Genomic DNA, 57,671 nt, shown 5'->3' on the forward strand with positions numbered 1-57,671 from the left:
GATATGGTCGGATCGCTTCAAAAATCGCTCCGGGCAGCAGAAGAGTTCGCAACCTCGGCGCATCAGCGCAGCGCTGAAGCCGACGCCTTTATTAAGCAATCGGGTATCACATTACCCACACTGCCCGAAGCTGCACTGGAAAATGCGGTTAAATCCGCTGATCCAGGTGCTGGCGGCATACTCAGATCCACTATAAACGATCTGACGGATCCGGCTCATCTGGCAGAGACGGCGAAAAGGTTGCCGTCTGCAAATGCCAGCCCAAAGATTGAAGATGTGCCTGAGGCATCGAAGATCAAGAAGGACGCCGTCAACGAGACAGTCGACGATATCCTCAAGCAGTTGAACATCATCTCCGATGGCTCTGGCGATGAGGAGTTGTTCCAGAAGGCACGTGCACGTGCACTCGCAATGCCCGAGGCAGATCCGTTTTATAAACTGAAACAAGAGCTCGGCAATCTGGATACGCCCGATCTAACTGCGCCAGATTTGGGTTCGATCGTCCCCGAAGACGTTGCTGACGCGACTGAGGACTTTTTTTCACCGGCGCCTTCCGGTGCCGGTGCCGACACCGCAGCAGAAGCAGCCGCATTGATCGCGGATACGACCGCTGAAACCAAAACGGCACTCGATCAGGTGGATACCGCCCTGGCCGATCTGCTGCCCGGGATCGCGGGGAAAGAAGCATCTCCCTTGCAAGTCATCTCGGAAGAAGTCGGGCGTATGGCGGCTCAAAATCAAGATGCTTTTGATGCAAACGCTCTTCTTGACGAGGTTCGAACTGCAGCCTCGATGACCGTCGACGACTTTTACGCTGACCTTGATCAGGAGGAACGTCAACTTCTGGCAGAGCAGGATCATGAGCGCTCCAAGCTTCCGGAAGCGGTCTATCCACTTGAGACGTATTCAGACGATGTCCGCCGACGTCTGGGCGCGCTGATTTTCGAGCGGCTGACGAGCGGAGAGAGTTTTTCACGCCGCGACATTGCAGGGGCAGACTTGAGCGGAAGAAACCTTGCAGGCGGCCGCGATTTGTCGGGTGCCTTGCTGGAAAAGAGTATCCTGAATGATGCGGACCTGAGCCAAGCCAATCTGACTGCTGCGGCATTGACCGAGGCCCAACTTGCAAATGCGCGGCTTGAGAACGTCAACTTTGAACGCGCAAACCTCTCTAAGTCCGTGGCGCCGAATGCCCGGTTTATCGATTGTCGTTTTTCTGATCGGTATTGGTTGGAAACCATCTTCAGGGATGCTGTTTTTGACGGATCGAAATTCACTGAACAAGTTCTGTCGAAAGCCGACTTTTCCGGGGCAAGCCTGCAGGACTGTTCTTTTGAAAACTGCGTATTCCTGAACTGTATTTTTTCTGGAGCCAAGTTTGACAAGTCCAGGTTCACGGACTGCACGTTCGTCGAATGTGAAGCACCAAAGACATCCTGGTTTAACTGCGTTTTCAAGAAAGTCCTTTTCACAAGCCTGACCGCACCGGGCTCGGACTGGGGCAACATGGTCATCTCCAAGTCCAACTTTGCGGGAAAGACCGATCTGACTGGTGCAAACCTTGACCGCATGACGGCACAACACGTTTGTTTTCTTGGGGGCAATTACAGAGGCTGTCTCTTCCTTAGGTCGAAGATGCAGGAATGCAGTTTCCTGAATTGTGATCTCTCCCATTGCGACTGCCGCGCGCTGGATGCACGGCGTTCAATGTTCACTGGAGTGGACCTGAACCATGCCAACCTGTTCGCCGCAAATCTGCTGGAGGCGCAATTCGATACCTGCAACGCGACCTACGCCAGTTTCCGGTCCGCAAATCTCTACTGCGCCAATCTTTCTGGACTTGGCATCGCAGGAGCTGACCTGAGCGGAGCCAACATTGGCCGGACGATTCTGGAGTTGCCGAGCCATGCGGACTGAAGAACTTTTCCTGAGAATTGAAAACGGCTTAACCATCGAAGGAGAGAGCTTCGAGGGTCTTCATGTAACGTCTCGCGCGCTCGCTGAGGGCAACTTCGTGAACTGCACGTTTGATGGTGCGGTTTTCAACGATTGCCTTGTTTCGGATTGTACCTTTGTCAAATGCGTCTTCAGAAATTCGGTCTTTTTGCGCTGCCGGTTCGATGCCTGCATGTTCATGCGCTGCGCGATACCCTTTTGCATTTTTGAAGACTGCAAGTTCCGATCCACCAATTTCATGACGTCAAAACTTGAACAGGCAACGTTCGAGCGCTGCAAATTGCTGGATTGCAATTGGATTGCTTCGAACCTGGAGAAGGCAAGCTTTGCAGATAGCGGCATGAACCGTTGCGCCCTTTTGGAAAGTACATTCGAAAAGATCGACGTTGCCGGCACTTCATGGCATCGCTCCACCTTCACAAAGGCGGACTTGTCCGCGTCCGACCTCGTGGGCGCAACGTTCGAACAGGTACTTTTTGCTCAAAGCAACCTTTCTTACCAGGATTTTTCCAAGCAGCGCTTTAAGGGGAACACAGTCTCGGACAGCGAACTCGTCGGCGCTCGTTTCCAGGAGGCGGATCTGGACCATAGCCTGTTTGTCAACTGCAACCTGGAAAAGGCCAATTTCGCCTCCGCGAATGCACCCTTTGCAATGTTCGCAGGATCAAACGTGACTGAAGCACGGTTCGATGGAGCACAGCTAGCGAACGCGGTTTTCGCCAATGCGATTGCGGTCAAGACCTCCTTTATCGGCGCCAGGCTTCAGATGGGTGTATTCGACAGTGCCGATTGCAGGGAGGCCCGCTTCGACCGGGCTGACTTGCAGCACGCCGACTTCACGCATGCCGACTGCCGTGCGGGCGGTTTCATGGAAGCCCGTTTCGAAATGACCAGATTTCACGGAACGAAAACAGACGACATCAACGATCAGGGTGCCAGCGGGAGCACATTGCCGACAGATCAGGACCGTCTGTTGGCGGAAGTCTATAATCCCGATAAGGTAAACTGATTTCGCCTTGATCGGTTCGTTGGATGCAATTCGCCTGCATCTGAGCACTTGAAGTAAAGGGGAAGTACAAAATGTCAAACGTACTGAGCTCCGGCCCGACACCGGCAATGGATGTCTCACCGTTGGATGCCTATTTGCAACCGACACCTGCCGGTCCGGTTCCCGCGGTGATGCCGGCGACGGGAGTGCGGGCCTCCGCCGTACCGACCCAGATGTGCTTTCTCTATTCGGGATTTCCAATCCACACCTCCATGACAATCATACCGACCTGTACCGCGGGTCCAGGCCCTGGCGTGGTTTCAGGCATGCCCATGAGTGCGTGCCGCTCGACCAAGGGGTCGACGAATGTGATTGTGATGGGTCAGCAATTGGCTCGTTCGGGTGCCGACCCCTCACAGGAAAACGGCCTCAGCGCAAATTCCGTCGGCGTATCCTCGCCATCGCAGGCGACACTGCTGAACCCGATGGGCTGAGCCCGAAACAAGGAATTCGTTGGAAGTCAGACCCAGCAATGGAGACCGGTATGCCAGAGGGCGCAGATGGAATTCCAGCACCTGTAGAAGATGAACAGAAGAAGTGGCTTTACTTCGCCATACCCGGACAAGGCTCGAAAGATCCCTATAGTGGCCAGTATCTCCGGCTTTACTCCGCTATTGGGCAAGCCGAGCAACCCCACATACCCGAAGCCGCATTCTCCGGTCCAGCGCCGCCGCTGACGCCGTCAGCTCAAAACAGTTTCAAGTCTGCAACGATCTCGGCCAAGGGTGTCTATATCCTGAAGGCTGACCAAAAGCTCAAGGAAACCTTCGGGAATGCGCTGACTGAAGTCGTCCGCCAGGGCGACCACGACATTCAGGTTGTGGATGGCGACTGGTACCTGACATCAGAAAAGGGTCTGATAAGCATCAAAGCCAACGCTACTGACGAAAACGGCACAATTTCACTGGAATCGGAGGAAGCCAACATTGTCGTAAAGGCAAAGAAGGGAACCACGCTGACCCTGCAAGGTTACAGCAAAAGTGTGTCGCAGGGAGACTTTCTCGATTGGGTACTTGGAGCCGAATTGTCTTGGACGAATGGTCTCAACAGCGGCAAGTATTATGGATTAAACTTCAAATTGAGCGTTTCCTTCGAAGTTTCAACTTACAGCGCAGCATCAGTTTCCGTGGCTTTGGGTGCCGGTGATGCACACAACAAATCATTTGATTTCAGTGTTTACGCTGTAAACGCAAACATAACCAACAGTAACTTCTACATAACCAGCTCAATAAGAGCGTTCGTTCTAAACAAGATTTGCACCTACGATGTCAGTAAAGTCTTGAACAGGTCCGTCAGCTCAAAGCTCAGCCTTAGCGACGACATGACCAGAATGGACAAGCGCCTCGTGAAGGCACGTAAAGCAGCAGTAGATCAGGGATGGGCCGATCTAATGGTCATAAACGCGTAGAGAGGTCTTTGTGGCAAACGTACTATGGGGTGTTCCACCTGATCGCGGGTCAGCGTTTGATATTGCCAAAGGTACCTATCTTCGCATGGGCACCTATTCGGCTGATCCACGGATCAACATGGATGAACGCGTCGTGCTTCCTCTTGAATATCTGCAGGACGTGAGGACAGACGACAAGGACCAGGCGCTCAAGGAAAGCGAGGGCATCCTGTTCTCGACACGCGGCAGTTATGTGGTCGAAACCGAAAAGACGGGTGTGATCGACATCGGCGCCGGCATCAGTGAGCATGTGACGGGGTCCGATAACGACCTCGAGAGCAAAACCAACCAGGGCAATATCCTGGCGACGATAGAAAAGGGCAACGTCTCGATCGTTGCTAAAAAAAAGGAAATCGAGATTATTTCAGACGATAAGAATATCGAGCTGATAGCAAAATCCGGCCTACTCACCACAAGCGCAAAGAAAACAATAAATTACACGGCAGGGCGGTATGTGAAACGCGTCTTGGCGAACGAATACTCAGAAGTTGCGGGAACGAATACAGAAATCAATGTCGGTGCAAAACTGGAATTGCTTACCGCGACAGCGGAGTCCTACAAGCTCACTTCCGTCGTCGCCTGCGCAACAACAATATCGTTTGCACTTGCACCTATTTCCATCGGCTTTTTTGCACTCGGCTGGAATCGATTGAGTGAAACATTCGTAAGTGTCGACACGCTCTACTGTCAGCTCAACTCCGAGTACCGCACTGTACAGCTTGAGACGGTCTATGTGGACGATTCGAAAAGCGTGAACTTTAAGGACGCCCGGGCGGCCAAATTCAAAAGCGCTAAGTGGTTGCTGAAGAAGGCGACGGTGCAGACCTTCAAGGGGCTTTTGACGACCATTCCCGGACCCGATCCAATGGAACAGGATGACTTCTGGGATGACGAAAACATGGACGCCTGGGAACCGGAATCCTGGAGCGAATCGTTTTGATGGAAGAGCTTAAAATGGCGACTGGACCAAGCGTCGAATACTTCCTGCCGAAGAACCGGAACGACCCCAGCCTAAAGGACAATATGTACTTCTTCAGGTTGGGCGCATATGACGCTTCGCGTGAGGCGAAAAGCGCGGCGACTGAAGCGCCTGAGGGTCTTTACTGCTACAGCCCGGACCACTACACGCTGAAAGCAACCGGAAAGATGTATGAAACGGTCTCCGGACCTGTGCTCAGAACCGTCGAGCACGGCGACTACATCTATGACAATGTGGACGGAGACCTAAATATCTCCGCTGGACAGGGCGTTAAAATCCAGGCGAAGAAAACGGTCAGCATTGTCGCCAAAGCGAATGCATCAGACGATGATGAAAGCACTGCAACAGATGATGGCGAGAACTTCAGTATTGACGCAGGTGAGAACAACCTGCGCTTCGTTCATCACGACTTCGACAGCACGACACGCGAAAACAAGACGACGGTCACACTCGGCAACAAGTACAAGTTTGTGCTTGGAGCGGCGCTCACGGGCCTGTTTGGACACAGTCGCGATTCCAGCATGAGCTTCGATGTCAAATTGGGTGCCGTCAGCTTCAGCGCAGGTCTGGGCGCAAGTCTGGACTGGAAGGCAAACTCGATCAGCTACGGCGAAACGTCAAGATTACTCGTCTATTCCATCCAGCGCTCCTTTCATATTCAAAATCACAAGCGCTCTTTCCTTGACGAAGAGTTCACGGTGAAGAAATACGCCGTTAGCCTCATGAGTTCTAACGAAGGTCTTTCGGCGTTCGAAAAATACGTTTCGCAAAAAGAAACTTCCCAGATCAGTATTGAGACTTCAAATACAGATCTTGTTCTTCATGACTCCCAGAGTATCTGAAGAAGGTTCGAAGCATTTGACACAACTGCACATGAAACAGTGAGAGGACACATGAGCGAACTCGACCTGAAGAATAAGCCAGTTGACGGATTGGGTTTGTCAGACGCACAGCCAACCGCGAGCATGCGCGTCGAGAGGCTCGAAGGACAAGACATCCTCACAAGGCACGAAGACGGCACCGTGCAGAAAAGCCTGCGGGCCTTCAGCTGCCTTGCGCAACCGGAACCGGGTGATCTCGTGCTAACCGCCGAAAATGCCGGTAAGACCTACGTGCTTGCCATCCTGGAACGCCCGTCCGGCTCTGACCAGACACCTCTCGCTCTCACCAGCGAGACCCCGATCCGCATGAAAGCACCCAGGATATCTTTCGAAACACCGGTTTTCGAACTGGCTGCCGGTTCAATTTCTTTCGTGGCCGGTCTCTTCCATTCGCTCTTCAAGGAAAGCAACCGGATCGCGGGCGTGGATCGCAGCTCCTCTGCTTCGACCACACAGACCACCGGCAGCCGGCTGACTGTCGTGCATCAGTCGGATGTTCAAAAGGCTGCGGAGTTCAGCCAGACGGTCAATGGTGGAATGGTGGTTCAATCGAAGACCGCGGTTATCAACACGGAATCCGATCTCCGGCTGAATGGCGAACGGGTCAACGTCGGATAGAACATCTCAAAACTAAGTCGTTTCGAGCAAACGAGGCTTCAAGACATGGCAGACGTCACTGAACTGACAGGAGCAGCGCGCAAGCATCTCGAAAACGGTAATGTTGACGATGCGCTCGAACTCAGCAGAAAAGCGCTCGAGCGTGCGCCCCGGTCTCCCAAAGCGCTGAAGACCTACGCCAGCTGCATGATTGCGACCGGCGACCTGGAAGCAGCCGCAGCCTGTCTGACGGAAGTTCTCAAGATCACGCCAGACGACGCCGAGGCGACCCATGATCTGGCGGTTACGAAAAAGATGCTGGGGGATCACGAGGCTGCCGAGCTACATTTACAACGTGCCGTAGATCTTAAGCCGCAAAACGCACAATCCTACGACGCGTTGGGCGCACTTTATGCAGACAGCGGCAAAATGGATCTGGCGCTCCGCAACGCCCTGAAGGCGCACGAACTCGACCCGGAAAACATACGCGTTCAACAAAACCTGGCGAGCCTGATGGCACAGGTGGGAGCACCGTTCGATGCCCTGAATTATCTGTCAAACGTGCTGGAAAAAGAGCCCAACAATGTTCCGGCAAGAACCATGCTTGCAGGTGTCTATCACGACCTCAGCGATCACGACGCCGGTTACGAACACGCCAAGAATGCCTACCTTGCAAATCCGCGAGACCCGGTGACGCTGTCGGCCTTCGCCCAAAGCCTGTGTCACGTGGGCCGCGCCGAAGAAGCCCTTGAACTTGCCGACAAGGCGCTCAAGCTCGCGCCTGATTACCTGCCCGCTGCGGAAGCTCGGGCCGTTGCGAGCATAGAATCTGGTGCTCCTCATGACGGCATCGCGCTGCTGTCCGACCTGTTAAAGCAAAATACCTCGAATCCGAACCTGTGCCTGGCGCTGGCACGGGCAATGTTGAGAGCCGGCAAAACCGACGAAGCGATCAAGCTCGCGGAGTTGGCGGAAAAAGATCCGGCGACCGAGAAACAGGCGAAAGCCCTTCTCGGTCACTGCCTTGCACTTAAGGGCGACTTCGCCAAGATGTCCGAAAGCAGACGCCAGCTGGAAACCGGTGAAACAAAGACCACGCCCGGCGAAGAGAACCCGTCGGAGGTTGTTGTCATACCCTTCGAAACAAGGCCCATTGAAGCAATACTTCTCTCCAGGTTCTTGACGCCGCCGGGCGACCAGACAGAAGCGCCCGGACGCCCTGTGCCAAAGATCTACGCCGCGCCTCCACTTGTTCCCTTTCTGGAAAGGCTGGTTGCCGATGCTGAGATAGAACCGCTTGCGGAAGACAGTATCAGCAAGGCTGTCACCAAGAATGACGCGGTCCTGCTGACAGACCATGCGCTGGAGACCGGCCTTCAAAATTATTCGCCCGGCCTGTTCCGCCCTTATATTTCAAGCGACCAAAGGGCGGACGAATTCTGGACGGAAACGCTGCGGCCCTTCAAGCGCCCCTATGTGGGAGTTTCCTGGTCAAAGACACGGCCCGATGCGCTCCTGGAAGACGTTGCCGCCGGTTTGAAAGACTGGCCCGGCACAATCTTCAGCCTGGTTTGGGACGATCAGCGCCATGAACTGGAGGGCAACACGACCATCGTCGACGCCGGCCGGCACCTGATATCCATGGAAGCCCTTATTGATATCATTCACAAGATGGATCTGATTGTGGCTCCCGACGACATGGTGCTTCATCTGGCCGGAGCCTTGAACGTGCGCAGCCTCGGTCTCGTGACCCCGAGCTTGAACTGGTACTGGCACGAACAAAATGGCCGGTCCCACTGGTATCCATCCATCAAGTTGATCAAAAGAGACTGGACGCGATCCCATTCGGATTTACGAATGGATATCGCTGAGGCGGTCAAGGGTTTTGTCTCGGAAGAGCTCAAGGAAGCGTAACTCCCCATAATGTGTGTGCGGATTTGCGCTGCTGCTTATATCTAATCGCGAACGTTGCAAACCCGTACCTACTGGCAGAGGGAACCGAACGGCATGCCCTGTCGGTTAGGCCGCAAGTCGCGTTTCGATGTCCTTGATCGCGCCGAGAAACTCGGCGACTTCCTGAAGGGTGTTGTAGTGGCACAGCGATACCCGCACGCAGTCGTCAAGACCCAGCGGATCCAGCACATTGCCGCTATAGTGGTCGGCCTTTCGCGTATGGGTGCGAATGCCCTGGCTGTTGAGAGCTTCAACCACATCCGGTGAAGCGACACCGGCAACGGCAATCGAAACCAAACCTTCGCGCGCCGGATTTTCGGCTCCCGCGATAATCCTGACATGGGCGAGATCCTTAAGACCCGGGAGATTGCCGGTGCCGTTGATCATCGCGTCGATCAGAAACCTTTCGTATTGATGGATTGCGCCTCCCGCGGCTTCAATCCTTTCGCGGCGCTCCGTTGCCGGCGACACTTGACTGCCCAGCCATTCGAAATAAGCAACGACATCGGAAACGGTCGCATAGGCTCCGGCGTCGCGGGTCCCGAACTCCCAACCGGTGGCAGGAGCGTCGATGAGCATGTCATGGGGAGCCGCGCTCAGCTTGTCGGAAATCCACGCGATCCCGTAGCCGTGCCGCGAAAAAACCTTGTAGGGCGAGATCGCGTAACCGTCGATCACGTAGCTGTCCAGGTCAAGCTGTCCATGAGCGGCGTGCTGGATGCCGTCTACAATGATAACGCAGCCGGGTGCAACCGCACGGATTGCCCTCGATATCGCAGCGACATCCATTGCCATCCCCGACACCGGAGACGCATGCAGGATCGTGGCAACCGAAACATCCGGGGTAACCAGCGCTGCGTAGTCCTCAGCGGTGACCAGTCCGGTCTCATCGTCGTGAGGAACATTCACATAGCTCAGCCCTGCGATGTCGGCCCAACGGCGTGCGGCGCTGCGGGTCGCCGGATGCTCGATCGACGAGCCGATAACCTTGGTTCCTTCCGGGGCGTTCACGCAGGCGGTTCTGATCAGCCGGAACAACAGCTCGGTGCCGCTTTCTCCAGCAAAGAACTGCCCCGAAGATGTGTTCATGAACACCGCAAGGTCCGCCTTCGCCTTGTCGATGACCTTTTGCGTTCCCTGACCTGCAGGGTTGAAACGGCCAGGATTATCAGGCAGCGCAGCGTAGAACGTCGACGTCTCGACGACGGACTTGAGGGTAAGAGCCCCACCGGCATTTTCAAAAAAGATGCGCGGACCCTGGAATGGGCAGCTGTCCACATGGGCAAAGCGATCTCTGATCGCTGCAATCAGGGCTGGGTTGTCTTCTATCATGCGTGTCGTCCTGAATAACTTCAGTCATGGCCCTCAAAAGCCATGCTCCAAGTCGTGTGGCCTGTTCGGCAAAACCGATATGACTTCGTAGCAGGAAGCCGTCAACACTGACACCGACAATCAAGCATCTAATCTCACTTTGACTGCATGAATGAGCCAGTCATGCGCCGGATCCCGAATTCAGGTATAATCGTGGTTCGGGACAGGCTCCGGTACGCAGCTACTGCACAACTGAGGCAGTCATTTGCGCGGGCAATATTATCGCCTTCATTACCGAATGCGTTCCCTACGTTGGTCCATTTATCGCGATAAAGAGTTGTTCTCATGATCAATAATTTTTTGATACCCCGCCTGTCCAAGACCTCCATGCAAGCTATGGAAACAATCAGCTCGCAGGCACAGGACGCAGCCACCAACGCGGAGCATGTTGTCGACTGGATCGCGGGAAAGGCAGCCGATACGGCAGAAGCGGGCACCGAACTCGCGCAAGACTATGTCGAAGCCGGACTGAAAGGTGCCGGCGTTTTCAAGGATGAAGTCTACGAGCAGATCGCCAAGACCGAGATGCTCGAAACCACGAAGCTGATGGTTGAGCGGGCGAAATGGCATGCTGAAGAGACGATGGGCAATGCCGAAGAAGCCGTGGAACAATTGTCCGATGCCGCTCTGAGAAGCCTGACAAAAAAGATTTTCGACGCAATCATTGCCGCGCACGGCACCTGGCGACTGACGGCGCATTTCCGTTTCATCAAGGTCATGGCAGTCTCGGCGATCGGACAACCCGGCTGCCTGACCGGACCGAACCTTCTCGTTCACATACTCTCGCACAAGGATGTTTCAGGGCTTACCGGAACCGATGCCAAGATCCGCGACGCTGTGGCTGAAGCGGTTTCTGATGCGTACTTCCTCTGGCAGTCGAAGGTGATGGTCCCTGGATTGCCCTGGTATCCGGCCTTTGCCGCATGGCCCGGCCCACACGCGCCGCCAACCCCGAATGTGCCAATGCCTCTTATCGTTTGCCCATCGGCAAAGCTTGCGAAGTTGACGAGCGCTGCCAGTCTGTCAAAGGCGATCAAGGATGGGCTGCCATCAAGTATGAAAGATAAGGGACCCTACTGCACCGCAGTTGCAACCAGTCTGGCCGCAGGCTTCATGACGTGGTTACCGGCTGCCCAGATAATGGGCGTAATGGGGTTCGGGCCTGTCCCATCCTACGCACCACCAGCTATCAACGCCGGACCGGTCGTAAACGGTAAAACAATCGAGACGCCAGGATGTTTTTCGGGTACTCCGCCGCTCATCCTGACGGTGCCACCGACCTTCAAATAGCGCCGGCGGTGGTCTGCGTCGGCCATCGGTGAGGTTTGAAACGCGCCTGCGGCATCACCGAAAGCTGGTCCTCAGTTTGCCGTCTCCTTGCATCAGGCGATTGTCTGCTGACGGTTCCGAACCGGTCTGCTAGGCATGCGTCATGTGTTCTTCTTCGTCTTCGCAACATGACCTGGCATCGACCCGCCATGCCGCATCCCTGGCAAGCGTTTACCGGTTGGTGGACCGGCAACTCTCCCCTCTCGGGCTGCGCGCAATGAATGTTCTCGATCCACGCCGGGGAGATACTGTTCTCGATGTTGGCTGCGGGGCGGGAGGAACCTTGCACCAGCTCTCGGAACGTATCGGACCAAAAGGACGCGTGATCGGTGTCGACATTGCACCAGCGCTTGTGTCCATCGCGGAGGAAAGATGTAAGGACGACCCCTCTATTGAGCTGATCCGGGCAGACGCACAGACACTTGCGATGCAAACAGGATGCCTGGACCGAATCTATTCACGCTTCGGCGTAATGGGATTTGCCAACCCGACCGCGGCCTTCGGGAACTTCCGGCGACTGCTCCGCCCTGGCGCCCGGCTGGCGTTTTGCTGCTGGCGCACCTTTGAAGAAAACGAACTCGATTACTTTCCGGTGAAAGCGGCCGGGCGCATCCACGACGTGCGCGAGACACCATTCAGTTTCTCCGACCCGAGCGCAGTGCGCTTTTTGCTTGAAAACACAGGATTTACGCAGATCGCGTTCGAAGCGTTCGACGCAAATGTCTCGTGCGGTGACTTGAATGCGACCGTTGAAGTGTTGCTGAGTGTCGGTGCACTCGGCCAGATAGTTCGCGAAAAGACTGCGCACCGTTCCGAAGTTGAGCCGCTCCTGCGCGAAGCACTGGCGGCAAGGTCAGATACTGCGCATGTGGAACTCAAGGCAGCTGTCTGGATTGTTTCAGCTCACGCGGATCGTTCCTGAGGGGCGGACTTTCCTTTGTCGCTGGCTTCGGGCGAGGCTCTGTCAAAGCGAAAGAACAAAGGAAAAAACAGCGGCGGAAATCATCCCTGCAAGCATTGCCCAGATGACACTGCGAAACAGCGCCATTGCAACGAGGGCGAACAAAGTTGCAACGCCCGTTTTAATATCTCCGGAAACCAGAAGCGAAGCCACGAGGGCCGCGATCACGGAGACAGAAAGGCCCTCCAGAAAGCGTTCGGTTTTTGGCGTGAGGGCAACCCGGGTCATGAAAAAGGCACCGGCAACTCGGGTAAAAAAAGTTGCGGCAGTCATGACTGCGAGCACCAGAAGGAATGACCCTTCACTCAGCATGGAGCATAACGGCCACTGCACCGCCCACAAACGCGGCGAGGATGATATTCCACCCCGTTGGCATGTAGGGGTAGGTCAAGGCCGAGACGGCCATTGCGGAAAGAACCGGCAAGAACAGCGTCTGCGAGCGACGCACAGCTCCGAAGACCGTTGCGGCAAAGAAACAGATCATTACGACATCGAACCCGAGGTGGTCAGTCTCGCCAAAGAGATCTCCGCCGAATGCACCGGTGGCCGTGCTGCCGACCCACGCGAGCCACAGTGTCACCCCGCCACCAAAGAGCACGCCAAGGTCGGTTTTTTCGCGTTGCAGTGATGTGTGAAAATCCGCGAAGTTCGCATCACTCAAGAACGCGAGCGTCGCTAAACGCCTTTTGACAGGCAGCTGGTTGATCCACTTCGACAAGGCTGCGCTCATGATGATGTGTCGCCCACTCAAAGCAAGCACGACAAGCCCCAGGGAAAGATAGGCGATGGGTTCTTCCAGAAAATCCAGCGCCGCAAATTGAGCGGTGGCGGTGAACACCAAAGCACTCATTGCAATTGTCTGAAACGGCCCGAGACCCTGTTCAGTCGCGGCAACGCCGTATGCGATACCAAACGGGACCACGAAAAGACTCACGGGCAACAATCTGCGCATACCCTTCAAAACTCCTGCCCTTGTGAAGAGAATTTCGGCCACCTGCATCCGTTTCGCGATCACAAACTAACTAACTATTACAATGGTTAGAACGGAAATTGAATTGCGAGTCAACCATTATAGTGGTTAGAATGATACATGAGCTATTCTGAGGGACACCCGATAAAACTGGTTGGCGGCCGCTTGGCGCTCGACTTTGTCAACACAGCCGATTGGACACCCGAAGATGAAGTCGCCCATGAAAAACTGACGAATATCGCTGACCTGGAAACCTGGTTGCGGGCGTTAAACCTTGAGCAAACGGAACCGGTGCAAGATCTGCAGAGCCTGATCGACTTTCGCTTTCGCCTGAGACAGCTCATTTTGAAACGAACCGGCGACAGCGTGTTGAACGTCGTTCAGAGCCTCGATTTTTCGAGAGCCGGTTCGAACGCGTCCATACCTTTCAACCAGTCAATCACCGCGCTCATCGCTGCCTCTGCCGTTTCAGTCCTGACCGATAATCGGGAGCTGAAACGCATCAAGATGTGTCCGGGGAACAATTGCGGCTGGCTTTTCGTCGATGAGACAAAGAATGGACGACGCACCTGGTGCAGTATGGAAAGCTGCGGAAACCGGGCCAAGGCTGCGCGCCACTATGCAAAAATTCGCGAAGAACGGCTTTAGGACCAGAGAGTGGAAGCACAAATTCTCGTGGCAATTTGGTGCGACAAGTCGAGACGTAAGAGCACTCCGGTGCGATCCCATAATGTGATTTGTATCAAGCTGACGACTGCCGTTGAACAGTGACGCGCGCGGTTGAGAACAAATCGGTCGATCGGAAAAAAGAGCTCTTTTTTGCGTTGGAGGACCGCATCTGCGCGGAGCCCACGCAACAACACGGCATTGCCAAAAGGCACTTGATGCGATCAGCCCGAAAATCGTTTGTCTGATCAATTGGGATTCAGACACTCAGACCCTCGATTTCAAAGATCCGAGGTTCACACCAACTCGGAAACTTTTACGGCGCCCTCCGTTTCGCACCATCGACAAACCCAATTCCCCCGTTGTTGATTTTCGAAGGCCACCGGCTTTGAAACCCTTTGATCCGTTCGACGGTAAAAGGCACGACGGACCAACCAGCTTGCCGGCAAAACACTGAACCAGTCTTGATCGGACGGGTCACTCAGCGGCGCTTCACGTTGCCAGGTTCCTCATCCCGGGGGGTGGCCTTGCCGGAAACACCTGACAGAACGCTGAATGTTCCGCGGCTTGCGTTGGACAGTTTATCCTCGATGTCGCCATCCGCCCGCAAATCGAACGGTCGCGCGTTGTTCGGCGACAGCTTTGCCAGCGCGTCGTAAATTACTTTGTTCATCCATATGCTCCTCAGAAAAAGCGTCTCGGGCTAAACACTTTGAGTGGGCCTATCGGGACACCTGATGGACCGCTATGCGCAATAGAAAAAAGGCCATGCCTATCGGGCCTCTTGTCTCGTAAGCGTTACCTTTTTCGAGGTAACCGGCTTATTGGTTCTATGCCTGCTTTTCGCCCGATCTTCGACCAGTTTCTCAATGCAGACTTCAAGCGCATGGCCCCGCAGGCCCCAGCAGCTTTGACCGGCATAGACAGCGGTGCTCTGAAGCATGAACGCAGAAAAGATCAGAGCAGCCGCAAGTGATGTAGTCTTCACTTGGTAGTCTCCATTTGGTTATTTGCCATCGGCGACATTGCCGATCAAACCAGTATGAGGCCTGCTCTTTTCAGCCTTGTTTCAGGACATGTTTCAATTGTACCCGCCTTTGCGGACACTGATGCGAGTCTAAATGAGCGCAAGACCCGTCACGATGTTCTTCTGACGGTTCACCATCAGTGACTTGCCGGCATGAACATAGCCGGTTGTCGCCATGATCTGGTCGATCGGGCGATCATCCGCATATCCGTTCAGGATATGGCTCATCGGCGGATTTGCACCACCATAGTTCCCGCTCCAAAAATACCCGTGAACGATACCGGCGAGAAGTTTCGCAGACTTTTCTGCACTGCCTGCAATACCCGGGTAAGTGAACAGACCCGGGTATAGCACCAGACCGCTCGCGTTTTTTACGGCCTTGTTTTTCAAAGCACCGAGATACGCCAGATAGTAACGGATGTTTTCATCGACACTCATCGGCTGGTCATAGGCGGGAGCCCCCTTACCGACCCAGAACTCGATATTATTGGGAAGTGGGAAAATCCCGAACTCACCGTTGGAGTGAACGAAGTCGGGATCCATGATCCCCCCCGCTGAAACACCGGCTTCGACCATCAGCACCACAGCGACATCTTCCGGTGTGACGGGATTGGCTGCACTGCCGTAGCGTTTGGTCAGATCAGCGTTTACATGGCTCAACAGAACCTGCAGCGAAGCGCTGTTGACGTTGAAAAACGTCGATTTCGTCAATCCTGCCAGTTGCCAGTGAAGCGTCGGCCAGGACGAAACCGACGATGCGTTTTCAAGTGTGGCGGATACCGGCAGGTCGCGTGTATTGGCCGATGAGCCGGCGCTGCCGCCTCGATCCGTGACCGGTTGTGGCAGTCCGGCGTTTGAGAGGAGCGCCGCGAAGGCATCCTCGACGTTTGCCGCAGCGCCGGCATCTTCCAGCACCGAGCCCATTTCCACATTCCCGTCGGGCAGATGCGTCAGAGACAGCCGCAGCGCAATCGGCAGATGATCAGAGGTGTCCTGAACGAACCGGCTCACGACTTTGTCACGTGCAACGATGAAAAAATCATCCTCATCGGCGTATTTATTCATATTCGCGGAAAGGAAAATGTTGTCGATCAGGCTTTTATAGGGAGCCTTCAGATAGGTGAACGCGCCGTTTTTCTCGTCTTCAGCTGAAAGCGGTACAAAGTTCGCTGCTTTCAGAGGGTCGAAATCCTTCGTCGCGAGCGTCGCGTTGAAGTCACCCAACAATACCCAATCCTTGTCTGCCCCGTGTTCGTTGATCATCTGATCGACAGCATAGGCCAAGACTTTTGAAGCAAGCCGGCGGCGTAAGCTTCCCTCGCCTTTCGCCTTGAGGTGCAGCGGGACAAGGTAGAAGTCAAACGCCTTGGTTTCGCTTTTCAGCTTGAAACGGAAAAGGCCCGGGTAACGGTTGAATATCTTGCCGTGAACGGCCTCCAGATTCAGATCATCTTTGCTGTGCGCCTGGAAAAGACCGTCGATCTTCTCTGGCCAGTCGACGCGTTCTCCTTCGACAACATTCGGACGCCAGATGACAGCCGTCGTTTGTTTGCCCGGTTTCGCTTCAGGCTCGGAATATGCAGCCATGTATTCTTGCTTGTATTTGTCCTTTAACTGCTTAAGCAGCGCTTCGACCGCAGGCTTCGAAACTTCGACCAACGCCCAGATATCGAGATTGAGATCTGTAATGACCGTTGCGACCCGTTCGAGTTTGCCTTTGTTCCCATAGTCGCGATTGAACCACTCGATGTTCCACGCACCTATGTCGACATCCTGCTCGCTGCCATTATAGACCTGCACCACCTTCTCATAGGCTGATGGTGCTTTATCGTCGACGGTCGAAGCTTCTGACGCATCTTCTTCAACCGGCGGAACATAACGTCCCAGACTGCCGAATAGACCGGTAAGCGAGTCGGAACCATTAAACGCGCTCAATACGGTCGCAGCCTGGCTCGCTTCTTCTCCACCCTCGGCGATCCGCCGCTCCAGATCGATTGCGATCGCAGAGAGTTTGATGCCCTCGTTTACGACATCCGTCCTGCCGCCGTCGTTGAGATACCCGGTTAGTGTCGGGAACTTTTCCCGAACTTTGCTAACGGATTGCCAGGCGTGGTGCAGAGCTACCAGTCGGCCACGGTCACAAAAGACAGGTGCGCCAGACGACCCGCGCGCAGTGTCCGCAGCATAAAGCAGCATCGCGGTGTTTATCGACATAACCTCGGTGTCATCCAGCGAGATCCGCTTCGGCTTGCCTTCCGGGTGGTGCACGATGTAGGTCGGCTCGCCCTTGCTGATCGTAAAAGAGCCACGTGTCATCGGAATGGTTCCGAATTGTCGAGCTGCTTCGGCCTCAATCCAGACAAAGGTAAAGTCCAATTCCCCAACTTTGCTTGTAACAAAAAGCCGATCCGGATTGAGACTGAAACGTACTGCCGGAGGCGCGCTGTCCGGCGGGCCATCCAGAATATCTTCTTCAGTGATCTGGTAGTTGAATTCCGCCTTAGCATTTTGGGCGACTTTTACGTCATTCAGCACGTGATGGTTGGTCAATAGGAGGTTAGGCGCGACCAGGAAGCCGGTACCGTGCCACTGGGATGCTGGACGATTGGCAAAGTCCAACAGATCATCCCCGCTAACGGCAATTCGACAGACCGCCCTGCTCCGTTTCGCCAATATAGAGACAAGACCTGCCTGGGCTGTCTCCAGAACGCCAACGGTCGCTTCTACACCACCAATGGACGACAGATCTTCGCGCCACTGCGCAAGCATACTCGGGAGATTGTCGACCTTTGAACTGCTTTCCAGGTCGCTGAAGGCGCGCAAGTCGCTCCAGTCCGCAAGAAAATCTACCTCTGAATTCTGTTGCCGTGTGTTCTTAGCCATGAGTGAAATCCCGAAAATGCAATTTGAAATTTATTGCTCGCGCGTCCTGGCGAAAAGCGGCGGACGACCTGACCTATCCGGTCCAGTCGCGAGCCTTGAAGCCTGTATCCACGTGAATGAATTTGCTGCTGCCGGGTTTCACGCCTGGGTAGAAACCGATACCCGCGATCCATGCCGGATTGTCGGCTCGAACCGATCGCGCAACGTCCCGCCAATGTTCAACGCTTCCGCTTGCAGCCGCCCAGTCGAAGGCGGAAAATTTCAGGTGCTGAGAAGATGTCTTCCCACCGATCGCTTCGTTATAGGCGGGTGATCGATAGGCGGAACTGATAAACACCGCCGTCCCGAGCCGGTCGCGGATTTCGTCCAGCATCCTGGCAGTGTTGGCGATATTGGGCCAGAGCGTGCGCGGTGGCAGCGTATTCAGCCCCTCCCCCTTGCCACCAGGCCCGTTGTTGCCACCCAGAACGAGAAACTCTGCCGGTGTGAAATGCCTCAGGCTCAGGCTCTCGATGAAATCAATGAACGCCTTGTGGTCGAACCCGCCGGCCGTGAGCGGCACAGCCGCTGTCCCGCCCTGCTTTGTTTCGTCATCGAACAGCTTTTTCAGGAATCCGAAATTCAGTTCGACATTTGAACCCATGTTCGTGAACGCAAGCGCTACGTCGGGATCTTCATCAAAAAGTTCACCGCACTCGTCTGGGCCTGTTTGGGTTCCGGAGCTGGCTTCAGTGTCCGAGCCGGCAAAACGCGCTTCGCTTCGCGCCAGAGCCCAGAGAAAACCATCGCCTCCCTCGCCGTCATAACCTGCAATCATATGACCGTTGGAACCGTCGCCCGAACTTTCGATCGCGGTTGGCGTTACGGAAGCACCATCCTGACCGATTGGTTCAGCAGCGGGTTGCCATTCTGCTCCCTCGAGAGCCGGCGCACTGGTCATGGCCTCGGTTCCACCCTCCAGCCGGGCTCGAATGGCGTCCTCGATAATCGCTGCCGCACGGCCATAACCGGCATTTTTCGGGTGCAGTTCGTCGAACCAGCTGTTTGGGCCCCTGTCGACCTTGCCGCGCAGATCGCTGACGACGAAATTGGCGTTGTCGCTGGCCAATTGCTTCAGGGCGACGTTGAAGCGATCCATGATCACCTTCAGAATGTCGCGTCCAAGATCGAGCGGGATCTCCTTGTTGATAAGTGCCGGGCCGATCCAGTTGCCATCATCCTGCGGAAACGGCAGGTCGTAACCGTGCCCGAAAACGGTGACGCCAGGATGGTGCGTCGCGACGTCGGACAGGATCGTCTGGAAACTGCTCATCACGGTGTTGAAGACGGGATCGAAGACAGAGGCATTTATAAGCTCGGCAGGCTTCGCGCCCGAGGTGAATTTGATCAGGATCTTCTCGAATTCGCCGAAGAAATCGTTTCCACCGCCCGAAAGGATCATGCCAGCCGCACCTGTTTTGCGCAGGGCCTTAAGGTATTGTTTCTGAGCCGCCATATTGGAAACAAGATCGCCTGCCGCACCGACCGAATAAATCGCCATGTCGCTGTTTTCGCCCAGCTGATCGACAATATCCTGAAGGCGTACGGGATATTGGGTCCAGCTGTCTCCCTCTTCCACGAGACGAATTCCATCGAAACCAAAGAGTGTCTTGAGCCGATAGGCGACGCGGCGCTCAGCGCTGGCAAGTGCGTTTGCCACATCGATGGCAACGTCCCCGATAAAACCGCCAAATCCACTTTCAAAACCCGCGAGTTTCAGTCTTTCCGCTTCGTCCGTGAAATACTTGGCGCGAAACTCGGGGGTCATCTCAAGCGCGGGTGCAAAGGCGCGAGGCGCTTTGTCGGCCGGTACGAAACCTTCAGTCAACAATGACCGAAGCTGTGCTTGCAGCTTTTTCAGATCATCATAATCCGTCGCAGATTCGGCCTGCGTGAGTATTTCGGAGAGATTTTCGCCGGAATTGGCATTTTCGGAGACCATTACACTTTTCTCCCAATTACGAATAAAGAATTCAGACTGTAAACTTTACCTTGCAACGTCCCATGACGGTTGAAATGCAACAATAGCGTACAAAAACAATATCACATTTTATAGTTGAAGAACCAGATTATGCTTAAACACCGGTAAAACAACAACTAATCATGACTCGCGAATGATCTTAACGATCACACGACAGCAACGGAAAGCGCCCTTTTTGACTTTAGATTCGGTAGCGTATGGTTTTTGGTGAGAGACCGGTTTCGTTGTCCACCAGATCCATCGGAGCAAACTGTTTTTGATAATTCGCGACGAACTGTCGGGACTCGACCAGCGCCGGCTGCCTCATTCAAGCGCAGCGCCTACCGCGTCTTTCTGCGCTGGAACAATACGCGAGACGGGCAAGAACTCGGACCCTTCCGGCAACTGCGGGCCCTGCGCCTCTGGCGCTGCTAGACGCGCAGGGTGCGGCGCAGCGGTCCATTCACCTGGGCTTTCAGTCCGGTGTCTCGTATCTGAAGCAGTAGTTGAGCGAACTCAAATCGATCGGCATCAGTCACGTTGCGCTCAATCTGAGGTGAAACAACGTCGATATCGAAACGACGATGCGACGCACTTCGGATGAAGTTCTGCCGGAATTCGGTCGCTGAGCGAACGACGCTCGATGTTTCACCCTCCCGCGAAGGGGACGGGGGACAGGCTTATGCGTCGACGGAAATCGCGCCCTTTGGACGGCTGCAGCAGGCCAGGATGTAGCCCTGCTCCCGCTCGTGATCCTGCAACCCGCCAAGATCGGTCATGTCCACTTCGCCCTGGGTCAGCAGCACCTTGCAGTTACCGCAAATGCCCTGTTGGCAGGAGGAGTCAATCCAGAGACCGGCGTTCAATGCGGCATCCAAGACAGTCTCTGACGACGCACACACCGATGATTTGCCGCTCCGCGAAAAGAAGATTTCGCCCCCCAGTTCGCTTCTATCGGTGAGAACGATTTTTTCGCCGAAGCTTTCCTCGTGGATCGTAATGACATTCATTTCGCGAGCGATGGTCCGGGCGGTCCGCATGAACCCCTCGGGACCGCACATGAATATGCTCCGCTCTTCGAGATCCGGTACCAGGTCCCGAATGAGCCCGGAACTGATCAGGCCAACAGTGCCGTCAAACCGGTCTTCCTCATCGCACGCGTCGACGACGAAATGCACGTCGATATTCTCATAGCGCCTCGACAGAAACTCCAGCTGATCTTTGAAGATGATGTTTTCCGGACTGCGTGCAAAATGAATGAAAACGGCGTCGGTGTCGTCAACCACATCCGTGATGTACTGGAGCATCGACATCACCGGCGTGATGCCTGACCCTCCCGAAAGGAAAAGCGGTTTCCTGGCGTCGATATCAATGTAGTTGAAAGCGCCGGAGAGATTGTCCACCTCGACCGACATTCCGGGTGCGAGCGTGTTATTGATCCAGTTGGAAACCTTGCCGTCCGGAACACGTTTGACCGTCACCTGCACGTTATGTGGCCGTGTCGGTGTGGAACAGATCGAATAGGCGCGCGGCCAGATCTCGCCGTCGATTTCGAACCGGAAGGTCAGATACTGACCCGGCTTGAAGTCAAAGCTCCGGCTTTGTGAATCCTCGAAGATGAACGTCTTGCTGTCCGCCGTTTCCTCAATGACGGCCTTGCAGATGAGTGTCGCCGGGCCGCCTTTGTAGCATGGCTGATTGTTCGCGGCTTCCAGCGAAAACACATTCTTGTTGGTCGTCAGCATGTCGCGAAAATTCCCCTCCTGGCACTGGCGCCCGGGAAACTACCTCACTGCGAATACTGGTTGGAGATTACAGAATTCAGTTATTGATCAAAATTTTCGATTGTTTGTCGGCCGCAAACGTCTCCAGAGACTTCAAGGCCGAATTCACAACCGGCATGTGCCGCCTTCGCGTATGCACGGCAGAATAAACCTGCTGCGGTATCGTCGGCGCACCGTTGACCGGGTGCAGGTCCGCGACCCCGCTCTTGTCCGGGGCAGTCAGGAAACTGGGAAGATAGAGGGTACCTCCCTTACGGCGAAGGAGATGCAGCGCGAGATCTTCGCTGCCGATGGAAAGCATCGGGTGCGTCAGGTCCGGCAGCAGTTCGTCATGCGTGCGTTCAAAGAATGCCGTGTAGGCGACACGCACGTAATCATTGGCAGAAACGTCTTCCAGTCTTTCAGCCTTCGTGGAAACCATTGTGTAGTCGATCGTATTCAATTCTGAAATGATCAGGTCCGGGACGATCTGCGGCGTGAACAAGATCCCGATATCCGCCTGACCGGTGAGAACATCCCTTTGGATCTGCCCGGAAAAATCTATTTCAACATGCAACTTCAGCTCCGGGTCGTTTGTCTGGAGCGCCTCTATCCAGTCCAGCAGAAAAAACCGGGCCAGCTGGTGCTGACACGCGATCCTCAATCTCCTGCCGTCCGCGCCCGCGCCTTCCCTGACATCACGTCTCGCGTGCCCCCACAAGGCGAGAAAGGCCCGGCTGTGTTCTTCGAACCGTCGGCCCGCGACGGTCGGCTCCGCGCCGCCGCGTCCGCGTTCAAACAGGCGCGCGCCCAATTGGTTTTCAAGTTGCCGTATCCGTGCGCTGACGGTCGACTGAGTGATGTTGAGCCGATCCGCGGTCTTGTTGAAATTGCGCGTCTCGAGAACGTCGAGGAACGTGATCAGCAGCAACTGGTTCATTTAATCGAAATTCCCGATTGATAACGGCGCTACAAGCGCGTGTATGAACAAAATTGTCGATGATATCCGTTTAGCCAAAGCCGGGCAGCAACGCCAGAGGGTCTTTCGATCCTGTTAGCAGCGGAGAAAAATGTGTTTATCGTCGATTGTGATTGCCACAACTATTGGTGCAGCGCGACAGTCCTCGAACCCTATATGGATGGGGTCTTCAAGGACATGTTTGTGCGCGGTGAGAAAACAGGTCCGCGCGGCGCTTTCCCGCATGGCCACCGTCCATGGTTCCACCCGGAAGGCTTTGCACGCCACGATGTCAATCCGGTGGAAGAGGACGACAATTACACCATCATGAAGGAGAAGCACCTTGATAAATACAATATCGATGTCGCGATCCTTACCGGTGACGAGCCTATCGAAGCCTCGACACTTGCCAATCCCTATTACGCCGACGCGCTTTGCCGTGCCTATAACGACTACCTGATCGACTACTGGCTGCCGAAAGATGACCGCTTCTGGGGTTCGATTGTTGTTGCCCCCCAGGATCCGCAGCTGGCAGCGGCCGAGATCCGCCGCGCAGGTGGCCATCCGCGGGTTGTCCAAGTGCTTGTCAGTCACGGCGCTGCGCGCCCATACGGCGATCCGTTCTATCATCCCATTTATGAAGCCTGCGCCGAAATGGGGCTGCCGTTTGCCATGCATCTCGGCGGCCAGGGCGGCATCAATGCAGCGCCGATCGGCGCCGGACCAACGACCTTCTTCTGGGAAACGCATGCCATCCTGCCGCAAACCGCAATGACGCATGTGGCCAGCCTGATTGCACAGGGTGTTTTCGAAAAATGGCCGGCGCTCAAAGTGGTCATTATCGAATGCGGCGTCGCTTGGGTCCCTTCGGTGCTGTGGCGGCTCGACGCAAACTACAAGGCGCTGCGCAAGGAAACGCCCTGGCTGAAGCGTTTGCCGTCAGAATATTTCAAATCCAATATCCGCATGTCCACGCAGCCGCTCGAGCAGCCGCAGAACATTCAGCACTTGTGGGCGACCCTTGAGGCGATGGACGGCGAAAACACCCTGATGTTCGCGTCGGACTATCCGCACTGGGACTATGACGACGTCACGAAATTGCACATCCCCCCGGCCTGGCGCGAAAAGGTTCTCGGACTGAACGCCCTCGATGTCTATTCCCGCCTGCCGCAGCGGGTTCGCGAAGCCGCTGAATAGGAAACACCGATGACAACCAGACACTTTGCCTGCAAAACCGCAGACGTCCTGCGCGATGCCCCGAAAATCGTCAGCGTTTCAAATCTCTCGATCGGCATTTTCAGTCTGAACGACGGCTACCATGCCCTGTTGAATATCTGCCCGCACAAGGGCGCCGCCCTGTGCGAAGGACCGGTCTGCGGCACAACAAGACAAACCTCGGATCGCGAGTTCGTCTATGACCGGGCGGGTGAGCTGGTGCGCTGCGCCTGGCACGGATGGGAATTCGACATCCGCTCCGGCGAATTTCTGGTCGACCCGACCGTCAAAGCCCGCCGCTTCGACGTCTCGGTCGAAGGCGATGACCTCTACCTTCATATCTGACTTGAGGGGCAGCAGCCCAAGCTGCCACGTAAATTTTTGAGAACTGCAGCAGGACAATGTCCTGCTGCAGTTTTTTGATGAGCGCAGCACCGGCTTCCATCCGGCGTACCCGGCAAGCTGTTGGAAAGCTTCCGATGTCTTCTGTCTGCTCACATAGCACTCGAGGATTCGCTGACAGGAATGAACGCTTTCCCGTCAATTACTTAACGTAATTCTCGAAGCAAATTCTCCAGAAACAAATTCAGCGGACGTGCGCGCCAAAAAACTTGGCGCGTTCACCTTCCTGTACTCATATGTTAGTCTGCGCGACCTTGGATTAATTCTTTGCATTTGTTTTAGATATTCGTTTTGGAGTCGTCACCATGCCGAAACTTCCCGGAAAATCCTATGACGAAATGAAAGCCCTGATCGCGGCCAATCACGGCATTGGCTATGTGTTCAGCTGGGAACTCATGCTCGCGATCTGCTGGGAGGAGTCGCTCTTCAACAACGAAGAGCAGGAAGGTGCGGGAACCGCATGGGGTTTTGGTCAGGTAGAGCCTTCGGAATATTACAAGTTCGAGACGGAACAGGCCAAGACGCATGGTTACTACGTCGCCGATCTGCCCCCCAGGGTGAAGGTCGGCAACCGAACAAAACTCATGGGCACGTTGACGGACAATCAGTCGGTTCAAGTCGTTTCCGCTGCCCTGCGTCACAACTACATCTCCCGCAACAAGGGCAAGATGGACGCGCTCTACGCTTATGGCGGCGTCTACTACAAGGGCCCGTCACCGCTCACCGTTCTGGAACGGCTCGCGATCATCGAGGGTTGGCTCGACTGCGAAAAGCATCTGCAATTTTTCCATCAGGGATATGATCCCGACGAGATCATCAAGGGCCTTCACATGGCCCGCAACTTCAAGAAAGTCGAAGCTCTCTTCCGCCCCATTCTGTTTCCATTGGGTGAGGACTATCTGATCGAGTGGCTGAAGGAAGAAATTGCCAGACTGAAGAAAGGCGAGCAGTTCCTGAAGGTCGGAAGCAGCGGCGATGAGGTGACCGCACTTCAGAATGTCCTCAACCACAAGGCCCCTCCGGGTATCGAGGATCTGACGCCTGACGGCATTTTCGGGCCGAAGACAAATGCCGGCGTTTTCGGCTACCAGCGCCGCAGCCAGCTGATCGCCGACGGCATCGTCGGACCGAAAACGCGGCAGAAGTTGACAGCGTGAGTATTCGCTGCAGATGATCGCGTGATGCGGTTTCTGCACTCTTGTCGCAGGTCAATCCATACAGCTTGAAGCAAGCCACCGTTGCAGAAGTGGCGTTCCGTCAACATAAGTAATTAGCTGACTAACTAGTGTAAAATGCGCTTGGTTCGGTAAAAGTTGAGGGGTGAAGGCGATACGTCGTGTTTTACGATCACATCATGCAGTTCGTCTGAAACGAACGCTTTTCCTGGCCCGTAGGCTCCCGGACCTAGCCAAAGGTGCCGGCCCTGTATCCGGTCTTCATGGAGAGCAATTTCTTCCTTGTCTTTTGAAAGGAAAAGCGGGTTAACGCTCATATGCTTGTCACCCGCCAAATCTGTATAGAATTCCAGGTTCTCAGACTTGCCAATATTCACGGCATCGATTGGATCGAGAACATTGATAATGTAGAGTTGCGCGATTTCCTTGCCGTCCGGAGCATCTCGCAAAACGTAAGGATGAAAGTAGTGTCGACCTGGTTCTAATTGTTCGACAGCCTGTTTGATGACATCGGTGCAGTACCAGAACTGAATGCTAAACAGATTTGGAACTACCGATGTTCTTTGCTCCAAATAGCCGCTAGAGGGGAATAATTTCGGGTCGATCATCAAGCCCTTGTCTATAGGTTCTATGAAATCATCAACAATGTCTCCCCACACAGGATCCCAGTATCGGTCTTCGTCGATATCTGGTATATTTTTATAGCTGGTCTTCATGAAATAAGGCACGATTTCATTCTCTTCTTCTCAATTACCGCCGATGCATGCCATCAAAAATCTTGAGTGCCGACGAACAAGAATTAGCTCTCGGCACAAATTTTCAAAAATACTTAGCCGACCAACTAGTGAAGAGTGCGCTTGGTCCTGTAGAACCGCAGAGGCGATGGGGAAATGTCGTTCTCTTTGATAATGTCGTGTAGCTCATCTGAAATGAACGCCTTCGCCGGTCCGAACGCGCCTGGCCCCATCCAAAGATGGCGGTTCTTAATTCGATCTTGGTACAGAGCTATCTCGCGTTTGTCTTTTGACAAAAAGAGAGGATTCACTTTAACGACTTCTTGTCCATCGTACCCGGTGTAAACTTCCAAGTTTTCTGATCGCTCGAGATCCAAAGCATCAATTGAATCAAGTATATTGATTATGTACAATTGGGCGACTTCGTACTTCCTTTCCTGATCCCGTAGCGAAAACGGATGAAATTGGTGCCGCTTGGGCTCCAATCGCTCAATCGCCGCTTTAATAACTTCTGAACAGTACCAAAACTGGCTACAAAATAGTGGCGGTATTTCTTTACGCGCCTCAGTTAAATAGCCACTTTTTTCTAAGTACTTTTCTCCAACCTCTAGTCCCGCATGCATTTTTTTTGTGCGAACTTCTGTTTTTGCACCCCATGCAGCCTCCCAAATTTCATCCACCGCAAAGTTCGGTATATTCTTGTGACTCGTTGTCATGAAGTAAGGCAAGATTTCATTCTCTTTTTCTCAGCTACCGCTGGTCTCATTCGTCGATGTATTACGTGTCTGCTGACGAGCAGTTAGCCCTGAGCGTCATACTTCACAAATAATTAGCTGACTAACTAATGAAGAGTGTGCTTTGTCCGGTAAAACTGCAAAGGTGAAGGCGATACGTCGTGTGTCACGATCACATCATGCAACTCGTCGGAGACGAATGCGTTTCCTGGCCCGTAAGCTCCAGGCCCTATCCAAAGATGCCGACCCTGTATCCGATCTTCATGGAGAGCGATTTCGCGTTTGTCCGAGGACAAATAAATCGAATTTACCGTTGTAACTTTTTTTCCAGACAGGTTTTTTCTGATGTCAAGATTTTCGGACCTCTCAACATCGACTGCATCAATTGGATCAACGATGTTGATGATGTAGATTTGGGCGAATTCCTTTCCTTCTGGCGCATCTCGTAAAACGTATGGATGAAAGTAATGTCGGCCAGGTTCTAATCGTTCGATAGCATGTTTGATGACATCGGTGCAGTACCAAAACTGAATGCTAAACAGATTTGGAATTACTGATGTTTTTTGCTCTAGAAATCCACTAGAGGGAAATAAATCCGGGTCTATTTTCACACCGCGATCAATCGGCTCCATAAAGTTTCGAACGACACTCCCCCATTTTTCATCCCAATGTTTGTCTTCATCTATAGCAGGAATACTCTTGAAACTCGTTGTCATGAAGTATGGCAAGATTTCATTCTCCTTTCCTCAGCTAGCGCTGATCTCATTCGTCGGATGTCTTACGTGTCTGCTGACAATCAGTTAGTCCTGCGCGTCATACTTCGCAAATAATTAGCTGGCTAACTAGTGTAAATTGCGCTTTGTCCGGTAAAACTTCAAGGGTGAAGGCTCTATATCGTGTTGCAATATTACTTCATGCAATTCATCAGATACAAACGCCTTACCTGGCCCGTATGCGCCGGGGCCCAACCAAAGATGACGCTTTTGTGTTCCATCATCGCGCAGCGAAATTTCACGTTTTTCCATGGACAGATAAGCAGGATTAAGTGCAACTCCGCGCTTGCCGGCTAAATCTGTATAAACATCAAGATTCTGCGAATTACTGACATCCAGTAAGTCAATCGGATCTAAAATATTTATGATGAATAACTCCTTTACAGTTTTTTTGTTTTCTACGTCACGCAATGTAAATGGGTGAAATTTGTGTCGACTAGGCTCCAGACGCTCTATCGCTTCCCGGATGACACTTGTACAAAACCAATATTGAATAGAGAAAAGATCGGGAATGATTGGCATTTTTTCTCTTAAGTACCCACCCAACGGGAAGTATTTCGCATCAACATTTAAACCCTTATCAATTGGCTCAAGTAGAGTTTCTACAATACTACCCCATTGATCGTTCCAATATTCATCTATCTCAATGCTTGGTACTCCTTCGTAGTTTTTTGTCATAAAGTATGGCACGTTTTCATTCTCGAATTATCGGTTGCTGCTAATATCTGCCATCAAAAATCTTGAGTCTCTGCTGCCAAATATTCGTCCTCAATATCAAGCTTCACGCATCGGCGTGAAGTCGAACCCCTTGAGCTTCGCCGACTTCACTCTCTTGAAGAATTCGTCCGAGCAGAAGAAGAGGTTGCTGAAGTTCTTGTCGCCGGTCCAGAAATGACGGTGGATTGTGGCATTTCGCCTGACAGTCAAATTCGGTCTAACCTTTGCAATCTGCAAGAATCGATACCCGTTGTCGGTTGTGTCTGTATACACATCAGATTCCTCCGGAACGATCGCATCAACTGCTGAGCGGACATGCAACACGAAGAAGTCTCCCTCGAACGGCTCACCGTTCTTTCTGAAAAGGTCAACCGGTATGAACTGATGCTTGCCGGGTTCGAACTCATCAAGAATGTCTTTTGTGTTGCTGCTGACCGCGTATTTGCCGGACAGCAGAAAGAAGTCCGGAAGAGCTTTGTGTGCCGACTTGATTTTCAATGAGCGCGGAAAACCCTCCACGGCAAGCCGTGTCCCGGGCGGCGTTTCATGCGGCATGTCTCTGAAATAGTGGGGCTCGCCCACCCAGTCGAACACCGGGCAGTAGCGAGTGTTTGATGTCTGATCAGCCAGATAGGCCAAAAGGTCCTCACGTCTTCAAAAATCTGCGAACACAAAACAAGGTTTCAGGCCTCATACGCTCAGGAAAGAACCACACAGGGCTTCAGACCCGTTCGACCAAATTTGCCCTTCTTGATTGCGTCACCGAGTGGGCCGGAGAAGAAAGGAGTCTGACCTAGAATTGGATCCATCCAGACATCCACGCCATCTATGACCGCAGATTCCCGAACGGCTATTCCGTCGTAGCCGTTTGGAGCGGTCCAGAAAAAATCACCGCCAATATTGTCGAATGGTCCCTTAGACTCATTTGGCACAAAACAGTCAGTTTTCTTCTCAACTATGTTGAAAACAAAAAACCGCATTGGCAGCTTCGACTGCCTGGCACTTTCATAAAGTGCCGTTTCAACTAGTTGATTGCTGCCTAAATCAAAGTTACCCAATAATTCAACAAAGCGTTCCGAAACCAAGACAAGAAAACCGCGTATCGAAAATATTTCTGTCGGTTTTACACCAAGATTTTCCAGGTAAACCTTCCGCGGAAACCAATCAGGGTCAATCTGAGCGCCGCGCTTAAACTTTCTACACATTTCCGCACTGTGCGGTTCATCGTCGTACGAAATAAACTTAAGATAATTGGTCCGTCCCCAAGCTTCGCTCGTCCAAACTTTGGTCTTTCCGGTCATCTTAGCCAACCAATTGCACAAGGACCGAGCACGTTCCGAGATTGCCCATCCTCCATGAAACATGAGGTCCAAAACCAAACACTTGGTGAACAACGCTACGGACTGAACCTCCAGCACAAGTTGTTTGACTACCCCGCACACTCATGCGGGGCGCTTTAGTTGCCTCTAAGGCGCCAACCAACACGCCTGCGGACTAGACGAACTGGAAATCGTCCTGATGAAGATCGGCGACGAGGACGCTCTTCAGGACAATGCTGGTGGCTGCATCAATCGCGATCGTCGTATCCGCGCCGTCGTCGGTCGCAGCCGCAATTACGGCAGCGAAGTCGGCGAACTGGCCAGTGGTGAATTCAAGTAGATCAGCAGATCCTGCACCAGCGCTGAAGTCCGTGATCGTGTCGTGACCGCCCGCATTGACGGAGAACACGAAGGTGTCGCTGCCGCCGCCACCGGTGAACTGATTGTCCACCGAGGAGCCGATGATGCGGTTGTCGCCGCTGCCTGCGATCAGGTTTTCGAAGTTGAGGATGGTTTCAGAACCCCCGCTTTCGAAGGCCACCGTACCAGCCGTCAGGTCGAAGACTTCGTCTCCGGCTGCGAAGGTGAAGTCGAGCGTGTCGACATCCGCGCCGCCATCGAACGTATCCGCACCCTGGTTGGCGATGATCAGGTCGTTTCCGGCACCGCCGTAATGATCGTCGTCGCCGCGTCCGCCGTTCAGGATATCGTCGCCGTCGCCGCCATTGAGGACGTCGTTGCCATAGGTGCCGAAGATATCGTCACTCTGGTCCGTGCCGGAGAAATAGGTCTGGTTGAGGAAATCGGTATGGCTGAGCCGCGTTCCATCCGAGAACTCGAACCACTCGATCTGGTACTCCTGGTACCAGGAGACTTCCCGCAGCGCCTCCAGAATGGCGATGCTGCCGCTTCTGCCATCGAAAGTCAGCACCAGATCGTCCTCAGAATAGGTGACGTTGATCTGGTCGATCGTGATCCCGCTTGCGAAAACCAGCGTGTCGTTGAGGTCCGAGGAGCTGCGTCCCCATTCCTGAATGCGAATGTCGCCAATGGCATCCGACATGATGATGCGATCGGATCCGCGATGGGTGTAGATGGTATCGGAGCCAAGACCCAGCGTGAACGTATCCGCACCGTAAGTGCCTCTTACGACATCATCGCCATCCGTGCCCTTGAAGTAGGTTTGGGCATAAAAGTCCTGGTAGTTGAGGCGTGTACCGTCGGAGAATTCAAACCAGTCGATCTGCCGCTCCAGGTACCAGGAAACGTCACGCGACGCCTGTTCGATGGTGATCGATCCGGCCCTGTCGGTGAAACTCAGCCGGATGTGGTCGCCGTCCCGGGTGCCGATGATCTCGTCAATGGTGACGCCGTCGGCAAAGACCAGAGTGTCGTTGACATCCGACGACGAGCGGCCCCAGTCATGCAGACGGATATCGCCGATGGCGTCCGACATCACAATGCGGTCGGAACCACGGTGCAGATAGATCGTGTCGGACCCGAGGCCGAGCGTGAACGTATCCGCGCCATAGGTGCCCCGAATGACATCATTGCCGTCCGTGCCCATGAAATAGGTCTGGGCATAAAAGTCCTGATAGCTGAGGCGTGTGCCGTCGGAGAATTCGAACCAGTCGATCTGGCGTTCCAGATACCAGGAGACATCGCGCGATGCCTGTTCGATGGTGATTGACCCGGCACGGTCGGTGAAGCTCAGCCGGATATGATCGCCATCGCGCGTACCGATGATCTCGTCGATGGTGATGCCATCGGCAAAGACCAGCGTGTCGTCGACGTCCGAGGACGACCGTCCCCAGTCATGTAGACGGATGTCGCTGATCGCATCCGACATGACGATACGGTCGGAGCCACGGTTGAGGTAAAGCGTGTCGGATCCGAGACCGAGTGTGAACGTATCGACACCATAAGTGCCCGTGATGACATCGTTACCAACCGTGCCCTTGAAGTAGGTCTCGGCAAAGAAGTCCTCGTGGCTGAGAACGGTTCCGTCCGAGAACTCGAACCAGTCGATCTGACGCTGGTGCCAGCTGGAGGAATCCTTCGAGAAATCCTTGATCGTGATGCTGCCACTCAGCCCCTCGAAGGAGAGCACGACATGATCGCCGTTCCTGAGCGCGCGCACATCGGACAACGCGATACCCTCGGCGAAAATGATCCGGTCGTTCTCATCGGCCGCGCCGCTGCCGGTGTCGTAAAGCGTATAGTCACCGGTATCCGCCGACACAATCAGCGTATCCGCACCTGTGCCCAGATTGATCGTGTGTGTTCCACCCGCCAGACGATAAAGATCATCCCCCGACGTTCCGTTGATCGTGGCCGGATCGAGCTCATCGATCACATCCGGCTGGACATAGCCGGCGGTAACGCTTGCTGTTCGAGTGTAGACACCATCCGTGACCAGATAGTCGAAGGTGACCGGTACGTCCGGATCATCCAACACGATCGAGATCGATTCGTTAGCTCCAATCGTCAGTTGACCGCCAACAATATTCTGGAAGCCTGTGATCGAAAGCGTGTCATTGTCGGGATCGCTGTCATTAGACAGGAGTTCGGCATAAGTGATCTCAATCGGATCGCCGGGGATCAACGACGTGAAGATATCACTGCTGGCAATTGGCGCCGAATTGTCGACAGCCATCGCAAGCATGTCACTCCGCGACCATTCTGAGCCATCTGCAAAGACGACTTTGTCGACACCGCTGCCAAACCAGTTTCTTGCCGTCTCATCAAAGACAATGCTGCCACCATCGCCAGCGCCGGGAGTGCTTTCTGCAATCACCAGCAGGATATGATCGCCATCGCGGTAGACGCTGACCTGAGCTGGGTTGATATCCGTGAACGAAAGCGTGTCGTTGTAACCCGAGAAGCTGTTTTCATCGATGGTGTCGTGGCCATCGCCTCGGGTGTAGATATAGGTGTCGTCACCTTCACCACCCTGGAGCAGATCGTCACCGAGACCGCCCTGGAGCACGTCACCGGTATTGTATCCTGTTACAGTATCATGGCTATCCGTTTGCGACGCCTCTATCAGCATGACCCGGATATCGCCACGACTCCAGATAGTACCGTCCTCGAAGACGACTTTTTCGACACCTTCATCGAAATCCGCGTCAAGGCTTTCGGCAAGTGTGATCGTTCCTTCGTCCCCGGCGCCGGGCACACTTTCAAGAATGACAAGTCGGATGTCGTTGCCGTCTCGCTCGATAGAGACCTCGTCCGGATTGATACCTACGAGCTGGACTCGGTCCTCGCCGGCGCCCAATCGCCCATCAATTACCGTATCGTTGCCATCCCCACGAGAATAAACATATGTGTCACCACCGCTGCCACCCTGCAGCGTGTCGTTTCCAAGGCCTCCCTCAATCGTGTCTGCGACGTTGAAGCCGATCACAGTGTCGTCGCCGTCCGTTTGAGACGCTTCTATGAGCTTCGCCCGGATGTCTCCTCGGCTCCATACCGTTCCATCTGCGAAAATGACTTGTTCAATTCCCTCATTGAAATCCGCATCCAGGCTTTCCACCAGCGTTATTGATCCGCCATCAGCTGCACCCTGAACGCTTTCGGCAATAACAATTCGGACATTGTTTCCGTCGCGTTCCAGATTGATTTCCTCTGGAATTATGTCTTCAAGGCGAACGGTGTCAGTGCCAAAGCCTGTGCGCATATCAGAAATGCTGTCATCGCCGTCTCCCCGCAAATAAATGTAGGTGTCTCCGCCATTGCCCCCGGTGAGAATGTCGTCTCCGAGACCGCCCCGGATTGTGTCGGAGGCATTGAACCCAACGATAGTATCGTTTCCGTCGCTCGCAGCAGCTTCCAGCAGTTTTGCCCTGAGATCACCACGGGTCCAGACAATCCCGTTGTCAAATATGACCTTCTCGATGCCTCGATTGAAATCGGCGTCGAGAGTTTCCCTAAGGAGGATTGAACCACCGTCGCCAGCACCGGCCGAGGTCTCCGCAATGACTATGCGAAGGTCGTTTGCGATACGCTCCAGCAAAATTTCATCCGGCAGGATGCCTTCCAACCGCACAATATCTTCGCCGTGGTTCGTGCGCCCATCGATGATTTCATCGTCACCATCACCGCGCGCGTAAAGATATGTGTCACCGCTGTTCCCACCGTCGATAACATCATCGCCCAAACCTCCAGCGAGAATGTTTTCGCCTGAAGTCCCGTCAATCGTATCGTTGTTGTCTGTACCGGAATGATCGACAAGTCTTGCCCGCAGGTCCATCCCGGTCCAAGTCGTGCCGTCTTCGAACAGAATCCTTTCGACTCCCGCGCCGCCCGCGCCCTGAAGGTTGAATTCAAGAGAGATTGACCCGCCGTCCGAACCGCTTGTCGTGCTCGGCGCAATGGTGAGTACAACGGTCTCGCCCGAACGGCTCACGGTGACCTCATCGCTCGCGATACCGATCAGCGAAAGCTGATCGAGTTCTGCGAGATCGGACTGCAGCTCGGTTATCCGGTCGTGCCCGTCGCCTCGTGTGTAGACATAGGTGTCCGGTCCTGCTCCAGCCCTCAGATGATCGTCACCAAGTCCACCGACCAGCGTGTCTGCGTTGTTGGTTCCCCAAAAAACGTCATCGCCGTCGGTGTTGACTTCGCCGTCGATTAGATCCCGGACATGAGCACTTTCCCATATCAGTCCATTGTCAAAGACGATCTGTGCGATTTCATCGACAGAACCGTCGACCGCATTGTTCTTGAGTGTGATTGCGTCCGATGTCCCAATGAACGAAAGAAGAATATCATTCGTTCCAGCGATCTGACTAACGATAACCTCTTCAGGCGCGTAACCGTGCAGTAAAATCTTGTCGGCCTCGCTCCCAAAGCCGCCGTCCTCGATAAGGTCGACACCGTCTCCGCGGGTAAACACATATGTGTCATCACCACGGCCACCGATGAGGTAGTCGTTTCCGAGACTGCCGATTACGGTATCGTTACCGAGCCCCGCATGAAGTTCGTCGTCACCAAGGCCGCCATTGATCGTGTCGCTGGTGGCGTATCCGACGAAGAAGTCGTTGCTATCCGTCAGATTTTTGTCTTCGTATTTCTGACGCAGGTCAGCCGCGGTCCAACTGGTTCCGTCGCTAAAGACAAAGTTCTCGATGCCGGCAGTGGCATCCGTCTGGATCTGATTGTCGAGCAGAATTTCAGACCCGTCGCCGAGCTTCAGCCTAACGTCTTCTATGTCAGACAGATCTCTGAGAATTTCGATGTCCGCGCTCTCGATCGCGGCGCCAAATACGAGCGTATCATTCCCGTCTGCCGAACGCTCAACAAGCGTGTCGTTGCCGTCACCGGTTTCGTAAATGTAAGTGTCGTCGCCTTCACCGCCCGTGATGTGGTCGTCGCCTGCGCCGCCCACATAGGTATTGTTGCCGTGGAAGCCGAAGATGGTGTCGTTGCCCGCCAGCGCGCGGATTTCACCTCCGAGATCGCCGAAGCCTTCTATCGAGTCGTCCCCGTTGGAAATGGCCCCCTCGACATAGCGAGCCATGAGCTCCGAAGTCCTCCAGAGCGTTCCGTCTTCAAACAGAACTTCTTCAACAGTATTGAAGCTGAAGCCGAAGATCTTTGACCGGTAATTGCTGATAGTAATGGTTTCGCCCGTTTCGACCGTCAAGGTTAGATCGAGCCCGTTTTCGCCGGTCCAGGTGACACTCACCTCCGAAGTCTCGATCCCCGCACCAAAAACGATACGATCATCCCCGCCGATAAACGCAGAGGCGGCGAAGTCGTTGATCAGGTCATGGCCGTAGCCGTAGCCGAAGTGGTATGTGTCTGCATATTCTCCGCCGTGATAGACATCATTGCCTGCACCGCCATCGAAGACATCTTCCGACGCGAAACCGTAAAGGACATCGTCTCCTGCCGTTGGCTGGATCAGTTGATCCTTGATCTCCTGTAGCGAAACAGTACTGCCATCCTCGAATTCGAACTGCTCAATCGCGTAGTGTTTGTTGCCGAAATTGTCGTAGGTGAACTGGCTGTTGATGGTCAGCTGGCTGCCATCAGACAGCGTCGCGATAAGGTCGTTCGCCCCTCCGTCACGGGACCAGGTCACATCCGCTTGCGTGACGCCCGGGCCAAAAAGCAGCTTGTCACTGTCGTTGGTGAAAATCGATACGAGCTGATCGTATACGACATCCTCGCCGTACCCAAAGCCGAAGACATAAGTGTCGTTGCCGTCGCCGCCGTTGAGGTAGTCGTTACCCGCTCCGCCGTCTAGGACGTCATCTCGCCAGAAACCGTAGAGACTGTCGTCTCCAGTCGTTCCTTGCAACATACGGTCATAAATGTCTTCCTGGTTCCAGATGGTTCCGTCTTCGAATTCGAAGGTCTCGATCGCAAAGATGTGCGAACCGTCGATGTTGAGGCCCAGGAACTGGCGCAAGATCTTAAATTCACTGCCATCTGAGAGCCTGACAGTGAGGTCTGCACTGTTCCCGTCACGCTCCAGCGTCACATCAGCTTCTGTGACCCCTGCACCGAACAAAACCCTGTCCGTGTTCTCAAAGCCCACATTGACGTTCGCGCCGCCCTCATCAAAGATATCCGACCCATAGCCGAAGCCGAATTTGTAGGTGTCATTCTTGTTGCCGCCAATAAGAGTGTCGTTGCCGGCACCTCCGTCGAGAACATCGTCGAAAGTGAAGCCGTAAATAACATCGTCACCATCGGTTTTCGCCTTCGCAACCAACTCGCGCATGATGTCTTCATGGCTGAACCCGAGACTTCCGATACCGACTTTCTCAAATTGAAAAGACTCAATCCGGTCAATCCAGTATTCCTGCCCCAGAGCCGTGCTGCCAAAAAACTGCCCCTGGATTGTCAGGCTGTCGCCACCGGTCGTGTTGATGATAAGGGTGTTGCTGTTCCCATCCCGAAAAAAAGATATTTCGTCGCGAGTCAGGCCTTCACCGAACATCACCACGTCCATTCCTTCTGAACCGACATTCATTTGGCGGTCGAGAATAGTGTCGTGCCCGTAGCCTGCATCAAATCGGTAGATATCGAAGTTGTTTCCGCCCTGAAGAAAATCGTCGCCGAGTCCCCCGTCCAAGACGTCGAAGTGATCTGTGCCGATTAGGGTTTCGTCCGTGTCGAGCGGATGCGAGACCGCTTCGGCGATTTCACCTGCACCCCACACGTCGCCATTTGCGAAGACGATTTCCTCGATACCCTGGAACGGTCCAACCTGACTGCCGAAAAGCGTGTAATTGATGTCATGGAACTGACCGGTGACACGCACGCTGTCACCAGTCGCAGTGACGGTCAGGACAAGATCCTTGCCGTCACGGATTGCAACGATGTCTTCCGGCGTCAAATGCGCAAATCGGATCGTGTCGAAACTATCAGCGCTGCTCTCATAGTCGTTGATGACGTCGTGGCCGAAATTCTCGCCGAAGACGAAGACATCGCTGCCCGCCTTGCTTTCCACCACGTCGTCGCCGGTGGACATGTAGAAGATTTCCTGGTCGTTCGTTCCTGTCCGCGTGCCGCTGCCATAGTCGACAATATCCGGCGAAATGCCGAGGCTTTCCGCGGCCACTGCCAGGCTGACCGGCAAGCCGATAGTCTCGTAGGCAGCCACTACATTTGTGAAAATGAACGGCGCGTTGATGTTGTTTCCACCAGGGCGTTCAAAGTCGGACAGAAGCGCATCGATCAGAGGCTTCCAGGACGTCAGCCAGGATTCAGCGCCAGCGGCATCGGCTGGTGCCGTCTCGAAGACTTTCTTGAAGAACGGGATCAGCTCGAAATCCGTTGTCGGACGGAAACGGTCATCTTCAACGGAGTACTCGACACCATCAAAATAGTCCTTAAGTCCACCCTGCATGGCAAGGCGCAGTGTCAACTGCTCCGAAACGCGTTCTGTCGTTTCAAGCATTCCGGCAAAGCCGGAGACGGATGTTGACGAGAAACCGGTCGGATCGTTGATCGGAATCTCTTCGCCGAAATACCGTTCCATGAACGCGAACTTCTCGGCGGAAACCATTTCCCAGCTGAGGTCTGCCACACCGCTCTGATGAGCCAGCAACTCCTCCAGGGTCGGGTAATCGATCGTCTGGCCCTGATCGTCCTTGACCGGTGTCCCCCCTGCCGTTCTCCAAAAAGTAACGTTAACGGTACTGTCATCGGCAAGCGTAATCGTTTCGCTGGTCTGATAGGCAAAGTCCCGAACATCAATCTGGCCGTCTGTTCGGCTGATAAATGCGGGAACATCCGAATAGTTGCCGGTATTGGGCAAAACAGGCGCAGCATTGGTCCAGGCGTTCAGGATCGTGGTCGCGCGCTCATAGAGCACATCCAGGTCGACCACGTTCAGGGTTGGCAGCACGGTGTTAATTGTCTGCGCCAACGCACCATTAATCCCGTCAAGCGTAACGGAGACTTGAAGGTCTGCCAGGGTGCCGTGGCCCTTGAGTTTTGGCATCGTCGCCAGGACTTCAGGCGCAATTGTTGTGTCCCCGGTATAAACCGTATTGTAGTTGTTAATGCGGAATGTGACATCGCCGACCTCACCGGTGGTGCCGTCCGCATAAGTGAAGGAGCCGGTGCGTTCGACAGTGTTGAGAGCGTTCGTGCTGCCATCTTCGGTTGCCTGCAGGCTGATGGATTGGATGTTGAGATCAGCCAGTGAGAACAGCTCACCAGCATCTGTTTCGCCGTCCCTGTCGAGATCCCGCCAGACCCTGAGATCGTTAAAGACGGCATCGTTTGCGTCGATGATGCCATCCGAATTGTCGTCGTGCTGAGCCAATTCAGAGAATCCGGACTGACCGGCACCACCGAAAAGCTCGCCGATGTCGTCGATCACGCCGTTGCCGTTGCTGTCCAGCGCCAGCATACCGTCATCGGGCGCCACCCAGCCGGTGTGCTCGGCAAACCCGTCGCCATCCATGTCGAACATCGGACTGACGCCCGTGACCATGGATGTGAGTTCAAGGCCGTCACCGTCCAGGTCGAGGACCAGCGGGTCAACACCGCCTGCGGTCGCCTTAAAATCTATGTCTTTTACGCGCCTTTCTATGAGCTCCCACATCGTGAGATCGCCATCTTGATCATCAATCCCGGGGCCTTTCAACAGCTGCCAAGTATTTACCCAAGTTTCAGCTAGCCGAATACCCGCCGAAAGTTCAGAGGAATTTGCATCTGGCGAATTGTTGTAGTTCGCTATGTAAATAAAAGAAGTTTCGTCACCATCGGTTGATTGGCGGTCTCCAATCACCAATTCACCATGATCGTTGATACCGACCCTGAGTGCGCCGGAGAGTCCGTAAAAGTATTTACTCTCGGAATCTCGATGCTTCCGATACGTACCAGCAACATCAAAAAAACCGTACACGGCGATTTCGTCGTAACCATCTGCGTCCTTTATCAAAGTTCCGCGAGCGGTATCCAAACGGACACGGTCTATGTCATCTGATCCACCTGGCCCTAATTCAATTACCGAACCTATCCCCGCTGCTACGAGCGTGTCGATGCCGTCCCCAAGATTGATTTCTGCTGCACCATAAACTTCGACGATGTCATCATTTATTCCCGCATCAATAATAAGTTCTTTCCGCTCTTCTTTAAGTGATTGAGGATCGTCGCTTTCAATACTGTTAATAGCATAGATGTGGTCATCTCCCGAGCCTCCGAATATTTCTAAACTTGGGAGCGAGCCTTCCACTTGACTGGTCACCGCAAATATCGCGTCATTACCACCTCCCGCATCAATTTTGCCAGTGCCCATGTGAGATAAGGTATCGTCCAACCCCCCGCCTTTGAGTGTCGCAACATCCACTGCCAGTAGATGCTGACCTTCACTAGAAACCTCGATTTCCGGAACATCGGAAACGATAAGTACTTCAGAAAATGCCTTTTTCGCTCCCTCCATCACAACTTCAAAAGCTTGAATTGCGAGTGTCTCGATGCCGCGCAATGATCTTGCAGCTGCTTGCGCGAATTCCCATTCTGGAAAAGCATCTGCAAGATTCTCAACTGCATCAACCAATTGATCGAATGTTGCGACAGCAGTGAATCCAAGTAGAACCGCAACACCTGTCGAGCCGAATACATATGATACCGTCCCGAACGCAGCGATGCCGGCAAATACTGCAAACGCAGCTGAACCTAGATTTTCAGCGGTTGCGTATTGCATAATATCTTCAAGAATCTCGCTGAAGTCTTTGTCTTCATCATAAGCCGTTTTGGCATATGCGATTCCATTGACGCCATACACAAACGCATCGGCGAAATTTATAGCGTTATCTGCCGCGTAAATAGCAGCAGTTGCATACTTGAGCGGACCAAGATCAATTGGAAACTTGCCGACTTCAGGGTGGTATTCATACCGCTGTACCGCGCTTATAAGCTTACCATTGTCATCTAGAGGGCTGTATCGCGTCTTACGATCACCAAAAGTTCCACCCGCCAACCCAGATTTGTAGGCTTCACTCGCCGTTACATCTTGCCAACTTATATTGTTAAATACATCAGCATGATTTCGTCCAGAAGCTCGGAAGCTTAAATCGTCTGCCCCGAGCGCTAGGAGCGGCAACGGTGTTTTGTCATCTTTAAGGTATGAACCAGTGGTAAGTCCATCCATCAAAAAAGTCTGGACTCCCGTTACTTTTGGCGCTGCTTCTTTTAATGCAATATCTTTGGCTTGACTAAAACTAAAGCCGTTATTGAGTAATTCCCCTTGCCTGGCATTGAACTCACTCTCAACTTCTTGAAGCAACTTTCGAACGAAAGCATTGTACTTAGGGTGACTGTTTCCGTTTTTGTGTTGCGCAAATCCAGTCGACTTTGCCTCAGCTGCATCTGTTGGCAGAAACAAGCCATTAGTTGCAAAGTTGCTATGATCGTATAATCGCTTTCCATTTAAGTCGGTAGCGTTTTCAAGATCAGACATGAAAGAAAAATCTCTAGCCACTGAAGTCGGAATTAAGTGGTGTTTCTGCCAATCTCCTAGATTGTTGCCAGAACCAATTGACCGACCACTCGGGTCATCAATATCGATAGTAGAGTCTCTAAAATCACCCGTATTAATAGTCATTTTGCCCTCGACTCAATTAAATCTCTATTACATGAAAGTAGTCAAAGCGCTTGAAGCCGGACGACTCAGCGTTATTTTTCATTTCGTCCGAAAAGAAAAGACGGTTGGAGAAATGCTCATCACCCCACCAGACGTGCCGCCCTGAGATTCTGCTTTTGTCTACGTAGATAGTAGGAGGCGCTGCGTAGATGCTTGGTGCAGTTCTGAACTCAAGTAAATATCGAGGCTCACCAGTATACGTCTCGAAGCGGCGCCACTGTACATCCGACTTTTCTTCAATAATTGCGTCAACCTTGTTCAGACAGTTCCAATAGTAAAACGGAACACCAGTGGGCTCCCGATTTTTACGCAAGAGTGTTATTGGGACAAATTGATTTTTCTCAGGCTGATTCAAACCAACTTGTGGCTCAAAATCGTCAATCATGTCCTTGAATGTTTGTGAAATCGCCCAGCCGAAGCGGCCTGCAACAAATTGTTCCAGCGGAGTCTTTCGCTCCGAAAGCATTCGGTAAGTCTTCGGCAGAGCGTCCTTCATTTCACGGTTCAACGGCATTTTTAGTTGAAGCGAAATACTTGCAGCAGCAGCAAGTTCGTCGTCGCCGTTGAACTTTTCAAAGTCTGTGTCAATGCGCATGCCACGTTTTGCGTCTGCAGAAAGCTCTACCAGCCAAGCCATCGGTTACGCCCTCCCACGCTTGCCGAAGGAGGTAGATCGATGGTCGTTGGCAGAAGATTCACCACGCTCCCGGTCCAGACGACCTAACATCAGTTGTAGAATCGGCACGCCCGGCTGCGCACCTTCTGGCATATGGCGAATGTGGATTTTTTCCTCTTCACTCATCCCTAAGGTTTCACCATCCTTCAGCACGGGTCCGTGAGAGAGCAGATAAAGAGCGATGTTGAGCACGCGTGAGGCAACATCCTGAGGAGGCATCGGTGCTGGCTCGAACTGGATCTCGCGCCCGACAAACGGAAGCAAACCTTCAGTGACGAAACCTATGACCTTTTCCGTTTCAGGGATTGAAGGCGGTCTGTAGGGATAAACCTGCAACCAAAGATCCAGCGGAAAACTCTGCTCGCTGATCTGCTTGAGCGCTTCGAAGACCACCGAGGGGGCAGAAATCGTGTTTCCTGCCGTCCAGATGACCGAGAGCACTGGATGACTCTTTATCAGCGCCGCAGTCAGCAAGGTCAGGTCCACAGCACTTTGACGTTGACCGCCGAAACTCTCGTCCGACTTAAAGACTGCCGCGATGACGTGCGCTGAGTGTTTTTGCATCTCTGCTTTAGCGCCAGGCCAAGTCTGATTGTAAGCCAGTGGCCTATCAATCGCATCAGCTGGCAAGGGCTGGTCAACATACATGATCGCCAGAACCGTCTGCCCTATCTTAACCAAGTGTGTTGGTGAACCAGTTTCAGTCTCCTGTAGACCCAAGGCCTCAGCCGGGACGTTCGGCGCAAACGATTTGAGCGCGGCAATCACTTCACGCCCTTCTGCAAAATTTGGACTTTCGAGCGCCAACATTGTCATGAAACGATCGGACATTTCAGGCTCTTCCTTCCGTTGTGACTTCGGCAGCTTCTGCATCTGCCGCCTCTTCTCCATCAACGGATACACTATCGGTACCGATATGTACGCCCTTCATGTCCGCCCCTAAATCGGTGCGCATCTTCTCCACAAGTCGTGATTTCATTGCATCGGGACCGACCAACAGAACGAGCCAGGGTGTGTCGCCGCTCACCCACTCATGCGGCGCGAGGCGGAGCGGAGCACCCGCAGCCTTTTGGGCCTCAAGTTTCTCGTCTACTGCTTTGGAAACTTTTGCCCAGAGCGCAAATGCGAGCGGCACCGTCAGGCCGCTTTCCAGGCCGTCCTTGTCTTTCACCTTGCCGCGCAGTGTGAGCACCTGATTGACGGCAAGCGGCGGGGCCACAAGCCACTCCAGATCAGCGAGCGAGAGATGCCTGAGATACGGGTCGCGTAGCATGAGCGTGACGATCTCGCCAAAACCTGCATTCAGATCCCGGATCGTGTTGAAGAGTGTTTCGGCTTGGCTACGTGCAAGCCCCTCGCTTGTGTCTTTTCCGGTCTGCGGAGACTGCTCTATAACCCGCTCACCAGTGCCAACAGGCCCATCATTCTTTAGCTCAGCCTGATCGGCTGCCATAGACTGCATAATACCAATTGCCCCACACCCACACGCGTTATTGGCTAGCGGGCTTCATTCGTCGCAATCACTGCTTAAGTGATTAAGCCACACACACCCCAACACTCGCATTACGCGAGACTGTCACACCTGACAATGGTTGTAAATGGGTCGCAAATTACTTGCGTAAAGTTGTAATATTACTGTCAAAAATACAGAGTTTTCCGCTAAATTCTGCGTGTATCGACACACTTCCACACGCACTTTATGGGTGTGTTTCTGAATGTGTCTGCAAAAAATATCTGAAAAACGTGATCGGTTATCCACAGGGGCGTAACGTCATCTGGGAGCACGATTGCGCGGCAATTCGACAGGTTTGGGGGAAACAAAATTGGAGCGCAAGGCACTGGAGGTGTTCTCGGGGTTTTCGGCCGAAATGGGTCTGAATGTTTCCTGAAAACGGGCGTCAGGACCGCTGATTTTTGACAAATCCGCTCTTCATGACCGACGCAAGCTGGCCCGCGGCGTCTGCAGCCGAAAGCCCGGAGTTCCGCATCCAGCCCATCATCGCTCCTTCGACCAGGCCGTGTGCCATGGAGGCCATGAGCGGGATGTCGCCGTTGAGGAAAGCCCCGTCCCGCAGGCCGTCGCCATACATGAGCCTGATCTGCGCCTGAATGCGGTCGCCCGGCAAGGAGCTGTCGGCGTAGACGATATCCGTGGTCATGGACATCAGGCGCAGAAGCGGCTTGCGCTTTTCCGACAGGGTAAAGAGACCCAGGCACACGCGCTCGAGGCGCGCTGAATAATCACCGCCCTGCGACCAGTCGGACTGCATCTGAACCACGAACTCGTCTTCGAGCGATTCAAGCATGGCGCGCAGGAGCGTGATTTTGTTGTCATAGAACCTGTACACCGTTCCAACGGCAATTCCTGCTCGCTTCGCAATGTCGGCGATCGACACATTTTCATAGCCCTCCTCGGTGAAGAGGTGAAGCGCGGCGTCCAGAAGCGCCGCGCGCTTGGTCTCCGGGTCTCTGGTGCGCCTCGGCGCGGCAATCGGCGGTGATTTTATCATTACTGAATTTTATTCATTAGCGTTGACATATCAAGAGAGCCTCCCATCTAATTTAATGAATTTCATTCATTAGCGAAAAACACGAAATCATGATCTTGAAGATGGAGACGGAAAGAGTGAAACAGGCCATATACAAAACGCACGGCAATGCGGCTGAAGTCATTGAAATTGCTGAACGAGAACCACAGCCGCTTGCACCGGGAGAAACGCGCGTCAAAATTCTGCGTGCGCCGATCAATCCTTCGGACGTGTTTCAGATCGCCGGTCAATACGGCATCCAGCCGCCGCTTCCAGCGCCAGCCGGCATGGAGGGGATTGGCCGCGTTTCTGAAGTCAATGGCGAGGGACTGCCGGCAGGTACGCTGGTCTTGCTGCCCGAGCCTCCAGGCACCTGGGCGACAGAAAAGGTCTTCGCCTCTCGCACGCTCGTCCCGGTTCCAGAAGCAGACATTGATCAGTTGTCGATGATCTCGGTGAACCCGGCAACAGCCTACCTGCTCCTGACGCAATATGTCTCCTTGCAAGAAGGCGACTGGCTGATCCAGTCAGCTGCAAACTCCGCCGTTGGCCGCTATGTCACCCAGCTCGCCAAGGCGCGCGGCATCCGCGTTGCATCGGTGGTGCGGCGGGAAAGCGCGATTGCCGACGTTATCGAAGCAGGCGCGGACGTTGCCTTTGTCGATGGCCTCGATCTTGCGGAGCGTGTTGCCGCGGAACTGGACGAGGCACCGGTGCTCGCGCTTGATGCGGTTGCGGGCAAAACCCTCGGGCGACTCGCGGCGACGCTCGCGCCGAATGGTATTGCGGTGCTTTACGGCGGCATGTCGGGCGAAAACGCGACGCTGTCCGATGCATCGGTCATTTTCAAAAATGTCTCGATCCGCGGTTTCTGGCTGGTCCACTGGTTCCAGAATTCATCGCGCGATGAACAGCAACGGGTCTATGCGGAACTGACGGCCCTGATACTTGAGGGCAAGCTCAATGCGCCCGTCGATCGCGTTTTTCCGCTTGAGGACATTAAGGAAGCGCTCGCCTACACGATGAAAGGCGAAAGGGCCGGCAAGGTTCTGATCGCGCCGAACGGCCTCTCATCGCGCTAAAGACAAGCCAGCCCTTTCGGGCAACGCCAGACACCGAAACTTCACTATAAAGCCGGAAGCTCGTGCCGCCCACTTTGGTTGTGTGTGGACTTGGCCGTTCCCTCTGTGCTGAGACCGCTGCCCAATGACAGCGCCTTTTTCGCTATAGGCGCTGTCCGACTTGCTGCGGAAGCAACTTCCAGGGTTTGGCTGAACCATAACAAAGGCGATCGGGTGAGATGCCCGGCCGTCTTTCCAGGATCAGGCCGATGGCGAAGCTCTTCATGCGCAAAGGCACGAAATCCGATTGGCCGTCTACGTACCGAAACAGAGTATGGATACCTGCCGGAGACATCAAAGACGTCCACACAATCGATGTCTATTGCCCGACGCTGTCGCGTGAGATCAGCGAGAAAATTTTATCGGCAAAGGGGAAAAAGTTCTTGCCGAGCGTAATACCTGCAGGGCAGTCGGCTCACGAACCAATACGGTAGCGTTTGTTATCGATAGGCATCTTTGAATTCTTCTAGAAGTCTGCTCCTCCCGACACGCCGGTTTTCCATGCAATCGGCGTGTTCCTGATCCTGGAATAATCTACAATCTGTTGAGTAGACTTCATCAAGACCCATGTAGTAGTCGATCATGTTGTTTAGCAATTTCGTATCCAAGCTGCCGGCGCGCTCCTTTGCAAAAACTTCAACGCGTTCCAGATAAGCCTTGCAACGTGTTTCGAATATCCCTTGCCGCCAAGATTGCGCACAGGACTTAAATTCGTCATCGCCGAAAAAATTACCTGTCATGAAATCCGCAATAAGTGCCAAATTCTGTTCGTGCGACAACGGCACGAAGTCGGCCTTTGCTGCCGTGATCGGCAATAGGCAAGCCGTTGCAAAACCCAGTATCCTATGCATGTTCATGCAGTGCCCCACGATCAGACCTGCTCGTCACATTATTTACGGCGATCAGCGCCCCAAACTGAACCGTAGCTAACGACAATTCAATCCGTCACAGGTCAAGATCTTGTTTCTTGGATTGAAGGAAGAAGTCAATTCGCTCAATAGCGACAAGCGCACTTCTTGCCAACGAGACAATTCTTCCTTGGGTATTCCCGAAACCCAAACCTCCCAATTATTGTAGAATATTGTATAGACACAGGATTTGCTATGCTTCGGACATCCGATCGTCAAGAAATTATTACTATCTTCAATATTACCGTAGTAGGTATCAATCGCAGCAGAGCAGCCAATTTTTTCACTTTGGTTCTTCTTATAGAGACCGTTCGTGTCCGGGACTGCTTCCACGCCACACACACGCTTTCCTTGGTTATAATAATCAGAAATCGGATCCCAAAAATAAGATTGTGCAAATCCAACCGAAAATACTAATTTAACCTTTCCGCTTATCAATGAAATGAATTTTACAAATGCGATTTTTGTTTGCGTTTCTTCTAGTTCGGTAAACTTTATTGAAAAGTCAGACCTAAATATTTTTTCACTTTTGATATTACAATCATGCAACCCCACAGACTCATAATCCAAAGCGTCAGGCGAAACATCCAGGCGCAATATCGCATACGAAGTTTCTTCACTTTGCGTCAAACTTCGAGCAAAACAAAACTCTTTCAAGGTATCGCCAGATGCATGAGCTTCACTTCTCAAACAAAATAAAAATATTGTATTTACAGTAAATACTGCGAATCTGAACATAAAAACCTTGTTTAGCGAAATTACGTACGAACATTGGCATCTTCAGACCTTTATTCGCACAGATTTCATGACACTTACATACCACCACGCAGGTGACTTATCTCTATAGATAATAGAAAATCGAGTATTTCCTTAAATTTTTTCTTAGTATTCATCACAAAAGCAGCCAAATCCGCAAACATCGAAAACTAGATCCAGTTCCGATTCTTCACGCCATTTTTTCATTTCCGCCGAATTAAAACTACACAAAGCCGCCTCTTTATTATGACTATAACCAAACAAAAATAGAGATTTTTCTCTATATGGAACTAAACTCACCTCCAGATTACTCGTTGAAACTATAAATCGGTAGTTATCTGCTTGTTCTGCTGGCACTGACTCCAACATTTGTCCGCCCATCAGAACCTTTGAATCGGGACCCATATATCGGCAATATCGAATATCGCGCTCACCTGCGCACATAGACACCATCCTGGTCGCCTCCCTCAGGAGAGACTCACGTTGCATCTTGATTTTCGATAATTCCTCTTCTTGAAGTCCTTGCGACTCCAACCAGTCCATCTGCGCTTCGATTGCAGTCAGACCGTATGCGTGAATCTCCTCAATGTAGTCCTCGGTTGTTTTGATGCCGTCCGCCAAACAAAACCGTGTCCCGAAGTAAGGCTGGTTCAACCATGCGACAACAAGAAGAATTGCTCCGCCGAGCAGGATGTAACCTATGACAATTCTACTTTCCATGGCGCTTGAATTCTACGTATATCCGACAGGTAATTTTGGCATAAAGCTTTAAAACAATATCTCTGTGCAGTTCGCGCGTATTTGTCGTGCAACTATTTTGCGCATAATCCAAATTTTATTGCTTTTCCAGCGCCTTCAAACACTCCGGACATATAAGCGAGGGTTACGGGATTTTAGTAACTCGCGATACCAGTCTTCCGATCTCAAAGAGCGCGCATTGAGGTCTCGGATCGGGTCGGAATTTAGTTTGGGCGGCCTGCAACAAAGTGCTCCAGCTTAGTCCTTCGCTCTGAGAGCATCCGATGTGTCTTTGGCAGAGCAATTCTCATTTCACGGATTAACGGCATCTAGTGTTGAAGCGATATACTTGCTGCAGCAGTGGGCTCGGCATCGTTGTGGAGCATTTCAAAGTCTCACTCAACGCGCATGCCACGTCGTGCGTCAGCAGAAATCTGTGCCGCCCAGGCCCTTCGCTCTGTTTCTCCTTTTCGCACCAACAATCGTTTGGGGCGCTTTCTTTATGCCCGCGGCTCAACACAAACCAAGCAACATATTCGGGAAATATCAGAACCCTTGTCGAACCATTTCACGAGAAGACCACTGCCTTGAACCGCGAGGCGCTACCGGTCCACGCGATCGATGCAAACCACCCTACTTCAAGAAACAATACCGGAGCGTATGGCCGTGGCGATGGTGTGGGCCCGGTTGACCGCACCGAGTTTCCGGGCCGCTGATATCATGTAGCTCGACACGGTGTTTTCGGAGATCGACAGGATGACACCGATCTCGTTGTTGGTCTTGCCTTCCGCCGACCAGTAGACGCACTCACGCTCCCGCGGAGACAGGTGATCGGACGAGTCCGTCAGCCTCTCGGCGACTTCGGAAATCTGGTTATAGGTAAAGAGTGACAACAGATGCAGCGTTGCCAACTCGTCCGGGTCGAGCTTCTGCCTGTTGCCGGTAAAGGAAACCGCGCCCCGTCGCCCGGTCGCGTCATAGGTCGGGAAATAGACACCGCCCATCATCTCGAAATCCTTGAACAGGCCGACAGAACTCTGCGTTTCTTCTGGTGAGCGCTTCTTGTTGACCGCTTCCAGTTCCCATTCCAGCGGATCGATTGAACTGCGCAGTTGCTCGATGATCGGGCTGTTCACCACGAGTTTCATCTCGTCATAGGCACGAATAAGTTCCGGCGGCCAGTTGCTGACAATCATATGCGACGAGATTTGCGTCGAATTCCGGTCCGGCAGAAACAGAACAGCGAACCTGTCAAATCCAAATTCGTCGCACAGCTTTTTTAGAAACTTGAAAACATCGTAATTCGTTCGAACTTCAGAGAGCTCACGATAGCACTCTCCCACAAACAGTGTTTTTCCCATTCAGCCCACTCGATAGAGGCCCGCCCCCTCGTTCCCCAGATACGGTCACGATACGGTTCGGCGTTCGCCCTGAAGCGCGGTGAACGCGTCCGGAACGCCAATAGCCTTTCGACCAGCGCAACGCCTCCCCTCTGCCCAGGATCGGCGCACTGTCAGATGATGGCGCTTGTGGCCGAACACGCAACCAAAAAATGCAATGTAGGTAGTACTACGCAACTCCTGGATGCCCGCAAGACCGTAAACACGGGGTTAACGGTGCCCTGGCGGATTTTCACCCATTGTTACCGGGAGCCTCGTGTTCAGTGGTTTTTTGCAAGCCCCCGCCATCCTTGATTTGACTTGGAATCAGCCCGCAAGGACAGCAGGATGCACGCCAAAACGAACTCGCATGACCCCCGCACCCATGACAATGCGCCCAAACCGGCCCGGTCCGGCATACAGCGCAGATCGATGTTCCGAGGGGTTTCCGGGCGGCTTTTTGTCGGGCTCGGCCTGATTGTGCTGCTCGGCGTCGGTATCGGCGCAACCGGGCTTTCCTATCTCGCCTCCGTCGAGCGCACGCTGAACGAGATCACCGACATCACTGCGCCGTCGGTCGAGACCGCAGACGACATGATTGCCAATATCTGGGAAACCAACAAGATCGCCGAAGAGATCATCGCCGACGAAGAGCTTTCCGATGTCGAGCAACTCGCCCAAGAGTTCGCTGAAAAGTCGCAGATGTTCTACACCTATATGGGCGAGCTGGAGGCACTGGTACGCGACGAGGCCATGCTGGCGCATATTGAAGAGGCGCGGCGCGAGCACAAGGACTTCATCAAACACACCAACGAGATGATCTTCGCGCACACCGAAGAGCTGAACGAGGAAGCATCCGCCAACCGCCTGCTCACAGCTTTTGACGACAGCGGTGCGCTCCTGATCCAGATGCTGGATGAATTTGCGCAGGAAAACGAAGCGGAAATGGCCAAAGCCCAGGCGGACGGAGACAGGTTGGCAGCCTCGGGAGCCGCAACAGGTGCTGAAGTAAACGCCATCCTGAAAGAGCTTTTCGAGAAGGACTATCCCGTTGTCGAAGCCGCGCTGAAACTGCAGCGCATCATCATTGAGATGCAGGATACTGCCGGCGAATATCTTGCGCTGGAAGACCCCGCAAGGCTCGGCGTTCCTTTCGGTGAATTCCAGGCCCTCTCGCAAAAGGCAAGGCCATTCCTGGATATCCTCGCCAATCTTGCCGAGTCGCAGGAAGATGCTGACGATGCCGCCCGCCTGCAGGCAGCCTTTGAAACCTGGTTCTCCACCGCTGCACTGGATGAACAGCTTTTCGACACGCACCGGGACATGCTGAAAATGGAAGCCGAAGCCGATCTGGCAACGGAAGAACTGGAAACAGATGCCGACGCTGTCGCAAGCGCTCTAGAAAAAGTTGCTTCCGCGGCGGACGCGATCAGCGATGGCGCGGACGAGGCCAGCGCCATCACGGTCGCGAATGCGCAGATCGCCATTTCGACGGCGGTTATCCTGCTGATGGTTGTGTCCGCGGTTCTCATGCTGATCGTCCGCAACACGGTCGTCCATCCGATCGTCAACATGACACAGGCCATGCAGTCGCTGGCCGGCGGTAAACTGGACATCCATATTCCGGCGCTCGGCAAGAAGGATGAAGTCGGTGCGATGGCGTCCGCCGTTGAAGTGTTCCGCGACAATGCGGTTGAGACAGAAGCGCTGCGGCAGGAACAGGCGGAAAGCGAACGGCGGGTTGAAGAGGAAAAACGTGCGGCCACGCTTCGCATGGCCGACGATCTTGAATCGAGCGTGATGGGCGTCGTCGAGCACGTTTCCAACGCAACCCACGAAATGACCGTAACGGCAAAGACCATGTCCGAGTCGTCCGCGCAGACCCGCTCGAAGGCGACAACCGTCGCCAGTGCATCCGAGGAAGCGACAGTGACCGCCCAGACCGTTGCCTCGGCGGCCGAACAGTTGTCCCAGTCGATCCAGGAGATTTCCCGGCAGGTGGAAGACGCCAAGTCGGTCGCATCGAATGGTGAGCAACAGGCAATCTCCACCAACGCGACTGTGCAGGGCCTTGCCGAAGGCGCTCAGAAGATCGGCGACGTCGTCGACCTGATCAACGACATTGCAGAGCAGACCAATCTGCTGGCCCTCAACGCGACGATCGAAGCGGCTCGCGCCGGGGAATCCGGCCGCGGCTTTGCGGTCGTGGCCTCGGAGGTAAAGGAGCTGGCATCGCAAACCGCGAAGGCAACTGAGGAAATCAGGCAGCAGATCAGCTCGATGCAGGAATCAACGCATCAGACCGTCGGCGAAATCGAATCCGTCGTCGCAGCCATGTCGCGCATCAGCGACATGACAACAGCTGTCTCCGCCTCCGTCGGCGAACAGAACACGGCGACCCAGCATATTGCTCAAAACATCCAGCAGACCGCCTCCGGTACGCAAGACGTTTCGGAAAACATCATCGATGTGAATGCTGCAGCACAGCAGTCCAGCGACGCGGCTGGCCATGTCGTGAAGGTTGTCGATGAGCTGACCACACAGGCCGATGTTCTTCAGAGCGAATTGAGCAAATTCCTGAAAACACTGCGGGCCGCCTAAACGATCAACGGCGCCGACAAAGGAGCGTTGTGCCGCGCGACGTTGTGCTGTCACGCGCCGGAACCAGGCGATGAAGCGGAGCAAGTTTCCCAGCGTGGTTCCGCGCCCACCCGGTCGAGCAGGTTGAACAGCGAAGTCCGCCACTTTGAGCGCACCTTGTGTGCAATCTGAGACAAGGGCCGGTGCACGGGTGACAGAATAGCGTAGTCGTATCTGAGGTTGCAATCCAGGCGGCGGAAGACAACCTCACCACCAGTGCTCTTGAGCTCCAGTTCATTCACCACGCTGAGCGGGTCGACGAGCGCAAGGCATTTTCCCGTCCGCACGAACTGTAACAGTGGCATGAAGGTCTGGCTCTCGACCACTTTCCGATAGTAAACGCCTTGCTCGGCGAACAGCGACACGGAGCGTTTTTCGTGCGTGTGCGAGGGCTGCAGACCACCCATTGGAACGCCATCCAGGGCGCGGATCGAGAAAGGATCCAGTTCCGGCATGTCATGGGTCGACGGCATTGCGACGAAGCATCCCGCACTGATGATCTCGATTTCGTATTGTGCGCTTTGCTTTAGTCTGGCCGGTGCGTCGCAAAAGCCGAAATCTATGCTCTGCGAGCGCGCGAGTTCTTCGATCTGCTGCGAGCTGCGCGACGTGATCGACAGGTTCACCTTCTCAAGGTCATCAATGACCGAGGCGACGAACCTTGGGAAGATAAAAGCTGCGGGCCCCGGCATTGCGGTCACGTTCAAGTCTCCGGTGTTACCGCCTGCAAGACTTCGCATCGTGTGTGTGACACTGGAAAGCCGGTCAAGTATCTCCTCAGATTCCGCATGGAGATAGTGCGCCTCCGGCACCGGAACCATCTGGCGTCCCTTTCGTTCAAACAGCGCAAGGCCGAGCGAGTCTTCCAAGGAACGTATTGCGAGGCTGACGGCTGGTTGCGTTCGCCCAAGCTTGCGGGCAGCCTCGGAAATCGACGAAGAGGTCATGACCGCGCGGAATGCGGAAATCTGGCTGATATTCATACCAGAACTATAAGCCAAACTTTGAAAAACTAAAGAACTTCAAATTTGTATTAATTGAACTGCCTCGTATTGTTTGAAGATCAAAACCGGCCTTGGCCACGCAAGCCGAGCCCAATCGAGGGGAATTCAGATGAACAAACTTGTGAGACTTGGGAGCGCTGTTGCGCTCGCAACGCTTTTCGCCGGCTCCGCGCTGGCGCAGGATCCAACCTTCTTCCGCATCGGCACCGGCAGTGCGGGCGGCACTTACTTTCCGATCGGCGGAACGATCGCAAACGGCATCTCGTCACCACCTGGCTCGCGCCCCTGCGATGAAGGCGGGCAGTGCGGCGTTCCCGGCCTGATCGCCATTGCGCAGTCGACAACCGCTTCTGTCTTCAACAATACGGCCGTGCAGAAAGGCGAACTGGAAGCCGGCCTTGCAGCTGCAGACGTGACCCGCTCGATGTATCTGGGCGAAGGCAAGTTCGACGGAAAACCACATGAAAAGCTGCGGATCGTGGCAAATCTCTTTCCGGAAGATCTGCATCTGGTCCTGCCCAAGGGTGCGTCCATCGAGGGTCTTGCGGATCTGAAGGAAAAGCGCGTCGGGATTGCTCAGGCAGGATCAGGGACGCAGGTTGCCGTTCTGCAAATGCTCGATGCATGGGGTGTCAACCGGGACAATATGAGTGAAGCAGAACTGAACAACAGCCAATCGGCCGAGCGGCTGGCAGACGGTCAGCTCGACGCTTACTTCTATGCAGCAGGCTGGCCGGTTTCCGCGATGGTGCAACTGGCGACGACGAAGGGCATGGAACTGCACAGTTTCACCGAGGACGATCTTGCCAAGATCAATGAGATCATCCCCGCTTACATTCCTTCAAAGATCCCGGCCGGAGTGTACGAGGGTATCGACTACGAAGTGAAAACCCCTGCCGTGTCGGCTCTTCTGGTCGTCTCTTCGGACCTTTCGGAAGAGCTTGTCTACGGCATTACGAAAGCCATGTGGAACGACAATACGCGCAAGCTTCTCGACAACGGTCATGCGAAGGGCAAGCAGATCACGCCCGACACCGCGCTTGACGGGGTCCTGGCACTTGGTGTGCCGCTTCATCCAGGTGCGGAGAAATTCTACAAGGAAGCCGGTCTCCTGAAATAGCACGGTCCCTCCTCTGTGCACCAAGGGGTGGTGAGCGCTTCCCCTCACCGCCCCTTCCCAGATCCCATTTCCGGAGGCTGTCATGAGCAATCCGCAGACCGAACCTGTTCGCGAGCTCAGCGAAGAAGAACTGGCCGACATCGAGAAGAAATTCGATGAAGGCGCGGCCGTTCGCAAGGTGGCTCCTGGATTTTCATCATTCCTGAGAGCCGTTGCACTGGCCTTCGCCATCTACCACTACCTGACCGCGGGTTTCGGCTTGCCGCCGGACTACTGGCACATGGGGATCCATCTCTCCGGACTGTTCATCCTGATTTACGCGCTTTATCCGCACCGCAAAACGGACACAGCCTTTGATCTGAACACGGGTGCTCTGCGGCTCGGCGGCGTGCCTTATCTAGATGTCTTGCTGATGGTGCTGGGCGTCATGTCGGCACTTTACCTCGGATTTGCCTGGCACGGGATCCCGGCTCTTGGCATCGAGGAACAAACCTTCCGAATGGGAAATCCCAACGGCTACGATCTGCTCTTCGGCGGCATCCTGATTGTTCTCGTTCTCGACATTGCGCGCCGGACGCTTGGCTGGATACTGCCGCTCATCATTTGTCTTTTCATATCCTACGCGTTGTTCGGGCCCTATTTTCCGGGCATCCTTCAGCATCCGGGCGTGAAGATTAAAACGTTTATCTCCTCAATGTACTTCCCCCAGGAAGGCATATTCGGGGTCACGCTCTGGGTCGTATCGACCATCGTCTTCCACTTCGTGCTCTTCGGCGTGATTGCGCAGCGAACGGGTCTCGGACAGCTGTTCATCGACAATGCGACAATCCTTGCGGGCCGCTACACCGGGGGACCGGCGAAGGTCTCCGTCGTGTCGTCGGCATTTTTCGGCACGATTTCCGGCTCGTCCGTTGCCAACACCGTTTCAACTGGCGCGCTTACAATTCCCAACATGAAGCGCCTCGGGTATCCGGGCCATTTCGCGGGAGGCGTAGAAGCCGCCGCATCGGCCGGCGGCCAGATCACGCCGCCGATCATGGGGGCCGCAGCCTTCATCATGGCGGAATTTCTGGAAGTGCCCTACACGACGATCGTCATCGCGGCCATTTTTCCGGCACTCCTGCATTATGTGGGCGTTTTCGCCGTGGTTCACCTCATGGCCCGAAAACTGGGTCTGAAGGGACTGGCCCGCGATGCCTTGCCCAAGCTTGGAACCGTGTGGCGCGAAGGTTGGGCGAACATCGTTCCTCTCATTGGCCTGTTGAGCGTCCTGTTCTCCGGCTATACGCCCTATATGTCGGCCTTTTGCGGCATCTCTCTGTCGATCATCGCCGGCATGTCCCGACTGCGCGAACCGGTCACCCTTGTCTACGCTGCCGCATTCATCGCCTTTGTCGTCTGGAAATATGTCGGCGGCGGCTTCGAACTGCCGATAACAGCGCTCCTGGTGGGCGGCTCAATCGTTGCAACACTCAATCCGCAACGCAGAATATCCATCAGTGAAATGGCCGACACGTTCGAAACGGGTGTGAAATATGCACTCGCAGTCGGTGCGGCCGCCGCGGCAGTCGGGATCGTGATCGGTGTGATCAACACGACAGGCGTCGGATTCCGCATCGGTTTCATGGTCACGCAAGCTGCGTCAAATCTCGGCAACGATCTTGCCTGGCTGTTCACTTTCGGAGGCTATGAGCTGTTTTCGGTTCAGGATCTGACCCTGTTCATCAGCCTGGTCTTCATCGCCCTGGCCTGCATTTTGATGGGTGCGGGTGTTCCGACCACAGCCCTTTACATCATGCTGGTGTCGGTCGCGCAGCCGGCGCTTGCCCAACTCGGCATTCCGCCGATCGCCAGCCACATGTTCGTGCTCTATTACGGGGTCGTGGCCGAGATCACGCCGCCGGTCTGTACCTCCGCCTATGCCGCGGCAGCGATCGCAAACTCAAATCCGTTCCGGACAGGCATATCCGCCTTCACGCTTGGCCTCGGCAAGGTGGTGGCGCCAATGGCGTTTGTCTACGCACCGGTTCTCCTGTTCGTGTCGTCCACTGGCTTTGACTTCATCGAATTCAGCTACACGGCGTCGAGCTGCATTGCCGGCGTCATAGCCTTGTCGGCAGCCGTCGTTGGTTACTGGCTTGCGCCAATGGGTGCCGTTTATAGGTGGCTGATGGCAATCGCAGGCATCATCTTCATCGCCCCGTCCTTGCAAGGAGATCTGATCGCGTTGCTGATCGCAGCTCCTGCCGTCATCAGCCAGGCTGTTGCAAGGCGTCGCCAGACGGCCGTGGCATGACATCATGACAAAAGACGTAACGGTTCTTGGCGCTGGAATCATAGGAATTTGCACAGCTCTGTCACTACTGGAACGCGGCGCCCGAGTCAGGCTGATTGACCGGGGCGAACCGGGTCAGGAGGCTTCCTTTGGCAATGCGGGGATCATATCGCCCTGGTCGATCATTCCTCAGTCCTTACCGGGTGTCTGGCGCCAGATCCCCCAGTTGATGCTGTCGCATAATCCTGCGCTGACGATCAGGCCAAAAACACTCTTCAAGATGATCCCCTGGGGTTTGGAGTTTTTGAAACGCGGCCGCCCGGAGATTGTCGAAGAGGCAGCAGATACGATGGAGTTCTTATGTGCGCCGTCGATCGACCTTTACCGCAGGCATCTGGAAGGTACAGGTGGTGAGCAACTGGTTCGCGACAGTTTCTATGTTCACGCCTTCAGAGATGCCGGCAAAGCCAATCTTGACGCAATAGACTACCGAATCCGGCGTGAGAAAGGAGCGGATGTTGTCCTGGCGGACCAGAATGAGCTGAGACGACTGGAACCCGCGCTGAGCAAAGATTTCAAGGGGGCTGTCCTGATCCGGGGCCAGGCGCGGGCGGTATCCCCTGGCCGGATCGGGCAGATTCTGGCTGCCAAGGTCAAGAACCTGGGCGGCGAAATCCTGATGCGTGACATCACCTCTTTGCACAAGACGGAAGATGGATGGTCCGTCGATTGTGGCGAGGAGCAATTCTCGGCTTCGTCTGTTGTTCTGTCTTTGGGGGCCTGGAGCCCTGCCTTGCTTGAACCTCTTGGCATCCGGATGCCGCTGATGGCCGAGCGCGGATACCATGTCGAATTTCCGGAGCCAGGGATCACACTCACGCATTCGATCATGGATGTGGACCGCAAGGTTGTTGCAAGCAGCATGGAAAACGGGATGCGCCTGGCAGGCCTCGCTGAATTCGCGCCCGTAGATGCGGCCCCCGACGCACGCAAGAAACCGCAACTGGAGAGCATTGCGCAGGCCATGTTCCCTGACCTCAACGCCAGCAAGCCAAACTTCTGGATGGGACGGCGGCCATCCTTCCCGGACAGTCTGCCAGCCCTTGGCTGCTGGCCGGATTTCGACGGGCTGGTGGCCAATTTCGGTCATTCGCACTACGGGCTGATGATGGCCCCGAAATCTGGCGAAGTGGCTGCCGATATTGTATTGGGTGTGTCGCAGAACCGTGATCTGGGGGCTCTTTCACCGGTCCGTTTTTCCCGCAGGCCGCGATCAGCGCACGAGGTTCGGAAAAGCTGACCCTCGCAAGAGAACAGCCTGGAAAGATCTCGAGACTTGAAGAGCGACCGCGATTAACCGAAGCGACAGTGGACGACCTAACGCGCACGACTTTGGCGATTCTCCGGAAGTGGGCCAGCCTCACCGGTACACGCAGCGGATATTCACATTTTCGCCAGATAAGAACTGCAGTTTTGGGCCGGTTAAACAGAACTTGTCTTGCGCGCTAAAATCGTTGTGATTGCGGCTCAAGTTGACGTTTGCGGATTTCGGA

Annotated in this window: 43 protein-coding genes (1 of these 43 running past the window's edge); 19 read left to right on the forward strand and 24 right to left on the reverse strand. The window is 54.1% G+C overall.

Annotated elements, in window-relative coordinates; translation table 11 throughout:
* The 8 genes from ABVF61_RS07845 to ABVF61_RS07880 all read left to right on the forward strand — a co-directional run.
* A protein-coding gene (locus tag ABVF61_RS07845; protein WP_353992955.1) for a DUF2169 family type VI secretion system accessory protein crosses the window boundary here: on the forward strand, positions 1–1,917 show its 3' portion. Its footprint begins 1,293 nt before the window's first position; only the last 1,917 of its 3,210 coding nucleotides appear in the window; its start codon lies beyond the left edge, outside the window; the stop codon is at positions 1,915–1,917.
* A complete protein-coding gene (locus ABVF61_RS07850; RefSeq protein WP_353992956.1) occupies positions 1,907–2,965 on the forward strand; it encodes a pentapeptide repeat-containing protein in 1,059 nt (352 codons plus the stop codon). The genes ABVF61_RS07845 and ABVF61_RS07850 overlap by 11 nt, the downstream gene beginning before the upstream one ends.
* Positions 2,966–3,036: 71 nt before the next feature.
* Positions 3,037–3,438: a PAAR-like domain-containing protein gene (locus tag ABVF61_RS07855; protein WP_353992957.1), complete on the forward strand. Its 402-nt coding sequence runs from the start codon at positions 3,037–3,039 to the stop codon at positions 3,436–3,438.
* 50 nt (positions 3,439–3,488) lie between these two features.
* A complete protein-coding gene (locus ABVF61_RS07860) occupies positions 3,489–4,412 on the forward strand; it encodes a hypothetical protein (RefSeq protein WP_353992958.1) in 924 nt (307 codons plus the stop codon).
* A gap of 10 nt (positions 4,413–4,422) precedes the next feature.
* On the forward strand, positions 4,423–5,391 hold the full coding sequence (locus ABVF61_RS07865; protein WP_353992959.1) for a hypothetical protein: 969 nt from the start codon (positions 4,423–4,425) through the stop codon (positions 5,389–5,391).
* A gap of 14 nt (positions 5,392–5,405) precedes the next feature.
* A complete protein-coding gene (locus ABVF61_RS07870; protein ID WP_353992960.1) occupies positions 5,406–6,272 on the forward strand; it encodes a hypothetical protein in 867 nt (288 codons plus the stop codon).
* A gap of 51 nt (positions 6,273–6,323) precedes the next feature.
* Entirely contained in the window at positions 6,324–6,929 is a 606-nt protein-coding gene (locus ABVF61_RS07875) for a DUF3540 domain-containing protein (protein WP_353992961.1), read from the forward strand.
* Between the two features lie 45 nt (positions 6,930–6,974).
* Positions 6,975–8,822: a tetratricopeptide repeat protein gene (locus ABVF61_RS07880; protein ID WP_353992962.1), complete on the forward strand. Its 1,848-nt coding sequence runs from the start codon at positions 6,975–6,977 to the stop codon at positions 8,820–8,822.
* Between the two features lie 105 nt (positions 8,823–8,927).
* Here the strand turns inward: ABVF61_RS07880 and ABVF61_RS07885 are convergent, their stop codons facing one another.
* Positions 8,928–10,193: an aminotransferase class V-fold PLP-dependent enzyme gene (locus ABVF61_RS07885; protein ID WP_353992963.1), complete on the reverse strand. Its 1,266-nt coding sequence runs from the start codon at positions 10,191–10,193 to the stop codon at positions 8,928–8,930.
* Positions 10,194–10,517: 324 nt separating this feature from the next.
* Here ABVF61_RS07885 and ABVF61_RS07890 point away from each other — a divergent pair, with 324 nt between their 5' ends.
* On the forward strand, positions 10,518–11,522 hold the full coding sequence (locus ABVF61_RS07890; protein ID WP_353992964.1) for a hypothetical protein: 1,005 nt from the start codon (positions 10,518–10,520) through the stop codon (positions 11,520–11,522).
* A gap of 142 nt (positions 11,523–11,664) precedes the next feature.
* Positions 11,665–12,483, forward strand: a complete 819-nt coding sequence (locus ABVF61_RS07895) for a class I SAM-dependent methyltransferase (protein ID WP_353992965.1) — start codon at positions 11,665–11,667, stop codon at positions 12,481–12,483.
* 42 nt (positions 12,484–12,525) lie between these two features.
* Here ABVF61_RS07895 and ABVF61_RS07900 read toward each other — a convergent pair whose 3' ends face one another.
* The gene (locus ABVF61_RS07900) at positions 12,526–12,834 is read right to left on the reverse strand and encodes an AzlD domain-containing protein (RefSeq protein ID WP_353992966.1); all 309 of its coding nucleotides are present in this window, start codon (positions 12,832–12,834) and stop codon (positions 12,526–12,528) included.
* Positions 12,824–13,474, reverse strand: a complete 651-nt coding sequence (locus tag ABVF61_RS07905; protein ID WP_353992967.1) for an AzlC family ABC transporter permease — start codon at positions 13,472–13,474, stop codon at positions 12,824–12,826. The genes ABVF61_RS07900 and ABVF61_RS07905 overlap by 11 nt, the downstream gene beginning before the upstream one ends.
* Positions 13,475–13,612: 138 nt before the next feature.
* Here ABVF61_RS07905 and ABVF61_RS07910 point away from each other — a divergent pair, with 138 nt between their 5' ends.
* Positions 13,613–14,140, forward strand: a complete 528-nt coding sequence (locus ABVF61_RS07910; protein WP_353992968.1) for a CGNR zinc finger domain-containing protein — start codon at positions 13,613–13,615, stop codon at positions 14,138–14,140.
* 499 nt (positions 14,141–14,639) lie between these two features.
* Here ABVF61_RS07910 and ABVF61_RS07915 read toward each other — a convergent pair whose 3' ends face one another.
* The 5 genes from ABVF61_RS07915 to ABVF61_RS07935 form a co-directional block, all read right to left on the reverse strand.
* Positions 14,640–14,831 (reverse strand): hypothetical protein, encoded by a 192-nt coding sequence (locus ABVF61_RS07915; protein ID WP_353992969.1) that lies wholly within the window; start codon positions 14,829–14,831, stop codon positions 14,640–14,642.
* A 444-nt stretch (positions 14,832–15,275) separates the two neighbouring features.
* A complete protein-coding gene (locus ABVF61_RS07920; protein WP_353992970.1) occupies positions 15,276–18,068 on the reverse strand; it encodes a trypsin-like peptidase domain-containing protein in 2,793 nt (930 codons plus the stop codon).
* 73 nt (positions 18,069–18,141) lie between these two features.
* A complete protein-coding gene (locus tag ABVF61_RS07925) occupies positions 18,142–20,049 on the reverse strand; it encodes a D-Ala-D-Ala carboxypeptidase family metallohydrolase (protein ID WP_353992971.1) in 1,908 nt (635 codons plus the stop codon).
* Between the two features lie 698 nt (positions 20,050–20,747).
* Entirely contained in the window at positions 20,748–21,812 is a 1,065-nt protein-coding gene (locus ABVF61_RS07930) for an FAD-binding oxidoreductase (protein ID WP_353992972.1), read from the reverse strand.
* A 76-nt stretch (positions 21,813–21,888) separates the two neighbouring features.
* Positions 21,889–22,770 carry a LysR family transcriptional regulator gene (locus ABVF61_RS07935; RefSeq protein WP_353992973.1) on the reverse strand — a complete coding sequence of 294 codons (882 nt, stop codon included), beginning with the start codon at positions 22,768–22,770 and terminating at the stop codon, positions 21,889–21,891.
* 132 nt (positions 22,771–22,902) lie between these two features.
* Between ABVF61_RS07935 and ABVF61_RS07940 the strand changes: the two genes are divergently transcribed.
* The 3 genes from ABVF61_RS07940 (at position 22,903) to ABVF61_RS07950 (ending at position 25,562) form a co-directional block, all read left to right on the forward strand.
* Positions 22,903–23,985: an amidohydrolase family protein gene (locus ABVF61_RS07940; RefSeq protein WP_353992974.1), complete on the forward strand. Its 1,083-nt coding sequence runs from the start codon at positions 22,903–22,905 to the stop codon at positions 23,983–23,985.
* A 9-nt stretch (positions 23,986–23,994) separates the two neighbouring features.
* Positions 23,995–24,348 (forward strand): Rieske (2Fe-2S) protein, encoded by a 354-nt coding sequence (locus ABVF61_RS07945; protein ID WP_353992975.1) that lies wholly within the window; start codon positions 23,995–23,997, stop codon positions 24,346–24,348.
* Positions 24,349–24,710: 362 nt separating this feature from the next.
* The gene (locus ABVF61_RS07950; RefSeq protein WP_353992976.1) at positions 24,711–25,562 is read left to right on the forward strand and encodes a peptidoglycan-binding domain-containing protein; all 852 of its coding nucleotides are present in this window, start codon (positions 24,711–24,713) and stop codon (positions 25,560–25,562) included.
* A 125-nt stretch (positions 25,563–25,687) separates the two neighbouring features.
* Here ABVF61_RS07950 and ABVF61_RS07955 read toward each other — a convergent pair whose 3' ends face one another.
* From ABVF61_RS07955 to ABVF61_RS08010, 11 genes are all read right to left on the reverse strand, one after another.
* Complete coding sequence (locus tag ABVF61_RS07955) at positions 25,688–26,308, reverse strand: imm11 family protein (RefSeq protein WP_353992977.1); 621 nt, start codon at positions 26,306–26,308, stop codon at positions 25,688–25,690.
* Positions 26,309–26,421: 113 nt separating this feature from the next.
* Entirely contained in the window at positions 26,422–27,042 is a 621-nt protein-coding gene (locus tag ABVF61_RS07960; protein ID WP_353992978.1) for an imm11 family protein, read from the reverse strand.
* Between the two features lie 113 nt (positions 27,043–27,155).
* Positions 27,156–27,776 carry an imm11 family protein gene (locus ABVF61_RS07965; RefSeq protein WP_353992979.1) on the reverse strand — a complete coding sequence of 207 codons (621 nt, stop codon included), beginning with the start codon at positions 27,774–27,776 and terminating at the stop codon, positions 27,156–27,158.
* Positions 27,777–27,890: 114 nt separating this feature from the next.
* Positions 27,891–28,499, reverse strand: a complete 609-nt coding sequence (locus tag ABVF61_RS07970) for an imm11 family protein (protein WP_353992980.1) — start codon at positions 28,497–28,499, stop codon at positions 27,891–27,893.
* A gap of 96 nt (positions 28,500–28,595) precedes the next feature.
* The gene (locus ABVF61_RS07975; protein WP_353992981.1) at positions 28,596–29,177 is read right to left on the reverse strand and encodes an imm11 family protein; all 582 of its coding nucleotides are present in this window, start codon (positions 29,175–29,177) and stop codon (positions 28,596–28,598) included.
* Between the two features lie 59 nt (positions 29,178–29,236).
* Positions 29,237–29,839, reverse strand: coding sequence for a hypothetical protein (locus ABVF61_RS07980; protein WP_353992982.1), 603 nt, complete (start codon positions 29,837–29,839; stop codon positions 29,237–29,239).
* Positions 29,840–30,032: 193 nt separating this feature from the next.
* Positions 30,033–40,034 (reverse strand): calcium-binding protein, encoded by a 10,002-nt coding sequence (locus ABVF61_RS07985; protein ID WP_353993687.1) that lies wholly within the window; start codon positions 40,032–40,034, stop codon positions 30,033–30,035.
* Positions 40,035–40,950: 916 nt separating this feature from the next.
* A complete protein-coding gene (locus tag ABVF61_RS07995) occupies positions 40,951–41,610 on the reverse strand; it encodes an imm11 family protein (protein WP_353992983.1) in 660 nt (219 codons plus the stop codon).
* A gap of 3 nt (positions 41,611–41,613) precedes the next feature.
* Entirely contained in the window at positions 41,614–42,522 is a 909-nt protein-coding gene (locus ABVF61_RS08000) for a DUF4261 domain-containing protein (RefSeq protein WP_353992984.1), read from the reverse strand.
* The gene (locus tag ABVF61_RS08005) at positions 42,482–43,111 is read right to left on the reverse strand and encodes a toxin-activating lysine-acyltransferase (protein WP_353992985.1); all 630 of its coding nucleotides are present in this window, start codon (positions 43,109–43,111) and stop codon (positions 42,482–42,484) included. Before ABVF61_RS08005 ends, ABVF61_RS08000 begins: the two co-directional genes overlap by 41 nt.
* 436 nt (positions 43,112–43,547) lie before the next feature.
* The gene (locus tag ABVF61_RS08010) at positions 43,548–44,159 is read right to left on the reverse strand and encodes a TetR/AcrR family transcriptional regulator (RefSeq protein ID WP_353992986.1); all 612 of its coding nucleotides are present in this window, start codon (positions 44,157–44,159) and stop codon (positions 43,548–43,550) included.
* A 116-nt stretch (positions 44,160–44,275) separates the two neighbouring features.
* On the opposite strand from ABVF61_RS08010, the gene ABVF61_RS08015 reads away from it, so the two are divergent.
* Complete coding sequence (locus ABVF61_RS08015; protein WP_353992987.1) at positions 44,276–45,259, forward strand: zinc-dependent alcohol dehydrogenase family protein; 984 nt, start codon at positions 44,276–44,278, stop codon at positions 45,257–45,259.
* 479 nt (positions 45,260–45,738) lie between these two features.
* Here the strand turns inward: ABVF61_RS08015 and ABVF61_RS08020 are convergent, their stop codons facing one another.
* The 4 genes from ABVF61_RS08020 to ABVF61_RS08035 form a co-directional block, all read right to left on the reverse strand.
* On the reverse strand, positions 45,739–46,155 hold the full coding sequence (locus ABVF61_RS08020; protein ID WP_353992988.1) for a hypothetical protein: 417 nt from the start codon (positions 46,153–46,155) through the stop codon (positions 45,739–45,741).
* Between the two features lie 69 nt (positions 46,156–46,224).
* Entirely contained in the window at positions 46,225–46,944 is a 720-nt protein-coding gene (locus ABVF61_RS08025; RefSeq protein ID WP_353992989.1) for a hypothetical protein, read from the reverse strand.
* Between the two features lie 144 nt (positions 46,945–47,088).
* Positions 47,089–47,682, reverse strand: a complete 594-nt coding sequence (locus ABVF61_RS08030; RefSeq protein ID WP_353992990.1) for a hypothetical protein — start codon at positions 47,680–47,682, stop codon at positions 47,089–47,091.
* Between the two features lie 656 nt (positions 47,683–48,338).
* Positions 48,339–49,061 (reverse strand): helix-turn-helix transcriptional regulator, encoded by a 723-nt coding sequence (locus ABVF61_RS08035; protein WP_353992991.1) that lies wholly within the window; start codon positions 49,059–49,061, stop codon positions 48,339–48,341.
* A gap of 366 nt (positions 49,062–49,427) precedes the next feature.
* Here ABVF61_RS08035 and ABVF61_RS08040 point away from each other — a divergent pair, with 366 nt between their 5' ends.
* Positions 49,428–51,680 carry a HAMP domain-containing methyl-accepting chemotaxis protein gene (locus tag ABVF61_RS08040; protein ID WP_353992992.1) on the forward strand — a complete coding sequence of 751 codons (2,253 nt, stop codon included), beginning with the start codon at positions 49,428–49,430 and terminating at the stop codon, positions 51,678–51,680.
* Between the two features lie 50 nt (positions 51,681–51,730).
* Here ABVF61_RS08040 and ABVF61_RS08045 read toward each other — a convergent pair whose 3' ends face one another.
* Positions 51,731–52,702, reverse strand: a complete 972-nt coding sequence (locus ABVF61_RS08045; RefSeq protein ID WP_353992993.1) for a LysR family transcriptional regulator — start codon at positions 52,700–52,702, stop codon at positions 51,731–51,733.
* Between the two features lie 130 nt (positions 52,703–52,832).
* Here ABVF61_RS08045 and ABVF61_RS08050 point away from each other — a divergent pair, with 130 nt between their 5' ends.
* The 3 genes from ABVF61_RS08050 to ABVF61_RS08060 all read left to right on the forward strand — a co-directional run bounded on the left by ABVF61_RS08050 (position 52,833) and on the right by ABVF61_RS08060 (position 57,418).
* A complete protein-coding gene (locus ABVF61_RS08050; RefSeq protein WP_353992994.1) occupies positions 52,833–53,843 on the forward strand; it encodes a TAXI family TRAP transporter solute-binding subunit in 1,011 nt (336 codons plus the stop codon).
* Between the two features lie 82 nt (positions 53,844–53,925).
* Positions 53,926–56,139, forward strand: coding sequence for a TRAP transporter permease (locus ABVF61_RS08055; RefSeq protein ID WP_353992995.1), 2,214 nt, complete (start codon positions 53,926–53,928; stop codon positions 56,137–56,139).
* A 4-nt stretch (positions 56,140–56,143) separates the two neighbouring features.
* On the forward strand, positions 56,144–57,418 hold the full coding sequence (locus ABVF61_RS08060) for an NAD(P)/FAD-dependent oxidoreductase (protein WP_353992996.1): 1,275 nt from the start codon (positions 56,144–56,146) through the stop codon (positions 57,416–57,418).
* Positions 57,419–57,671: the final 253 nt, after the last annotated feature.

Origin of the sequence: Roseibium sp. HPY-6 (genome assembly GCF_040530035.1) — a bacterium.
GTDB lineage: Bacteria > Pseudomonadota > Alphaproteobacteria > Rhizobiales > Stappiaceae > Roseibium.

Excerpts from the sequence above, each read along its gene's own strand:
- ABVF61_RS08010 (WP_353992986.1), bottom strand. The coding sequence starts at position 44,159 with ATGATAAAATCACCGCCGATTGCCGCGCCGAGGCGCACCAGAGACCCG.
- ABVF61_RS07885 (WP_353992963.1), bottom strand. The coding sequence starts at position 10,193 with ATGATAGAAGACAACCCAGCCCTGATTGCAGCGATCAGAGATCGCTTT.
- ABVF61_RS08000 (WP_353992984.1), bottom strand. The coding sequence starts at position 42,522 with ATGCAGAAGCTGCCGAAGTCACAACGGAAGGAAGAGCCTGAAATGTCC.
- ABVF61_RS08055 (WP_353992995.1), top strand. The coding sequence starts at position 53,926 with ATGAGCAATCCGCAGACCGAACCTGTTCGCGAGCTCAGCGAAGAAGAA.
- ABVF61_RS07895 (WP_353992965.1), top strand. The coding sequence starts at position 11,665 with ATGTGTTCTTCTTCGTCTTCGCAACATGACCTGGCATCGACCCGCCAT.
- ABVF61_RS07890 (WP_353992964.1), top strand. The coding sequence starts at position 10,518 with ATGATCAATAATTTTTTGATACCCCGCCTGTCCAAGACCTCCATGCAA.
- ABVF61_RS08040 (WP_353992992.1), top strand. The coding sequence starts at position 49,428 with ATGCACGCCAAAACGAACTCGCATGACCCCCGCACCCATGACAATGCG.
- ABVF61_RS07870 (WP_353992960.1), top strand. The coding sequence starts at position 5,406 with ATGGCGACTGGACCAAGCGTCGAATACTTCCTGCCGAAGAACCGGAAC.
- ABVF61_RS07915 (WP_353992969.1), bottom strand. The coding sequence starts at position 14,831 with ATGAACAAAGTAATTTACGACGCGCTGGCAAAGCTGTCGCCGAACAAC.
- ABVF61_RS07985 (WP_353993687.1), bottom strand. The coding sequence starts at position 40,034 with ATGCAATACGCAACCGCTGAAAATCTAGGTTCAGCTGCGTTTGCAGTA.
- ABVF61_RS08005 (WP_353992985.1), bottom strand. The coding sequence starts at position 43,111 with ATGCAGTCTATGGCAGCCGATCAGGCTGAGCTAAAGAATGATGGGCCT.
- ABVF61_RS07855 (WP_353992957.1), top strand. The coding sequence starts at position 3,037 with ATGTCAAACGTACTGAGCTCCGGCCCGACACCGGCAATGGATGTCTCA.
- ABVF61_RS08050 (WP_353992994.1), top strand. The coding sequence starts at position 52,833 with ATGAACAAACTTGTGAGACTTGGGAGCGCTGTTGCGCTCGCAACGCTT.
- ABVF61_RS08030 (WP_353992990.1), bottom strand. The coding sequence starts at position 47,682 with ATGGAAAGTAGAATTGTCATAGGTTACATCCTGCTCGGCGGAGCAATT.
- ABVF61_RS07910 (WP_353992968.1), top strand. The coding sequence starts at position 13,613 with ATGAGCTATTCTGAGGGACACCCGATAAAACTGGTTGGCGGCCGCTTG.
- ABVF61_RS07860 (WP_353992958.1), top strand. The coding sequence starts at position 3,489 with ATGCCAGAGGGCGCAGATGGAATTCCAGCACCTGTAGAAGATGAACAG.
- ABVF61_RS07970 (WP_353992980.1), bottom strand. The coding sequence starts at position 28,499 with ATGACAAAAAACTACGAAGGAGTACCAAGCATTGAGATAGATGAATAT.
- ABVF61_RS07935 (WP_353992973.1), bottom strand. The coding sequence starts at position 22,770 with ATGAACCAGTTGCTGCTGATCACGTTCCTCGACGTTCTCGAGACGCGC.
- ABVF61_RS07980 (WP_353992982.1), bottom strand. The coding sequence starts at position 29,839 with ATGACCGGAAAGACCAAAGTTTGGACGAGCGAAGCTTGGGGACGGACC.
- ABVF61_RS07945 (WP_353992975.1), top strand. The coding sequence starts at position 23,995 with ATGACAACCAGACACTTTGCCTGCAAAACCGCAGACGTCCTGCGCGAT.
- ABVF61_RS07905 (WP_353992967.1), bottom strand. The coding sequence starts at position 13,474 with ATGCGCAGATTGTTGCCCGTGAGTCTTTTCGTGGTCCCGTTTGGTATC.
- ABVF61_RS07900 (WP_353992966.1), bottom strand. The coding sequence starts at position 12,834 with ATGCTGAGTGAAGGGTCATTCCTTCTGGTGCTCGCAGTCATGACTGCC.
- ABVF61_RS07930 (WP_353992972.1), bottom strand. The coding sequence starts at position 21,812 with ATGCTGACGACCAACAAGAATGTGTTTTCGCTGGAAGCCGCGAACAAT.
- ABVF61_RS08060 (WP_353992996.1), top strand. The coding sequence starts at position 56,144 with ATGACAAAAGACGTAACGGTTCTTGGCGCTGGAATCATAGGAATTTGC.
- ABVF61_RS07950 (WP_353992976.1), top strand. The coding sequence starts at position 24,711 with ATGCCGAAACTTCCCGGAAAATCCTATGACGAAATGAAAGCCCTGATC.
- ABVF61_RS08035 (WP_353992991.1), bottom strand. The coding sequence starts at position 49,061 with ATGGGAAAAACACTGTTTGTGGGAGAGTGCTATCGTGAGCTCTCTGAA.
- ABVF61_RS08020 (WP_353992988.1), bottom strand. The coding sequence starts at position 46,155 with ATGAACATGCATAGGATACTGGGTTTTGCAACGGCTTGCCTATTGCCG.
- ABVF61_RS08025 (WP_353992989.1), bottom strand. The coding sequence starts at position 46,944 with ATGTTCAGATTCGCAGTATTTACTGTAAATACAATATTTTTATTTTGT.
- ABVF61_RS07920 (WP_353992970.1), bottom strand. The coding sequence starts at position 18,068 with ATGGCTAAGAACACACGGCAACAGAATTCAGAGGTAGATTTTCTTGCG.
- ABVF61_RS08045 (WP_353992993.1), bottom strand. The coding sequence starts at position 52,702 with ATGAATATCAGCCAGATTTCCGCATTCCGCGCGGTCATGACCTCTTCG.
- ABVF61_RS07925 (WP_353992971.1), bottom strand. The coding sequence starts at position 20,049 with ATGGTCTCCGAAAATGCCAATTCCGGCGAAAATCTCTCCGAAATACTC.
- ABVF61_RS07875 (WP_353992961.1), top strand. The coding sequence starts at position 6,324 with ATGAGCGAACTCGACCTGAAGAATAAGCCAGTTGACGGATTGGGTTTG.
- ABVF61_RS07850 (WP_353992956.1), top strand. The coding sequence starts at position 1,907 with ATGCGGACTGAAGAACTTTTCCTGAGAATTGAAAACGGCTTAACCATC.
- ABVF61_RS07995 (WP_353992983.1), bottom strand. The coding sequence starts at position 41,610 with ATGGCTTGGCTGGTAGAGCTTTCTGCAGACGCAAAACGTGGCATGCGC.
- ABVF61_RS07880 (WP_353992962.1), top strand. The coding sequence starts at position 6,975 with ATGGCAGACGTCACTGAACTGACAGGAGCAGCGCGCAAGCATCTCGAA.